The following is a 56,185-nucleotide window of genomic DNA, read 5'->3' as shown; positions in this document are numbered from 1 at the left end:
GCGCGCCGGTCGACACCCTCTGCGTGCCGCTGAACGCGCCGTGGATGAAGGTGTCCGAGGCGATCGAGTTCGCCCGCGCGGTCAAGCCGGGCCGGGCCATCGCCATCCACGACGGCCTGCTCAACGACCGCGGCGCGGCGATCTCGGACGGCCACCTGGAGAGGTTCTCCGAAACCCGCTACCAGCACGTCGCCCCGGGTACCACGCTCACCTGACCCGCCCGCCGGTCGGCCGGCTGGTCCGCGTGGTGGTGCCGCGCGGGAGGGGGCGACAATGCGAGCCGGCCCGTGGGTATCGGCGGTACGGAAGGGGTTCGGCTGAAGTGCGAGGAGCCGCTGGTGTGCCTGAGGTGATCGACGACGTGGTGCGGCGGCTGTACGAGGAGCCGCCGGAAGGTTTCGTGGCGACCAGGGCGGCCGCGATCGAGGCGGCCCGGGCGGCCGGCGACCGGGATGCGGCCAAGCGGCTGGCCGCGCTGAAGAAGCCGACCGTGGCGGCCTGGGTGGTCAATCTGCTCGCCCGCCGGCGGCCGGATCTGATCGGTGACCTGGTGGAGCTGTCCGCGGCGCTGCGGGCCGCCCAGCGGGAACTGCAGGGTGACCAGCTGCGGGAGTTGTCCCAGCAGCGGCGGGCGTTCGTGTCGGCGCTGGTCGCCGAGGCCCGCAAGCTGGCCGTGGCGGCCGGCGCCGGGGCCGGGAAGCTGCCGCTGGGCGAGGTGGAGACCACGCTGACCGCGGCGCTGTCCGATCCGGAGGTCGCCGAGCAGGTGCGCACCGGGCGGCTGATCCGGTCGGCGGCTTATGCCGGCTTCGGCGAGGTGCCGCGTCCCCGGCTGCGGTTGATCAGCGGCGGCGAGGACGCCGACGTGACCGAGGACGACGAGGACGCCGACGCGAGCGATCCGGTTGACGAGCCGGCCGCGACCGGGCGATCCAGCCGTGGTGACGCGAGCGATCCGGCTGACGGGCCGGCCGCGACCTGGCGATCCAGCCGTGGCGACGCGGGCCGGAAAGGCGCGGGTCCCGACGAATCGGATCCGGACGAGGCGGCGCGGCGCGAGGCGGCCCGGAACGAGGCGGCACGCGAGGCGGAGGCGCGGGAACGGGCGGCCCGGGAACGCCGGCGCCGCGAGGAGGAGCGGCGGCGCCGCGATCTGGAACGCGACCTGGCCGCCGCGGAAGCCGCCGAGCGCCGCGCCGACGAACACCTCAACCGCGCCGAGGAAGCCGAACGAGACGCCCAGCACCTGGTGGACGACCTGGACGCGGAACTGGCCGAGCTGGAACGCCGCCGCACCGAGGCGGTCGCCGACGTGGCCCGCCGCAAACAGGCCCGCCGCACGGCCGAACGCGAGTCCGCCGCCGCCCGTCGTCGCGTCGGCGACGTTCAGGCCGCCCTCGACGACCTCCCCTGACCAGCCGGCGCCCAGGCTGGTCACAGGATCCGCCGCGCCACGAGGAGCAGCAGCCGAAGGCCACGCCGCGGCTCGCCCCACCACAGTCGCCATGCTGGGTTCGCCGGCCACGGTGCGGGCCGGCCGGGGTCCAGGGGCGCGGGGCGGTCCGGGGTGGCAGCGGTGTCGCGTCCGTGCCCACCCTCGGACGTCGCCCTTGCGGGCCGGGCGCTCTGGACGCGCAGCGGCCAGCCCGGCCCGCAAGGGTCCCGGCGGGAGCAGCGATCAGTTATCGGCCGCAGCGCACGACATCTGCTCCATGAATTTGATCTTGACCTTGGGGCGCGGCGCATTCAGCCCGGGGATTGTGGATACGGTGGATTTTGTAAATCGGTCAGGCGGGGCAGAATCGGGCGGGTGACCCCCGAACAGGCTGCCGCCAACGCCAAGGCGAGCCTCGCCGCCATCGTCGGCGCCTTCGCCGAATCCCCGCAGACCCTGCGCCGCGCGCGGCTGCTCGGGCTCTCCGGCTGGGCCTATCACGTGTCGGCCCGGGCCGGTGCGCTCGGTGACGTGCGGCCGGAGACGGTCGCGGCCGCGGTGGCGTTCATCGCGCCGGAGGCGGTCACCGAGGGCTGGGAGGCGACCGCGAAGAGTTCGCAGCCGTCCGAGGTGGCCACCTGGCACCTGCGCGAGCTGTGCACCTGGGGTGCGGAGCAGGTGGGCGGCTTCCCGCGGCTGACCCGGCTGCTGGAGCTGGCCGAGCGGGTGGTGGGCGCGGTCGACCCGGCCGGGCTGCCGCTGTTCGCGGCCTGGCGGGCGATGCCGGTGCCGAGCCAGGAGCCGGGGGCCCGCGCCGCGATGCTGCTGCACCTGCTGCACGAGCACCGGCAGGGGGTGTACGTGATCGCGGTCCGCGCCGGGGGCCTGACCCCGCTGGAGGCGATCATGGCGGGGCCGGAGGGGGAGACCGGGGCGGTGGCGCTCGGCTGGCAGGCGCCGTATCCGTCGGCCGGCCCGCTGGTGCGCCGGCTGATGTGGGCCGAGGCGGTGGCGAATTCGTTGGCCGGGCAGGCCTACGGCACCCTGGACCGGCCGGAGCGGGTGGAGTTCGCCGGGCTGCTGGAGTCGCTCGGGCATCGGCTGGTCCGCTGAGGCACCACGGGGTGAAACCGGTTGGCAGAGAACCGCGGGCCGTGGTCGGATGCCAGCCATGACCGCGCTTCCGGACGGCTGGACCACACGCCGGCCCACCCTCGACGACGTGCCGCTGATTCTGGAGCTGGTGCACGCCAGTGACATCGCCGCGGTCGGTGAGCCCGACTTCAGCGCCGACGAGGTGCGCGACGAGCTGACCGGGCCGCACACCGACATGAGCCGCGACTCGTGGCTGGCCTTCGACGACGCCGGGCGGCTGGCCGGCTGGGCCTATCCGCGGAACCCGACCGGCCAGGCCCGGGACTTTCTGGAGGTCTACGTGTGGCCGGGGCGCGGCGTGCCGGCCCAGCGCCCGCTGCTCGACCTGATGATGGGGCGGATGGCCGAGCGGGCCGCCGAACTGGGCCACGACCCGTACACGGTGCGGGCCGGCGCGATCCCGACCGAGACGGAGTACATCGAGGCGCTGACCGCGGCCGGCTTCACCTTCCTCAAGCAGCACGCGCGGATGCGGATGTCGCTGGACGGGATCGGCGCCGAGGCGCCGCGCCCGCCGGCCGGGGTGACGATCCGCCCGGTGCGCCACGACGACGAGGCCGAGCTGCGCCGCTTCCACGCGGTGATCGAGGAGGCGTTCCTCGACTCCGACCATCCGGCGATGAGCTTCGACGACTGGCGGCGGCAGGCCGCGACCGGCGGCCCGGTGCCGTACGACGAGTGGTTCGTGGCGGAGGCGGACGGCGAGCTGGCCGGGGTGCTGCAGTCCACCGAGCCGGAGGACCGCGACGAGGGCTGGGTGCGCTATCTGGGGGTGCTCCGGCCGTACCGCAAGCGGGGTGTCGGTGAGGCGCTGCTGCGCCGCGCCTTCGCCGCCTACGCCGGGAAGGGGCGGTCCGCGGCCGGGCTCGGGGTGGACATGGCGAACCCGACCGAGGCCGCACGCCTCTACCGGAAGGTCGGGATGACCCCGCTCTACCGGGCGAATGTGTACCAGACCACCGTGCCGGCGGCCCGGGCCTAGCTTTCCGGGGACGCCGTCCCGGTCGGACGGTGCCGCAGGTCGCTGACGTAGTCGTCGGGCGCGCCCGCCTTCTCCGCCGCGGTGGCGATCTCGGAGAGATACCACGCGGTGGGCAGGCCGCCCTCGTAACCGGCGAAGACGTACACCCAGGCGGGCACCTCACCGTCAAGGGTCGATACACGCACGGTGAGTTTCTGGTACGTCCCGGCGGGCACCCCCTCGACCTCGTCGAGTTGTGCCGCATCCCACGGATGCACGTCGTAGAGGGAGACGAAGACACGGTCGCCGGGCGACTCGACGATCGTCGTCACGGCACCCTCCCAGCCCATTTCCCCTTCTCCGGCAAAGGTCAGGCGCCAGCCTTCGATCCACCCCACGCCGACCATCGGCGAGTGCGGACAGTAGGCCAGCATGCGGGCTGGGTCCAGATTCGAGCCATACGCGGCGTAGTGACGCACGGCGACGACGATAGTCGTAACGACGGTCGGTGAGAATATGAGAAGTGCGTGTCGGCACAGATGCACTTATTGGAGGTCGGGTAATCGTGAGTCGGATCGTGATCATCGGTGGGGGACCGGGCGGCTATGAGGCGGCTCTGGTCGCCGCGCAGCTCGACGCCGATGTGACCCTGGTCGAGGCGGACGGTCCCGGTGGCGCCTGCGTGCTGACCGACTGTGTCCCGTCCAAGACGTTCATCGCCAGCTCCGAGGTGATGACCGGATACCGCCACAACGACCGGTTCGGGATCCGCTCCCGCGGCCTGGACGGGGTGAGCGTCGACGCGACCGCGGTCAACGAGCGGGTCAAGAAACTCGCCCTGGCCCAGTCCGGCGACATCCAGACCAAGCTGGTCAAAGCCGGTGTCGACGTGGTGCACGGCCGGGCCCGGCTGGGCGAGGACCGGCTCGGCCACACCCATCAGGTGCTGATCACCCCGCACGAGGGCAGGCCGTACGCGGTCGAGGCGGACACCGTGCTGCTGGCCACCGGCGCCACCCCGCGGGTGCTGCCGACCGCCCGCCCGGACGGCGAGCGCATCCTCGACTGGCGGCAGGTGTACGACCTGACCGAGCTCCCCGAGCACCTCGTGGTGATCGGTTCCGGTGTCACCGGTGCCGAGTTCGCCAGCGCGTACCTGGCGATGGGCGTGCAGGTGACGCTCGTCTCCAGCCGCGAACGGGTGATGCCGCACGAGGACGCGGACGCCGCGATGGCGATCGAGCGGGTCTTCCGCGAGCGCGGGATGACCATTCTCAGCCAGGCCCGGGGTGACTCGGTGGTGAACACCGGCACCGGCGTGCGGGTCACCCTGGCCGACGGCCGGGTGGTCGACGCCTCGCACGCGCTGATCGCCGTCGGTGCCATCCCGAACACCCGGGACCTCGGCCTGGCGGAGTACGGCGTGGCGGTCGGCCAGGGTGGCTACGTCACCGTGGACCGGGTGTCGCGGACCAACGTGCCGGGCATCTACGCCGCCGGTGACTGCACCGGGGTGCTGCCACTGGCCAGCGTCGCGGCGATGCAGGGCCGGATCGCGATCTGGCACGCCATGGGGGAGGCGGTCGCCCCGCTGCGGCTGCGCACCGTCTCGGCGAACGTGTTCACCGACCCGGAGCTGGCCACCGTCGGCGTTTCGCAGAACGAGGTGGACTCCGGGCGCACCCCGGCCCGCCAGGTGATGCTGCCGCTGACCGGCAACGCCCGGGCCAAGATGGCCGACCTGCGGGACGGTTTCGTCAAACTGTTCTGCCGGCCGGCGACCGGTCAGATCGTCGGCGGGGTGGTGGTCGCTCCGAAGGCGAGCGAACTGATCCTGCCGATCACCATGGCGATCGAGAACAACCTGACCGTGGACCAGCTGGCCCATACCATCACGATCTATCCGTCGCTGTCGGGTTCGATCGCGGAAGCGGCTCGTCAGCTGATGCAGCACGAGATCCAGTAGCCGACTCGCGGCCCCCGAAAAGGGCGAGGATCCAGCCGGCCGTCCCGAAGATCAGGGCCGCGCCGGCCGCGATCGCGAACAGCCGCCAGGCCGACTGGGTGACCGCGGTGCCGCCCAGATGCCCGACCAGGCCGCCGTAACCGGCCCAGCAGAGGGCGGCGCCGAGGTCGTATGCCACGAAGAGCCGCATCGGGTAGCCGGTGCGGCCCGCGTGGTAGCCGGACGCCATCCGGCCGCCCGGGACGAACCGGCAGAGCAGCACCACCAGCGGCCCCGGCTTGCGCAGGCCGCGGGTGAACCGCTCGGCTGCCTGCCGGGTGCGGGAGTCGGTGGTGCGCGGGGCGAACCGGGCGTGCAGCGCGCTCAGGCGATGCCCGGTGGAGCGGCCCAGCAGGAAGGCGATCAGGTCGCCGGTGAACATGCCGAGCGCGCCGATCGCGATGACCACACCCAGGTGCAGGTGACCGTAGACGGTCAGCGCACCGGTAGTGATCATGATGGCCTGGATCGGGACGACCGGGATCAGTGCATCGACCGCCAGAAATCCGAACAGTGCGAGGTAGACCAGTACCGGTGAGGCCACCATCGTCAGCAGTTCGGTCATTGCAGGGGCCACCTCGCGGTTTCAGGGCTCCCGGCATTGTCCGGGAGCGCACCTGAGAGGGCGCTGTGTTCAGCATGCGCCACGGGAATCGGGACAGACAGTGATGCCCGCCACGGTACGACCGAAAGGTCCCGTCCCGCCCCCGGTTTTCTCGGTGTCCCCGACGGCGGGGCGTACCGTTGGCGGTGCCCGCGGGCTCGGATCTCCCCGGTTCGGTGCCGCGGCCGCGGGCCGCCGGTAGGTCCCGTATCGGCGGCCCGTCCCAGCGGCCACCCGGCATCTTGTCGCTGCCTAGTTATCCTGGGCCGGTGACCAGACCGAGCTACCACCACGGTGACCTCCGCCGGGCCCTGCTGAAGGCGGCCGCCGACTCGATCACCGAAACCGGGGTGACCGCGCTCAGCATGCGGGATCTGGCCCGCCGGGCCGGGGTCTCGCACGCCGCTCCCGGGCACCACTTCGCCGACCGGGCCGGGCTGCTCACCGCGCTCGCCACCGACGGCTTCGAACAGCTCGCCAAAGCCCTGGCCACCTCCCGGCTGGCCAGCAACAGCCTGCTCGAACTCGGGGTGACCTACCTGCGGTTCGCGCTGGCCAACCGGGCGACGTTCGAGGTGATGTTCCGGACCGACCTCTACCACGCCGACGACCCGGCGCTGCTGGCCGCGCGGCGCCAGGCGGCCGACGCGCTGTACGCCGGAATGACCGACCTGCCGGACGCGCCGCTGGCCGGCCCGGACGTGGCGACCCACGCCCGGGCCGCCCGCGAAGGCACCGCCGACCTGGTCTCCGACGAGGTCCGCGAAGTCGGCCTGGCCGCCTGGTCGATGGTGCACGGCTTCGCCACCCTGTGGCTCAGCGGGGCCTTCCCGGACAGCACCCAGGAAGACCCGGTGGAAGCGGCCCGGGTGATCCTGGGCCGCGTCCGGGCGATGGGACGGTGAGCCGGTCAGCCCTCGATCGTGCAGATCACCGCGCCGGCCGTCACCGTGGCGCCGACCTCCAGCGACAGGCCGGCCACCGTGCCCGCCCGGTGCGCGGTCAGCGGCTGCTCCATCTTCATCGCCTCGACCACCACGATCACGTCACCCTCGTTGACCTGGTCACCGTTCTGCGCGGCGACCTTCACGACGGTGCCCTGCATCGGGGCGGTCAGGCTGTCGCCGCTCGCGACCGCGGTGGAGGCGCCACCGCGAGGCCGTCCGGCACGTTTCTGCGGGGCGGCGGCGGGTCCGGGCGTACCGGCAAGCAGGCTCTTGGGCAGGCGGACCTCGACCCGCCGGCCGCTGACCTCGACCACGACGGTCTCGCGGTCGGCGGCCTCGCCGCCGCCGGGCGCCGGCGCGCTGAACGCCGGGACCCGGTTGTCCCACTCGGTCTCGATCCAGCGGGTGTGCACGGTGAACGGCTCGCTGACGAACGCCGCGTCCCGGACCACCGCCCGGTGGAACGGCAGCACCGTCGCGATGCCCTCGATCACCGTCTCGTCCAGCACCCGCCGCGAGCGCTCCAGCGCCTGCTCACGGGTCGCGCCGACCACGATGATCTTCGCGAGCATCGAGTCGAAGTTGCCGCCGATCACGCTGCCCGCCTCGACACCCGCGTCGACCCGCACCCCCGGCCCGGACGGCCAGACGAGCGTCGACACGGTGCCCGGCGCCGGCAGGAAGTTGCGGCCCGCGTCCTCACCGTTGATCCGGAACTCGATCGCGTGCCCGCGCGGCACCGGATCCTCGGTGATCGCCAGCGGCTCGCCGGCCGCGATCCGGAACTGCTCCCGGACCAGGTCGATACCGGTCGTCTCCTCGCTGACCGGATGCTCCACCTGGAGCCGGGTGTTGACCTCCAGGAAGGAGATCGTCCCGTCCTGGCCCACCAGGTATTCCACGGTGCCGGCGCCGTAGTAGCCGGCCTCCCGGCAGATCGCCTTCGCACTCTCGTGGATGCTCGCACGCTGCTCGTCACTGAGGAACGGCGCGGGCGCCTCCTCCACCAGCTTCTGGTGGCGGCGCTGCAGCGAACAGTCGCGCGTGCCGACCACCACGACATTGCCGTGCGTGTCCGCGATGACCTGCGCCTCGACGTGCCGCGGCCGGTCCAGGTAACGCTCGACGAAACACTCGCCCCGCCCGAACGCGGCGACCGCCTCCCGAGTCGCGCTCTCGAACAGCGCCGGGATCTCCTCGATCGTCCGCGCCACCTTCAGGCCGCGGCCACCACCGCCGAACGCCGCCTTGATCGCCACCGGCAGCCCGTGCGCCTCGGCGAACGCCACGATCTCCGCGGCATCGGCCACCGGCTCCGGCGTACCCGGCACCAGCGGCGCCCCCGCCCGCTGCGCGATGTGCCGCGCGGTCACCTTGTCGCCGAGGTCGCGGATCGACTGCGGGCTCGGCCCGATCCAGGTCAACCCCGCGGCCAGCACCGCCTCGGCGAACTCCGCATTCTCCGACAAGAACCCATAACCGGGGTGTACAGCGTCGGCCCCGGCCCGCTCCGCGATCGCGATCAGCTTGTCGATCCGCAGGTACGTGTCGGCGGCGGACTCGCCGTCCAGCGCGTACGCCTCATCGGCGAGCCGGGCATGGGGGGCGTCCCGATCCCCGTCGGCGTAGACGGCGACGCTGGTCAGGCCGGCGTCCTTGCAGGCCCGGATGACCCGGAGGGCGATCTCGCCGCGGTTGGCGATCAATATCTTCCGCACGGCTAGAGCCTAACGAAAGTTCAGAGTCTTGCTCGCATCTCGCCACCCCCTTGTTGGCCGGCGACGCGGCGGCACGGCATTTTTGGCCGCGTCGCGGTGTTGGTGGGGTGCTGGTGGGGTGCTTTCACCTGCTGGAACAGCGGCCTGCGGGGTGGCTGGACCGTGCGGGGGCTGTGCGGTGGCTGGCCGACTTGCCGCTGTCCATGCAGTGGCCGGGGATCTCATCGCTCGGTGGGCTGCCCGACCTGCCGTCCTTCAACCGCAGGGGCCCCAGCGGTTCACATTGGGGGCGCTGACAGTCCGCAATCCTGCCGCCGCGTCACCGTCGGCGTATCAGCGCCACCGTTGCCGTGTCATCGCCACCGCCACACCCGCCGCCGTTGCCGTGTCATCGCCACCGCCACCCGCCGCCGTTGCCGTGTCATCGCCACCGCCACCCGCCGCCGTGTCACCGCCGCCCGCCGCCGTGTCACCGCCGCTGTCGCCGTCGCCGTGTCACCGCCACCGTTACCGCCGTCGCCGTGTCACCGTCGTCGCCGTCGCGGCCGTTTTGGCCGTTTCGACGCGCGCGGTGCCGCCGTGTGAAGGCCGTTCCGCTGTCGCCTCGCTGGCGGCGCTGCTGTGCCGGTCTGCCGCCGCTGCCGCCGTGCTACCGCCGCCAGAGGTCGATGATCGGCACATCCATGTCCCGGAGCAGGGTGCGGAGCAGCGGCAGCGACAGCCCGATCACATTCCCGGGGTCCCCTTCGATCCGCTCCACGAATGCGCCACCCCGCCCGTCGAGCGTGAACGCCCCGGCAACCTGAAGCGGCTCCCCGGATGCCACATACGCTTCGATCTCCGAGTCGGTCACGTCCGCGAAGTGCACCGCGGTCGTCCCCACGGCCTCCGCCTGCCGCCCGCTGACCAGCCCGGTCAGGTGATGCCCGGTGTGCAGCACCCCGGACTTCCCGCGCATCGCCTTCCACCGCTGCACTGCCTCATGTGCATCCGCCGGCTTCCCGAAGATCTCCCCTTCGAACGCCAGCACAGAGTCACACCCCAGCACCAGCACCGCCGGATCCGCCGGCAGCTCCGCCGCCACCGTCCGCGCTTTCATCCGCGCCAGCGCAAGGCTCAGCGTGTACGCGTCCTCCGCCTCGACGACGCTCTCATCCACCCCGCTGACAATGATCTCCGCATCGATCCCCGCCCCGGTGAGCAGCGCCCGCCGAGCAGGGCTGGCCGAGGCAAGAATCAGCCGGTACGCGTTGTCACTCTGCACAAACGGTGAGACTACAAGCCTGCGCGCCCCAAAACCCCACGCAAGCCCCATCTTCCCCCAGGAATCCCCCAACCCCGCCACACCCGCCGCCCAACCCCGCCGCGCCGGCCGCTTGACCCCTGCGCTGCCCGCCTAGCCCCCTGCGCACGCCGCTCGGTCCGCTGCGCCGGCCGCCCAACACCCCGCGCCGGTCTCGATGCGTTGTAGTCCGCGCCGCGTCCCATGCTCCTGAGCCACAACGCCCGTCACTGGCAAGGCCCTATCTCCGCCACCTCGCAGCGGTGCGGTCCTTAACCTGTGCGTCACCGGCCGTCCTGACCCTTTGCGTCAACGTCAGCCAGGGCCCAACACCGCCTAGTGGCGAGTCCTTCTCCGCCGCCAAGCAACGAGCAACCCAGCAAAGACTCCGCCCGCCAGCACAGCCGCGACTCCGCCAAGAACAGCGACCGTCCGCCCGCTGCCCGGTCCATCGCCGCTCCCAGCCACCTGGCCCGTCCCGCCAACAGCAGGCAAACTAGCCCCCGCACTCACCGGCGGCACGTCCGCGGTCAGAGCTTTAACAATGTTGAGCACCCCAAACCCACACTCTTCATCCCACCCCGGCGGCCCAATATCGGTAGCAGTAGCCGTAAGCCGATGAATAACCTCTTGCGCCGACAGCTGCGGAAACCTGGCCCGCACTAGTGCAGCTGCTCCCGATACGATTGCCGTCGATGCTGACGTTCCTCTGGCTATACGATAAGTCGAATTCAGGCCGGTTGTAACGATTTCATCTCCCGGCGCACACAGTGACATATTCGGTCCTGTGATCGAGAACGGTGCGTGATGTCCAGTTCGATCGATAGCGCCAACTGCGAGAACTCCGGGTAGTGCTGCGGGGTAGCCGAACCCTGCAGCACTCTGGGAATTTCCGGAAGCAGCCACCACGACCGTATTTGCCTTCAAGGCTTGGTCAATTGAATCCTTCAATTTTTGAGAAGGGCTTACGCCGGCCGGGACGCTGATTACTGAAACGCCAAGATTTACCGAGGCGGCTATTCCTTGCGCTAGTTGGGCGTTCTCGGCCCCGACCTCGTATGATTTTACGGGGAGAATCTTTGCCGATGGAGCTATGCCGAGTATTCCCCCCGCTGGTCCATGTCCCCTACCCACTATCAACCCGGCCATTTCCGTTCCATGCCCATCGCGGTCGTATTGGCCCGAATTGCCGTCACTGGACGTCAGATCTATACCAGGCATCAGATTTTTGGATATGTCCGGATGCGGCTGGATGCCGGTGTCAGGTAACGCTATGACGATGCCGGCTCCGGTAGTGATTGCGTGGACTTCCTGAATTTTAAGGAAGCTGAGGTGCCATTCTGATTCGCGTACGTGGTCCGCGTGGAAAGGTGGCATTCTAGGAATTACTGCGGCGATGGAGAATAATATTCTACCGAAGTTTGAATAGGCACGCCTAGTCATTTTTGAGTCCGATTACTGGGCCGGGGTCGATTACCGCCTTCTCTGCAGGTAGTAGTATCGGAGCTACTCCTTTATCCGTTTCCCAAGGATTTTCTGGGTCCCATCGCCCGCTCGCGGACTCATCGCGCGACCTAGATGACCTTCTTGTAGGTGTAGATGGGCTGGCTATCCCAGGCTGTCCGAGTATCCCGCCCGCCGGATTGATGCGTTGCGCTCTATTGCTGTTTGAGGCGGGACGTGCGCTTCCAGGAATTATCGGACTGCCAATTACGCCGCCGGCTGGAAGTGGTTGAAATCCTCGGGTTGGGGAATGGGTGTCTTCCGGCGGAAGACCAATTTTTGGGCGAACAATCTCACTGTTTGAGTTTGATTCGATGTATCTGCCGGGGATTCCGGCAGTGGACCCTGCTGCAGGCGCACGTGTTGCACCCATAGGCGGAATCTTCTCCGGAACTATCACCTCGCTCGCAGGAACTGCTGGTTCTGACTCGCCGGGGCGGGAAGCGGAGGGGGCATGGCCAGAAGGTGGAGGTAGTGAATTCGATACAGGGCTGCGGCTGCCAGATTCGCCGGTGTTGTCGCCACCTGGCTGAGCGGACTGCAGTTTATGTCGCGAAAAATCGATAGCGGGCAGGGTAGCTTTGTTTGAAGGTTTTGATGTCGTATTCGGTCCCGGTTGGCCGAACGGTCGACTATCATCGAAATTTTTGGCGATTTCGTACAAGGGTGGGGTGGTGATGTTTAGCTGGGCTTGGATTAGTTCGGTGCTCAGGGTGGACATGATGGATTGCGCCTGCCGCTCAAGCTCCAACTGCCGAGCCGGTGTCGCCGTGTTCGGGGGAAGGATTATGCCCCGATACTTACTCAACGGCTGGGCATTCTGCTGAACCTTGGCGTCGTAGGTCGCCAGCTGCTGCTGGTTCGCCAGGTATTCCTGGTGGATGGATTCCAGTTTTTGACGGGCGCTGACCAGCGAGGAGGTGGCGGCGCCCAGGGCTCGGTGGTTTTCGATGGTGGCTTCGTGGGTGTTGGTCAGGTGCTGGATCAGGTCGTCGAGGCGGTCCAGGTATTTGGCGGCGGCGGTGCTCTTGTTCGGGGGCCAGGCTTCGGCGAGGTTGTCCCGGTACCGTTTCACCCGGGACAGGTGATCGATCAGCAGGTCGGCGGATTTCTTCCAGGTGACCAGCAAGGTTTTGTGGGTGGTTCCGTCGTGTGGGGCGAGCATCGACCACATTTCGGGTACGGACCGCTGGGACCAGTCCGTTCCGCCGCCGTTGTCCGAATTGGCGAACATCAGGTGGCTCCCTTGGTTGACGGTGGCGACGACCACGGTGAGGACTCGGGGAAGGCCGGAGCAGCCGGCGACGGATCAAGCGGCGGCACGGCCGGGGCGGATGAAGAGGTGCCTGAAGAGGTGGCTGCCCCGTCGGCGGGCGCAGGGCTGGAGGCGGCGGCGGGCGCAAGGCTGGTGGCGGCGGCGGGCGCAGGGCTGGTGGCGGCGGCGGGCGCAAGGCTGGAGGCGGCGGCGGGCGCAGGGCTGGAGGCGGCGGATGACGCAGGGCTGCCGACGGCCCCGGCAGGCGGTGAAGGATCCGGCGGCGAGGCCGAGAAGGCGGCCGCGTCCGTCGAGCCCGAAGATGACGCCGCCGGCAGTGGCCCGCCGGAGGTGGGCGGGATCAGGCCCGCAACGGACAGTGCCGCTTCGACATCTTTGAGGCGGGCGCGGGCGAAAGCGTCCGAGCCGCGGTACTGCTCGCTCACCTGCTCGGCGGCTTTGGCGAAGCCGTGGGTGCCGTTCGCGAAGTTGTAGATGTTCTGCTGGCAGGTGTCCTGCGCGGACTCCAGCACGGTCGCGAACGCGGACAGCTCGTGGAAGCGGGCGTCGGCGGGTGGCAGGCGGGTGAGCAGCTGGTTGGACAACTGATCCGCGTGCGGCGCGTAATTGTTGTCGACCTCGGCCAGCAATTTTCTGGCGAAGTCTTCCATCGCGGTGATGTCAGCCGATATCTGAGCGTCAGCGCGCACCAGGTCGTCGTTCGGAACCACGCAGCGAGGCTAGCCGCTCACCGGGCGCTACATCGACCCCTGTGGAAGGAGCCTGTGGATAACTGGGGCGGCCGAGGCCGCTCGCGAGGAGCGGCCTCGGGGTAGCAGAACCCGAAAGAGCGATTGCCGGTACGTCGTTGCCGCCCCGGACGCGGGCCACCGCTGTCGGGAACGCCGGCCACCGCTAGCGGAGGCCGGGTCGCCCGGAGGATCGCCAGGACCGCGCACCCGCTGCTGGGCGGCCTGATCGGATCCAGTCTGACCCGGGACGGGCGGGTGTTCCGTAATTGACCGAAGTAGATCGAACTGCGAGGATGGTGACCAGAGCAGCCAGCTCATGATCGTCTAGGCTTCCACGTACGACTCCGACCAGCGGTTCCTCGTTCATCGGCCGAGCGTACGACGGGTGGCCCAGCTTCCGGTGACACGTGTCCCACACTCGGCTGATCAATTCGCGGCCGCTCGACAGAACCAGGTATTTTCTGCGTGATGTCTTCTTCTCCCCCGCTCGTTGTCGCTGATCGGTACCGGCTGGTTGCGCCGCTCGGTCAGGGCGGGATGGGTCGCGTCTGGCGGGCGACCGATGTCGTCCTGCACCGCGAGGTGGCGATCAAGGAACTGGTGCCGCCGCCCGGTCTGACTCCCGGCGAGCGGCAGGAGATGCGCGAACGCTCGCTGCGTGAGGCGCGGGCCATCGCCCGCCTCAACAACATCAACGTGGTACGCGTTTTCGACGTCCTGCGCACCGACGCCGACCCGTGGATCGTCATGGAGTACGTGCCGTCCCGATCGCTGCAGGACACGCTCGCCGCGGACGGGCCGTACAACCCGGTGCGCACCGCCGAGATCGGCCTCGGGGTGCTGAACGCGTTGAAGGCCGCGCACCGCGCCGGCGTCGTGCACCGGGACATCAAGCCGGGCAACGTGCTGATCGGTGGCGACGGCCGGGTGGTCCTGACCGATTTCGGTCTCGCCACCGTCCCGGGTGACCCGAATGTGACGCGCACCGGCCTGGTGCTGGGTTCCCCGGCCTACATCGCTCCGGAGCGTGCCCGCGACGGCACCGCCGGCCCGGCCGCCGACCTCTGGTCACTCGGCGCCACGCTGTACGCCGCGGTCGAGGGCCAGTCGCCGTTCGCCCGCCCGTCCGCGATCGCCACGCTCGCCGCCCTGGCCACCGAGAACGTGCCGCAGGCCCGGAACGCCGGCCCGCTCAAGCCGGTGCTCAACGGTCTGCTGCGCAAGGATCCGGCGCACCGGATCGACGCCGAGGAGGCGGAGCGCCTGCTGGCCCGCGCCGCCGGCCGCAAGTCCAAGATCAGTTTCCCGATGAGCCCGACGATGCGCCGCCCCGGCGCCGGCCGGGAACGCCCGTCGCTGCCCAGCGGCCCGGGCGGACCACCGGTGCTGCCCGGCAGCGGTTTCGTCACCGCCACCGGCTCGGCCCCCGTCGTGCCCACCCCGCGCCCGCCGGTCACCGGCCGTCCCGACCAGCCGAACCGCCCGCACGGCACCCCGGGCGCCCCCGGCTCCCCGGGCATGGGCGACAGCGGCATGGGCAGCAGCGGCATGGGCAACAGCGGCATGGGCAACAGCGGTCAGGGCCGCTCTCCGATGACTCCGGGCCGCGCCCCCTTCCCGCCCGCCACCCCGGCCGGCCGTTCGCCGATCCCGCCGTCCACTCCGGGCCGCTCCCCGGTCCCGCCGGCCACCCCGCACGGCACCCCGATGACCGGTCCGTCCGCCGGCCGCGGCGGTTTCACGCCGGGCCGCGCCACGGTCGGCCGCGCCACCCCCGGCCAGAAGCCCCTCGACGCGACAAAGGTCGACGGCCCCGCGATCACCGACGACCAGCCCGGCACCCGCGGCCCGTCCAACCTCGCCGGCCCGTCCGGCCCCGCTGCCACCCGCGGCCCGTCCGACCCGGCCGGGTCCGACCCGGCTGGCTCCGGCGGTCGCCGCGGCCTGGCTGGTTCCAGCGGTCGGCCGGACCTGGCCGGCTCCGGCGGTCGGTCCGACCAGGCGGGCACCGGTCGTTCGGCCGACCTCGCCGGCGGTCGTCCGGGCTCTCCGGCCCGACCGGTCCCGTCCGAGCTGCCGGCCACCCAGGTCAACACGGCCAGGGTCGGTTTCACCGCCGCCGACGTGGCCGCCAACCGCCGCAAGAAGGCGGCTCCGGAACATGAGGCTTCGCTCGCCGCCGCCACCGGCTCCTACCCCGTCGTTTCCGGCGCCGAGCAGGACCCCGACAACAGCTCGCGGCAGCAGGACAGCGGTGCGGCGGCGGCAACGCCCGGCGACGCGTCCACCGTGCCACCCGCGAAGGCGTCCGGCTCGAAGGCCGCGACGAGGGATGCGCGGCCTGGCCAGAGTTCCGGCACGCCGACCGCGGGCACGCCGACCGCGGGTACGCCGACCGCGGGCACGTCGGACGCCCGGACCGCCGGAACATCCGGGCCGAACACCGTGAACGCGCCGGGTACCGACACCTCGGACCCTGTGGGGCGGGCTGGGCGCGCGGTTTCCGCCGGTGCGGCGACTGCCGCCGCGGGCCGGTCGCTGTCCGATTCTGCCCAGGCGGAATCGGACAAGATCCGCGCGACGCCGCAGTCTGACGAGATCGGCGCGCGCCCGGCCGCTGTCACCGAGAACCGGATTGCGCCGTACGCGGCGGAGCTGCCGGACTCCGAGCCCGGCCGCACCGCCTCCACGGAATCGGAGCGAGTGTCGGCTCCCGCCGCGAACATCCAGCCGTCCGTCAGCAGCGGCGCCCGTGACGCCGATGGCACCGGCGACGCCGAACCGGCCGACTCGTCGGTGTCCACAGGCGCTGACCGGAAAGCGGCCTCCGACAGCCGGAAGCCGGATTCCGGCGATCAGCAGCCCGTCGTCGACAGCCGGAAGCCGGAGTCCGCCGGCGCTCAGCCCGTTGCCGGCAGCCGCACGCCGCAGTCCAACGGCCAGCAGTCCATTGCCGGCAGTCGAAAGCCGGGTTCAGACAGCCGGACGCCTCTCGACCGGCAGAGCCTCGGCTCCGATTCCGGTGGTCAGCGCTCCGGGTCCGAGGCTCCCGAGTCCGGGTTCACATCCGAAGCCGATGGTCAGCGGTCCGGGTCCGGGTCCGGGTCCGGGTCCGGGTCCGACGATCATGGATCAGGGGCTGGCGGCCAGGGTTCCGGGTCCGGCGGTCGGACGTCCAAGTCCAGCGGCCAGGGCTCCAAGCCGGGCGGCCCGGGCTCCGAGCCGGGCGACCGGGCCTCTGGGTCCGACGACCGGCGGCAGACGGCCAGTGACCGGAAATCCGGGTCAGGCAGTGAGAAGCGTGGGTCCGGCAGCCTGAAGCCCGGCTCTGCCAAGGAAAGCTCCCGCCAGGATGGCGGGCTCGATACGGCCGGTGCTACAGCCGCTGGAGTGGTCGCGGACGCATCGAGGGCCTCCGCCTCAACGGCGTCCGCCCCGACGACTTCCGCCACGAAGGCGACGTCGGGCGGTCCCGGCGCCGACGCCGAGACCGCCGATGGATCGGTTGCCGCGGCGGACTCTGAGGCGGACCGGGCGGCCACGAGCAAGGCCGGAGAAGTGGCGGCCACGAGCAAGGCCGGAGAAGTGGCGGCCTCCAGCGGGGCGACGGCAACGACCGGTGCGAAAGCCGCAGGCGAAGCGGCCACGGATACGGTCCCCGCCGAGGCGAAGGGCCGATCGCAGGACACCGCTGAGTCGAATGCCAAGGCACAGCGCGCCAATGATTCGGAGCGCGCGGCTGGGCCCCGCCTCGGGGTCGAGTCGGGGCCAGGGCCTGCGGGCAAGCGGAACGCTGAATCCGGCGGAGCCGCGGAACGGGCGGCTACGCCGCTCACCCCGGGGCAGCGGCCCGGCGGCACGCCGGAGCAGGATCAGGACCGGACTTCGGTTGTCGACTTCACGGCGATCGTGCCGCAGTCGCCGGCGGTGTCCGCGGCCGAGCATGACGGTGCGACGCGGGTGGTGAACCAGCTTCCCGGGTTCCGGCCGTCCAGCCGTCCCGCGTGGACGCCGATCTCGACCCGTCCGGTGGTCCGGCGGGTCAACGGGATCACGATCTTCGGCACGACGCTGACCCGGCGGCAGGCGACGATCGCGGCGGCCATCGTGCTGACCTTCGTCCTGCTGATCGGGATCATCCTGGTGCAGGCGTTCGGTTCGGACGACGACAAGAAGGCGACCAGCACCAAGCCGGGCGCGGTCGGCACCGGCAAGGTGGCGCCGCCGGGCAAGCCCGCGGCCAGCACCGGTGCGGACAAGCCGGCCAGCATGCCGCCGTCGGCTGCTCCGTCGTCGGCCGCGCCGTCGGGCGGTGTCCCGGCCGGATGGAGCAAAGCGGACTTCTCCGGTTTCTCCTTGGCGCTTCCGCAGGGCTACCAGATCGGGCGGAGCGACGCCGGCCAGACCGAGATCAAACTGGACGGGAATCGGCTGCTGATCGTTCTCCGCGGCACCGACACGCAGGATCCGGCGGCGCAGTTGAACAGTGTCAGCCGGTCCGGGTTCCAACGGGTCGGGTCGATCAGGCCGCTGCAGTATCAGGGCCGGCCTGCCGCTGATCTCGAGTACTACTACTACACCAGCCACGGCAACAAACAGCACGTCGTGCGCCGGGCCTTCTCGGTGGGTGGCGCCTCGTACCAGATCTGCTGGTACACCTCACCCGATGACTGGGACTCGGCCGCCGCCGAGCGCGAGGCCGTGTTCGCCGGTTTCCAGGCGGGCTGAGCGCCCGGCCGGGACCACCGGTCTTCCGTGGGCGGACCGGCCGGTGACGTACATAAATGTGAATTTCATGCGTGATGTCGAGGCAGCGCGGGTAGTTGTCGAGAATCACGAATGGAGGTGCGCCATGAACTGCCGACGACACGGCAGTAAGCCCACGCTGGCGCTGTGGATGCTGGTCGCGTGCGCGGACATCGCGATCGTCGCGGCCGCTGCCGGCCCGATCACCGTCCTGCTCGTCCTGGCCGGTCTGCTGGTCGCTGCCGGCGGCGTCTACGCGGCGCGAAGTCTCGGCAACCGGGCCCCGGCCGACTCCGCGGCCCGCCGCCGCGCCTGACCGCTCGATCGGGCGACGCGCGGAGAAGCTTTTCGGCAGGCTGATCGGCTACAGTGCCCGGCGTGTTGTCGATCGAGGGTTTCAGCGGCCTGCACGACGTGAACGGCCTCAGCGATCTGTGGGACCGGTTGATGAGCGCCCAGCCCGACCCCCCGGGCATCCTGGTCCTGGTCACCGCACTGATCGGGTTCGCCGCGGTCTTCCGGCCGGCCTGGCGGGTCACCCGGAACGCGGTGACGATCGCCCACGAGGGCGGGCACGCCCTGTTCGCCCTGCTCACCGGCCGCCGGCTGCGCGGCATCCGGCTGGAGTTCGACACGTCCGGCCTGACCCTGTCGTCCGGCCGCCCGACCGGTGTCGGCATGATCCTCACCCTGGTCGGCGGCTACATCGCCCCGTCGCTGGTGGGTCTCGGCGGCGCCTGGCTGCTGAACGCGAACCGCATCACGCTGCTGCTCTGGCTGACCGTGCTCCTGCTGCTGGTCATGCTGATCAACGTCCGGAACCTGTTCGGCGTGTTGTCGCTGCTGGTCACCGGCGCGATCGTGTTCGCCGTGTCGTGGTACGCGGCGCCGGACACCCAGGCCGCGTTCGCCTGGACCGGGGTGTGGTTCCTGCTGTTCGCCGGCGTCCGCCCGGTCTTCGAGCTGCAGAGTCTGCGCCGCCGCGGGCGGATGCGGGACTCGGACCCGGACCAGCTGGCCCGCCTCACCCACCTGCCGGCCCTGTTCTGGGTGGGCTTCTTCCTGGTGGTGAACGTGGCGGTGCTGGTCACCGGTGCGTTCATGCTGGCCGGTCAGTACCTCCCGGCCAGCACGTAACGACGTACCGCGGCAATCAGGTCCTACAGCGGGATGTTGCCGTGCTTCTTCGGCGGCAGCGTCTCCCGCTTGGTGCGCAGCATCCGCAACGCCCGGGTCACCTGCGCGCGCGTCTCGGAGGGCCGGATCACCGCGTCGACGTAGCCGCGCTCGGCGGCGATGTACGGGTTTGCCAGCGTGTCCTCGTATTCCTGGACGAGCTCGGCGCGCCGGGCGGCCGGGTCGTCGGCGGCCGCGAGATCGCCGCGGTACAGGATGTTCACCGCGCCCTGCGCGCCCATCACCGCGATCTGCGCGGTCGGCCAGGCGAAGTTCATGTCGGCGCCGATGTGCTTGGAGCCCATCACGTCGTACGCCCCGCCGTAGGCCTTGCGCGTGATCACGGTGACCTTCGGGACGGTGGCCTCGGCGTACGCGTAGATCAGCTTGGCGCCGCGCCGGATGATGCCGTCCCATTCCTGGCCGGTGCCGGGCAGGAAGCCGGGCACGTCGACGAAGGTCAGCACCGGGATGTTGAACGCGTCACAGGTACGCACGAACCGGGCGGCCTTCTCACTGGCCGCGATGTCGAGGGTGCCGGCGAAGTGGGTGGGCTGGTTGGCGACCACACCGACCGGGCGGCCCTCGATCCGGCCGAAGCCGACCACGATGTTCTGCGCGTACAGCGGCTGCACCTCGAGGAAGTCCTCGACGACCGTCTCCACCACGGTCTTGATGTCGTACGGCTGGTTGGGGGAGTCCGGGACCAGCGTGTCCAGGGCCAGGTCGGCGTCGGCGGCGGACAGGTCGGCCGCCTCCTCGTAGACGACCGGCTCGTCCAGGTTGTTGCTGGGCAGGTAGGACAGCAGCGCCCGGACGTAGTCGATCGCGTCCTCCTCGTCGGAGGCCAGGTAGTGGGCGTTGCCGCTGCGGGTGTTGTGGGTACGCGCGCCGCCCAGCTCCTCCATGCCGACCTCCTCGCCGGTGACCGTCTTGATCACGTCGGGGCCGGTGATGAACATGTGCGAGGTCTGGTCGACCATCACGGTGAAGTCGGTGATCGCGGGGGAGTACACCGCGCCGCCCGCGCACGGGCCCATGATCAGGGAGATCTGCGGGATGACGCCGCTGGCCCGGACGTTGCGGAAGAAGATGTCGGCGTACAGGCCGAGGGCGACGACGCCCTCCTGGATCCGGGCGCCACCGGAGTCGTTGATCCCGATGATCGGGCAGCCGATCTTCATGGCGAGGTCGAGGACCTTGACGATCTTCTCGCCGAAGACCTCACCGAGCGAACCGCCGAAGACCGTGAAGTCCTGCGAGAACACACAGACCTGGCGGCCGTCGACGGTGCCGTGGCCGGTCACCACACCGTCCCCGTACGGCCGGTTGCGGTCCAGGCCGAAGGCGGTGGACCGGTGCCGGGCCAGCTCGTCGAGCTCGACGAAGGAATCCTTGTCGAGCAGCAGCTCGATCCGCTCGCGGGCGGTCTTCTTGCCGCGGGCGTGCTGTTTCTCGACGGCGCGCGCGGATCCCGCGTGCACCGCCTCGTCCGAGCGGTTCGCGAGGTCGGCGAGTTTGCCGGCGGTCGTGTGGATGTCGGGCTGCGTTGTCACGGTGGTCTCCACGCTTTGAGGCGGCCTTGCACTCACGATGATCGTAGCTGTGAGCCGGGTTCGCGTTGGAGCCGTCGGAACGGGTCCGTTTCATACCTGTTGTCCCATTCGTTACGCCTCACGTGACGAACTGGATGACCGCGGCCGGGCTCGCTTTCATCGCGGGGGGCCTCGCCACACTGATCAGTTTCCGCGCGGTGCTGTTCGGCGGCGAGACCGAGCCGGAGCGGCCCCGGCAGCGCGGCCGTCGGCAACGCGCGGCGCCGCCGGCACCGGACTCTCCGCCGGCCGGCGCCGATGCCGGCGATCCACCGGCCGGTCGTCCGGCCCGGCGCCGCCGGCTGGCCGCCGCGTTCGCCGGGCGGGACGACGTGCATGCCGACGAGGGTCCGGCCTTCCCGGATCTGGCTCCGCCGGACCTGGCCTTCCCGGACCTGGCTCCGCCGGACCCGGCCTTCCTGCGTCACGCCGACGACCTCGGTGCGGGGCCCTTCGGTGACGAGAGCGGCGCCTACCCCGCGATGCCGTGGGGCGACGAGGAGATGGCCGGCGACGAACCGGCCGGCGAGGCATCCCGCTACATCGACAACACCGCGTGGCGGACCGATCCCGCGGCGGCGGATCCGCCGCAGGCCGGGGACGATGTGCGGTACGACCGGAGCTACGCCCCGCCGCGCCAGGCGATCGACCGTTCCGACCGGGCCTACGGCGACCGGATCGACGGCTGGGTCCGCCCCCGCTACCGCGACCTGGACGATCGCCCGCCGGCCGGGGACTACTGGACGCCGGTGCCGGACGATCGCTACGCCGACCCGGAGCCGTCCGCCCGTGCCTACGGCTGGCCGGTACCGGTCGAGCGGCTCCCGTCGGTTCCCGACTACGAGCCGGCGACCGGTTTCGATCTGACGCCGATGCAGGCGGCCGAGCCGACCACGCTGGTGCCGACCTGGCCGCCGCCGTCACCGGACCACCGGATCCGCCTGCCGCGCTCCTGGTCCGACCGCGACCGGAACCTCCGCGACGCGGCCGACCGCGACCGGGACGCCCGGGATGCGGCCGGCCGGGATCTGAACGCCCGCGACGCGGCCGACCGCGACCGGGACCCCCGGGATGCGGCCGGCCGGGATCTGAACGCCCGCGGTGCGGCCGAGCGCGACTGGGACGCCCGGGATGCTGCCGAGCGCGGCTGGGAGGCTCGGGATGCGGCCGAGCGCGGCTGGGACGCTCGGGATGCGGCCGAGCGCGGCTGGGACGCCCGGGATGCGGCCGAGCGCGACTGGAACGCCCGGGACGCGGCCGAGCGCGACTCCTGGGCACCCTGGGAGCAGCCCAGCGTGTCGCGTGCCCGGATCGTCTCCCGGGACGGGCGGAGTGGTCCGCGGGCCGTCCCGGCGGTGAACCGGGACGAACCCTCCTGGAACGATCCGTCGCGGCGCAGCCGCCGCTCCGCCGGTGACCCCCGGCCGCGGCCCCGCCCGCGTCCCGCCGCGGTCGACCAGGACTATGTGAGCCGGCACTCGGCAGGCCCGCACCGCTGATCGCCGGCGGGCGGCATAGGCTCCCGGGATGGCGTACACCGACCTCGACCGCCCGCCCCTCTCGGAGCGCGCGCTGACCCGCGCCCTGGTGCAGCCCGGAGCGCTCTGGTCGCGGATCGAGGTGCGCCCGGAGACCGGATCGACCAACGCGGACGCCACCGAGGCGGCCCGGGCCGGCGCCGCGGAGGGCCTGGTCGTGGTCGCCGAGCGGCAGGTCGCCGGCCGGGGCCGGCGGGACCGGCAGTGGCTCAGCCCGGCCCGGGCCGGCCTGACCCTCAGTGTCCTGCTGCGCCCGGGTACCGCTGATCAGGAGCGTGGCTGGCCGGCCGCCGGCCCGGGTGCGTTCGGCTGGCTGCCGCTGCTGGCCGGGGTGGCGCTGGCCGATGCGGTGTCCCGGGTGACCACCGTCGACGCCACCCTGAAGTGGCCGAACGACCTGCTGGCCGGGGACCGCAAGTGCGCCGGCATCCTGGCCGAGATGGCCGGTGACGCGATCGTGGTCGGCATCGGACTCAACGTCAGCACCCGGGCCGAGGAGCTGCCCGCGACGACCGGGGTGCCGGCCACCTCGCTGCGGCTGGCCGGCGCGGAGAACCCGGACCGGGACCCCCTGCTGCGGGCGCTGCTGCGCAGTGTCGAGCGGTGGTATGCCGGGTGGCGTGAGGCGGGTGGCGACGCGGAGATGTGCGGCCTGCTCGGGGAGTACCGGCGCCGCTGCGCGACGATCGGCCGGGACGTGCGGGTGCTGCTGCCCGGCGGTGGGGAGCTGCTCGGTGAGGCGACCACCGTGGACCGGGACGGCCAGTTGGTGATCCGATCGGTGGACGGTGCCGAGCATCGCGTCTCGGCGGGGGATGTGCTGCACGTACGCTGACCGGCGTGGCGTTCCCGGCGGAAGTTCTCTCCGAGCAGGAGGAGGTCGTGCTCCACCTGCGTCCCCATGGGAAGTCGGTGGTCGGCCCGGCCCTGGTACTGGTGCTGACCGTGGCCGGCACCGTGATGGCCGGGGTGCTGCTGCCCGGCAACCAGGGTGGCCGGATCGGCTTCGGTCTGGTCGCCGCGATCATGATCTACCACGCGGCGCGGTACGGGATCGCGCCGCTGGCCCGGTGGCGGTGCACGCACTACGTGCTGACCAACGAGCGACTGCTGCTGCAGCAGGGCGTCTTCGCCCGGGAGCGGCGGGATCTGCCGCTGAACCGGGTGAACGACCATGCGCTGCGCCAGTCGCTGCTGGACCGGATCTTCGGCACCGGCACGCTGGTGATCGACTCGATCGGCGAGCAGAGCGCGCGGCTGTCCGGCGTGCCGCAGGCCCAGCGGGTGCAGACCCGGCTCTACGAACTGATCGAGCTGAGCCCGGCGGACGACGAGGACGCCGAGGAGGAGCTCAGCTCTTCAGCGTGGCGTCCAGCTCCGCCGCGCTCCCCGGGACGTCGATCGCGCTGAGCTCGGCCAGGCCGGCGGTCGCGTCCATCCCGGTGATCGCGCCCTCGTGGCCGTCGACCGGCGGCTTGAGGAAGACGAAGGTCCGGTACGCCCAGAAGCGGAAGACCGTGGCGATCCCGATGCCGATCATGGTGACCAGCATGAAGTGGATCTTGTCGTCCTTCTCGTTCAGGTGGAAGCCGTACTTGCCGATCGCCACCAGGCCGGACTGGATCACCATGCCCACCAGGTTGAAGCCGAAGAACAGCAGGTACTCCCGGCGCAGCGCGGTGCGCGTGTGGTGCCGGTAGGTCCAGAACCGGTTCGCCAGGTAGGCCAGCGTGGTGGTGATCAGCGTGGCGATGACGTTCGCCTTGACCGCGCCGATCGGCAGGGCCACCCAGCAGATCGCCATGTACAGCAGCGTGTTTCCGGCTCCGATGACACCGAAGGCGACGGCTTCCGGGGCGAGACGGCGCAGGCGATCCGTCAGCGTTGGGCCTGAGGGCATTGGGCCACCTTACGAGGGCCGGGGCGAGAACGCCGAATCACGGGAGGGTGGGTGACGACGTTGTCACACCGGTGGTCCGTGTCTCGGCCCGGAAGACGAACCGGCGATAGGACCAGAACCGGAAGATCGTACCGATGGCGGTGCCGATCAGCAGTCCCGCGACGTTGTCGGCGGCCTTGCCGCGGAACACCGGCCAGTAGTGCCCCAGACCGTAGTGGCTGATCGCCAGGCAGGCCAGCGAGATGCCCAGGCCGACCGCGTTGAGCACGAAGAACGTCGTGTACTGCCGGGCCAGGTTGGGGTGCGCGCCGTCGCGCCACGTCCAGTACCGGTTGCCGAGGAAGGCCAGGGTGGTCGCCACGATGGTGGACCCGGTCTTCGCGGTCAGCGGCTCGACGCCACTGTTGCGCAGCATGTTGAACAGCAGCAGGTCGACGCCGAACGCGATGCCGCCGACCGTGCCGAACCTGCCCGCCTCCCGCGCCAGCTTCCGCAACCGCACCCGTTCGAGGGTACCGGCGCGGCACCTGCGCCGCCGATCTCGTTGCACGATCTCAACCGGCGGTGCCGGCATGGTCACGTTGCCGGTACGGGGAGTGGCGGAAGCCGTCGATCTCCCGGATCTCGGCGAGCCGGCCCCGGCAGTCCGCGCACCGTCCGAGGTGGGTCCGCATCCGGTGCGCGTCGCGTGGGGCGAGCCGGCCGCGCACCTGCGGGCCGAGCCGCTCGCCGGCCCACCGGCACTCCGGGTGCTCGGCCGCGGTCACGTGCTGCTGGAGATAGAGGCTGCGCAGTCCCTCGCGGGCGCGGTGGGCCAGGACGGCGACCGCGTTCGGCGTCAGACCCATCCGCGGGGCCAGCTCGGCCGGGGTGCTGCCCTCCACCTCGGTCTGCCAGAGCACGTCGCGCCACCGGGGTGGCAGCTGGCGGAACGCGGCCGCGGCGAAACTGCGTTCCAGCCGGTCGAGCGCCGGGTCGGTGAACGGCTGGCCCTCGTCGTACCGGCTCAGGTCGTCGGTGAACTCCAGCCGCCGGTCCGAGCGGGCCCGCTGGTAGCAGACGTGCCGCATGGTGGTGTGCAGGTACGCCCGGAAGGCGACCAGCGGCCCGCGACCGGCCCGCAGTGAGGCGAACACCTTGGCGAACGTCTCGGCGACCAGGTCGTCGGCGTCGGCCGGATCGCGGGCGAGGCCGAACGCGAACAACCGCGCCGCCGCCCGGTGCCGCTCATAGAGCGTCCCGTAGGCGGCGGTGTCGCCGGCCCGGACGGCGGCGAGCAGATCCGTGTCCGAGTCCACGTCGTTGCCCGGGGTCGTCATTCCGCCTCCTGTGGCCGGAACTGCGAGGAAAGCCCGATTAGGTGAAAGTGTACGGCGATAAGTCCCTTTTGCGAAAGTTGTCGTCAACGGCGGTGTCGCCGCCCGGTGTGCGCGCTCGTGCACGCGGCGGCGAAGAATCAATCGTCATCGCGCACGGCAGCCAAAGATTGTGCGGTTGTCCACAGGTTCAGCCGATGAACTGCATGGGTATGGGGCTTAACCTGATGTGACTCCCATGACAACAGCCGGTTTTTCCGGACGGTCCGTCATTGGTCAGTGCCGACCGAAGGAGCTTCACCTTGTCTCACCCCCACACCTCGCACCCCCGCCTGCTGGCGTGGATCGACGAGGTCGCCGCCCTGACAACGCCCGACCGGATCGTCTGGTGCGACGGTTCGGACGCCGAGTGGACCCGGTTGACCGACGAGCTGGTCGAGTCCGGCGCGCTGGTCCGTCTCGACCCGGAGAAGAAGCCGAACTCGTTCTGGGCGCGTACCGACCCGTCCGACGTGGCGCGGGTCGAGGAACGCACCTTCATCTGCTCGGCCGACGAGGCCGACGCCGGGCCCACCAACAACTGGATGGCGCCGGCCGAGATGAAGACCCTGATGACGGAGCTGTACCGGGGCTCGATGAAGGGCCGGACGATGTACGTCGTCCCGTTCTGCATGGGCCCGCTGGACGCCGAGAACCCGATGTTCGGCGTCGAGCTCACCGACAGCCCGTACGTGGTGTCGAGCATGCGCATCATGACCCGGATGGGGGCCGAGGTCCTGAGCGCGATGGGCGACGACGCGGACTTCGTACCGTGCCTGCACTCGATCGGCGCGCCGCTCGAACCGGGCCAGGACGACGTCGCGTGGCCATGCAACGAGACGAAGTACATCTCGCACTTCCCGGAGACCCGGGAGATCTGGTCGTTCGGCTCCGGCTACGGCGGCAACTCGCTGCTCGGCAAGAAGTGCTACGCGCTGCGGATCGCCAGCGTGGCCGCCCGGGACGAGGGCTGGCTCGCCGAGCACATGCTGATCATGAAGCTGACCTCGCCGGAGGGCGTGGTCCGGTACATCGCCGGCGCGTTCCCGTCGGCCTGTGGCAAGACCAACCTGGCCATGCTCGAGCCGACCCTGCCGGGCTGGAAGGTGGAGACGGTCGGCGACGACATCGCCTGGATGCGCTTCGGCGAGGACGGCCGGCTCTGGGCGACCAACCCGGAGTTCGGGCTGTTCGGCGTCGCGCCCGGCACCGACTTCCACACCAACCCGAACGCCATGCGCACCCTGGCCAAGGGCAACTCGGTCTTCACCAACGTGGCGCTGACCGACGACGGCGACATCTGGTGGGAGGGCATGGGCGAGCCGCCCGCGCACCTGACCGACTGGAAGGGCCAGGACTGGACGCCGGAGTCGGAGGCGCCGTCGAGCCACCCGAACAGCCGCTTCTGCACCCCGATCGAGCAGTGCCCGATCCTCGCCGACGAATACCACGACCCGCGCGGCGTGCCGATCGACGCGATCCTGTTCGGCGGCCGCCGCAAGACCACCGTCCCGCTGGTCACCGAGGCACGCGACTGGGTGCACGGGGTCTACCTGGGTGCCACCCTGTCCAGCGAGACCACCGCGGCCGCGGTCGGCCAGGTCGGCGTGGTCCGCCGCGACCCGATGGCGATGCTGCCGTTCATCGGCTACCACGCCGGCGACTACTTCCAGCACTGGATCGACATGGCCAAGGGCGCCTCCGGCGACGCGTCCAAGCTGCCCAAGGTCTTCTACGTGAACTGGTTCCGGCGCGACGCCGACGGCGGCTTCCTCTGGCCCGGATTCGGCGAGAACAGCCGGGTGCTCAAGTGGGTGATGGAGCGCCTGGACGGCAAGGCAGACGCGGTGGAGACGCCGATCGGGCACGTCGCCACCCCGCAGTCACTCGACCTGACCGGGCTGGACATCGACCAGGCCGCCCTGGAGGCGGTGCTGCGCGTCGACCGCGACGAGTGGCTGGCCGAGCTGCCCCAGGTCACCGAGTGGTTCGAGAAGTTCGGCGACAAGCTGCCCGCCGTGCTCTGGGCGGAGCTGGACGCGCTGCGCGCGCGGCTGGCCGACGCCTGACCCACGGACTCGGCCCGCGTCCGCCCTCAACGGCGAGGGTGGGCGCGGCCGGCCGTTTATAACGCTTTCGGCATCGTCGTCACCCGGACGGCCGGCCCGGCGGTGGCACGATCAGGTTTATTCCTGGTGCGGACGGGTCCACCGGGCGCCGCCACCGGTGGAGTGCCGGACGCGGGTGGCTACCCTTGCCCGTGATGAGTGTGCGCTCCCTGGTCTACTCCCTCTATGAGCGCCGGCTCGCCGGAAAGTTGGTCGGCAAGCCGGTGCCCCGCCACGTCGGCGTCATGTGCGACGGCAACCGCCGCTGGGCCCGCGAGATGGGTTTCGTCGACCCGAACGACGGCCACCGGGTCGGCGCCGTCCGGGTCAAGGATCTGCTCACCTGGTGTGACCTGGCCGGCATCGAGCACGTCACGCTCTATCTGCTGGCCACCGACAACCTGCAGCGCCCGGCCGCCGAGCTGGATCCGCTCGTCAAGATCATCGAGGATCTGGCGACCGAGCTGGCCGAGGAGGGCAACCCCTGGCGGCTGCGGATGGTCGGCGCGCTCGACATCCTGCCGGCCGCCACCGCCGCCACCCTCAAGGCCGCCCAGGAGAAGACGCAGGACCGCTCCGGCGGCGTCGAGGTCAACATGGCGGTCGGCTACGGCGGGCGGCGCGAGATCACCGACGCGGTGCGCTCCCTGCTGCAGCAGCACGCGGCCTCCGGCGGCACCCTGGAGGAGCTGGCCGAGATCCTCGACGTCGAGCACATCGCCGAGCACCTCTACACCCGCGGCCAGCCCGACCCCGACCTGGTCATCCGCACCAGCGGGGAGCAGCGGCTGTCCGGCTTCCTGCTCTGGCAGTCGGCGCACTCGGAGTTCTACTTCCACGACGCCAACTGGCCCGACTTCCGGCGCATCGACTTCCTGCGGGCCCTGCGCTCCTACGGCAGCCGGCAGCGTCGTTACGGCGCCTAGACCGCCGCGCCCCGGACCCGGCCGCGCCTCGCGCATGCGGCGGGTCCGGACATCAGGACGATTGCCACGGTACGACGATCACTTCGTACCGTGGCGATCGTGTCTCAGAAGGTCTGCAGCCCCGCGTCGAGGAACCGGGCGACGGCCTCGGGGGAGGCGAGCGTGAGGTCGGCGGCGTTGGACACCTCGGCGCCGGTCTCGTCGTTGGCCACCGCGATCGCCATGCCGAAGAAGCCGGGGTCGACCGCCTCCCGGGCGCGCAGCGCGTCGAACGCCTTGACGTCGGACATGTCATCCCCGAAATACCACGCGCAGCCGGCGTCGCGGACCGCCTCGGTGATCACCATGCCCTTGTCCTGGTCGACCGGGGGCTTCAGCTCGACCACCATGCGGCCCCGCTGGATCAGCAGACCGTGCTGCTCGGCCTGCTCCAGCGCCCATTTCTCGACCTGCGCGGCGCGGGCCGGATCCTTGCGGTAGTGCAGGGCGACGGCGAGCCGCTTGTATTCCACCTCGACCGGCCGCTCCAGCGCCCCACGGGCGGCGGCGGCCAGCTCCTTCATCGGCTCCTCGTAGTCGAGGGCGGCGGGCTTGGTGACCACCTGGCCCTCGTGCCACACCTCGAGGCCGTAGAGGCCGAACAGGTCGACGTGGGCCAGCGACGCGAAATGCGTGCGCAGGAAGGTGACCGGACGGGCGGAGACGATCGCCACCCGGGCGACCCGCGCGGCCAACCGGTCGAGAACCTCGGGGATCCCGGCGACCGGACGGGACTCCTCCGGCTGCTCGGTGATCGGTGAGAGGACCCCGTCGAAGTCGAAGAAGAACGTGGTCCGGGACGCGTGCCGGGCGGTGCGCGCCCAGGCGTCGTCAGCGCTCGCGGGATGGGTCGGACGCTCGGTCTCTGCCACGTCGCCAGACTACCCGGGCAGGGGGGTCTTTTAAGCCCGGCGGAATTCACGTGGGGCGAGCGTCACCCGCGGGTGCCCGATTTTGCGCACTACCGCGGGAGCCTGTTGACCGCTAGCGTTTGTGTCATGGCACGGGGTCATCCCGAGCCAGCCGGCCGGCCCGGACCTGCGACAACTTGCGCCACAGGGCCCGCATCCCTGCCCTGTGCATGTGCCGGCGGCCGGAGGTGGCGGACCGCGGGTGGCGGGTTGCACGCCCGCTGGAGCAGGCCTGTGACATCTCGCCGTACCGATGCCGGTGTCGCCTCTTCATCCGACCCGGCCGACAAGGTGACCAAGACCCGTGCCACCCCCGCCCGCCGTAAGGTGCGGGACCGGCACGCCGACGCCGAGCCCGCCCCCGCTGGCAAGGTCTTCGTCCTGGACACCTCGGTCCTGCTGTCCGACCCGGCGGCGTTCCGCCGGTTCACCGATCACGAGGTGGTCGTCCCCCTCGTGGTCATCTCCGAGTTGGAGGGCAAGCGCCACCATCCCGAGCTCGGCTGGTTCGCCCGGCAGTCCCTGCGGATGCTGGACGAGCTGCGGATCAAGTTCGGTCGGCTGGATCAGCCGGTGCTCTGCAACGACGAGGGCGGCACGCTGCGTGTCGAGCTCAACCACGCCGACCAGAGCGCGCTGCCGCAGGGATTCCGCAACGACTCGAACGACACCCGGATCCTCTCGGTGGCGCTCGGGCTGGCCGCGGAGGGCCGCGACGTCACGCTGGTCAGCAAGGACATGCCGCTGCGGGTGAAGGCCGCCTCGGTCGGCCTCACCGCCGACGAGTACCGGCACGGCCAGGCCAGCGACCCCACCTGGACCGGCATGGCCGACCTGGAGCTCGGCGAGGATCAGGTCAAGGCGCTGTACGCGGGCGACGAGCTGGAGGTCGAGGAGGCGGACAATCTGCCCTGCCACACCGGCCTGGTGATCCACTCGTCGCGCGGATCGGCGCTGGGCCGGGTCACCCCGGACAAGACGGTGAAACTGGTCCGCGGCGACCGGGACGCCTTCGGGCTGCGCGGCCGCTCCGCCGAGCAGCGGATCGCCCTGGACATCCTGCTCGACGAGTCGATCGGGATCGTGTCGCTGGGCGGCAAGGCCGGCACCGGCAAGTCCGCGCTGGCACTCTGCGCCGGCCTGGAGGCGACCATGGAGCGCAACCGCCACAAGAAGGTGGTGGTGTTCCGCCCGCTGTACGCGGTCGGTGGCCAGGAGCTCGGCTACCTGCCCGGCTCCGAGTCGGAGAAGATGTCGCCCTGGGCGCAGGCGGTCTTCGACACGCTCGGCGCCGTGGTGCACGCCAACGTGGTCGAGGAGGTGCTGGCCCGCGGCATGCTGGAGGTCTTGCCGCTGACCCACATCCGCGGCCGCAGCCTGCACGACGCGTTCGTGATCGTCGACGAGGCGCAGTCGCTGGAACGCAACGTGCTGCTGACCGTGCTATCCCGGATCGGCCAGAACTCCCGGGTGATCCTGACCCACGACGTCGCCCAGCGGGACAACCTGCGGGTCGGCCGGCACGACGGCGTGACGGCGGTGATCGAGGCGCTGAAGGGGCATCCGATCTTCGCCCACGTCACCCTCACCCGTTCGGAGCGGTCCCCGATCGCCGAAGTGGTCACCGACCTGTTGGAGGACATCCCGTTGTAAGCCTTCTCGGGGAATGCCGACGCGGATCCTTTGTCCCGATTGTAGGGAAAATTGGAGTGACTAAAGTCACAGATCCGCGTCGGCATTTCACAACGCCCTCACGCTGCGCCATGGTGTCTGGCGAGCACCATCGACTCGTAACGACGTCGAAGATCGACCTCGCGGGTGCGAGGTGGCAGCCCAGCGGGGTTGCGGGTGCTCGCGGCATGACGCTCTGTCACTGACGGGGCCGTGCCGCGTCATTGCCCCCGACGAAGGGAATCTTCGTGAATCGGCTCTGGAGCCGGCTCGGAGTTCGTGCGCTGTCTGTCGGTCTGCTCGCCGCGGGTCTCGGCGGCGGTCTCTACCTCGGACACGGCCAGGACGACCAGCAGCAGAGCAGCCAGGCGACTCTCGTGGCCCAGGCGAACGCGGAGGAGATCGCGCTGCTCAAGCAGCGTGAGGCGGACCACGCCGCGGCCCGCGCCTACCGCCGGACGGCCGAGGACGCCGCCGCCGAGAAGGCGGCCGGCGAGGCCCGGCAGGCCGCGGCGAACGCGCGCAAGCTGGAGGTCAAGGTGATCGCCGACGCGGCGGCCACCAAGAAGGCCGCCGACGCCAAGAAGGCAGCCTCCGGGGGCGCGGTGCCCTACGCCGGCCACATCCCGTCCTCGTGCAACGACTTCTCCGGCAGCCGCCAGATCGGCTGCGCGCTGATGCTGGACGCCGGCTTCAAGATCGACCAGTTCCCGTGTCTCGACAAGCTCTGGAAGCGCGAGAGCGGGTGGAACTACAGCGCCCTCAACAAAAGCTCGCAGGCGTACGGCATTCCGCAGGCGCTGCCCGGCAGGAAGATGGCCAAGTTCGGCGCCGACTGGGAGTCCAACCCGGCCACGCAGATCAAGTGGGGCCTCGACTACATCGAGGGCCGTTACTCCTCGCCCTGCGGCGCGTGGGGCCACTCGCAGGAAGTCGGCTGGTACTGAACCGTCACATGACGGGGCCGCGCGGCTAGCCGTACGGCCCCGTTCTGCTGTGATCAAATGTCCGTATGGTCCGAAATGTCGCTTCGTTCCTGGCGATCGTGGTCACGGTGCTCGCCGCCGGTGACGTGCCCGCCCAGGCCGGCGCCGGCGGACGGCCCATCCTCGAAGTGGTCGGCGGCAACGTGGCCAAGACCGGCGAGTTCCCGTGGGTGGTCCGACTGTCGATGGGCTGCGGCGGGGCACTGACCGCACCCCGGGTGGTACTCACCGCCGGGCACTGCGTCGGCCCGACCGGACCCGACAAGCGGATCGTGGTCACCGCCGGGGTGGCCGACCTCAAGGCCCGCAACGCGGTCGTCGCCCACTCCGTCGAAGTGGTCCGGGCCCCCGCCTTCACCACCGAGACCCGCGGCAACGACTGGGCCGTGGTCAAACTCGACCGGGTGCTCGACCTGCCCGCCCTGCCCCTGGTGCCGGACGCCACCGGGGACACCGGCGACGTCACCGTGATGGGGTGGGGACAGACCAGGGAGGGCTCCCTGCGGCAGGAACGCCGGCTGCACTACGCGACGGTGCCGACCATCCCGGACGCGACCTGCGCCAAGGCGTACGCGGTGGCGAAGGTGACCCTGGTCCAGAGCGACTCGATCTGCGCCGGACGGCACGGGGTGGACACCTGCCAAGGCGACTCCGGGGGACCGATGGTGCGGCGCGGGGCGGACGGGCAGTGGGCGCAGGTGGGCATCGTCAGCTGGGGGCTGGGGTGTGCGCGCGACGCCTACCCCGGGGTGTACACGCAGATCTCCAAGTTCCGGGCGGCGATCCTGGCGGCCACCCGCAAACTTTCCTGAGTGGCCCGGCGTGCGCGGGCCTGCCACCATTTCAGCCATGAGCTACGGCGTGACCCCGACGCGTGTCGACGCGCCCGCGAAATTCGGCACCGAAGCCTTCTACGCGTCCCTCGGACGCGCCTTCCTGACCATGTGCGCGGTCATCCCCGGCCTGTTCCTGATCGAGGCGCTCGACGTGGCGCTCGGCCAGGGCACCCTGGACATGGCCGGCGGCATCATCCCGCACCACCTCGACGGCCTGGACGGGGTGCTGTTCAGCCCGTTCCTGCACAGCGGGTGGGACCACCTCTACGGCAACGCGGTGCCGCTGATCCTGGTCGGCACGTTCGCGATGGCCGGCGGCGGTCGCCGCTTCCTCTGGTCGACCCTGGTGATCATGCTGATCAGCGGGATCGGCGTCTGGTTCGTCGGCGACCCGTCGACGGTCGTGGTCGGGGCCAGCGGGGTGATCTTCGGGTATCTCGGGCTGCTGCTCGGCCGCGGCCTGTTCGAACGCAGCTGGTGGAACCTCGCGGTGGCCGCGTTCGTCGGGCTCCTGTACTGGTACCAGGTCTACAACATCCTGCCGACCGATCGGGCGGTCTCCTGGCAGGGGCACCTGCTCGGGCTGATCGGCGGGCTCGTGGCCGCCGTCCTGTTCCGGCGACGGTGAGGGTCTTTCCCGTGCCGGCCGGGGCGGGCGAGGTGAGTGGCCCTTCCGTGCCGACTGGGGACGGGCGACGGTGAGTGGGTCTTTCCCGTGCCGGCCCGGGGGATGCCCGGGCCGGCGTGCGGGTCAGATGATCGGCTCCTCGCCGATCGGGACGGTCGGCAGGTGGCCGTCGAAGTCGACCGCGGAGTAGAGGGCCAGCTTCTCCAGCCGGTGATACGAGTCGATCACCCGGATCGTGCCGCTCTTGGACCGCATCACGATCGACTGGGTGTGCGCGCCGCCGGAGCGATACCGCACCCCCTTGAGCAGATCGCCCGAGGTGACCCCGGTCGCCACGAAGAAACAGTTGTCGCCGGTCACCAGATCGTCGGTGGTCAGCACCCGGTCCAGGTCGTGGCCGCCGTCGACCGCCTTCTGCCGCTCGGCGTCGTCCCGCGGCCACAACTTCGCCTGGATCATGCCGCCCAGACATTTGATCGCGCAGGCCGCGGTGATCCCCTCCGGGGTGCCACCGATACCCATCAGCACGTCGACGTCGGACTCGGCGCGGGCCGCCGAGATGGCCCCGGCGATGTCGCCGTCCGAGATGAACTTGATCGTCGCCCCGGCCTGCCGCACCTCCTCGACCAGCCGGGCGTGCCGCGGCCGATCGAGGATGCAGACCGTCACATCGGAGACGCTGGACCGTTTGGCCCGGGCGATCCGGCGCAGGTTCTCCGCCGTGCCGGCATTGATGTCGATCACGTCGGCGCAGTCCGGCCCGACCGCGATCTTGTCCATGTAGAACACCGCGCTCGGATCGAACATCGCCCCGCGCTCGGCCACCGCGAGCACCGAGACCGAACCCGGCATACCCTTGCTCATCAGCGTCGTCCCGTCGATCGGATCGACCGCGACGTCCACCTCCGGCCCGGTGCCGTCACCCACCCGCTCGCCGTTGTAGAGCATCGGGGCCTCGTCCTTCTCCCCCTCGCCGATGACGACGACGCCCTGCATCTGAATCGAGTTGATGAGCTTGCGCATGGCGTCGACGGCAGCGCCGTCACCGCCGTTCTTGTCGCCGCGTCCCACCCAGCGACCAGCGGCCATGGCGGCCGCCTCGGTCACACGGACCAGGTCGAGGGCGATGTTACGGTCGAGATCCTGGGGAACCCGGGCAGGCATGTCGGCCTCCTCGCGTCGTTGCGGGGCTGTGGATCCACTGATCCTGGCATCTGAGGACGTGCCAAGTCCCGGTTCAGCGACATGGTTAACAATGAGCACGTGGAACCCGCTGCCCCCGAGACCGCTCCGACGCCGCCCCCGACCCCGGTGACATCGCCGCCGGCGTCCGCTGCGGCGCCCTCGCCCGCCGCGGGCCCGACCTCCGCCGCCGAGCCGGCCGGGGCCCCGTCGCCGTCCGCTCCCGGACCCTCAGCCCCCTGCGCCCCGTCGGGCTCCGCTTCCGCGTCGTCGGGCTCTGCTTCTGTGTCGCCAGGCTCTGCTTCCGCGTCGTCGGGCTCTGCTTCTGCGTCGTCGGGCTCTGCGGAGTTGCCGGCGTCCTCGGCGTCGGGCGTCGCCGCGGAGTCGTCGGCTGCGCCGGTTCCGGCCGGGGCGACGTCCTCAGCGGCTCCGGCCGCGAGCGCGTCGCCGCGGCTCACCCGCCGGGAGGGGCGGGCGCCGCGCGACATGGCGCTGTCCCTGGCGGTGCTGATGATCCCGATCGTGCTGCTGCTGGTCTTCTACCGGGTGGTGCTCAACGGCGACAAGCCGCTCACCGTCGACCCGTCCTCGTCGTTCGACCTCGCGTCCAGGCACTTCACCGTGCTGAAACCGGCCGGCCTGGGCAAGGATTGGCGGGTGACCGCGGCGACGTTCAAGGATGAGAAGGGCGGCGCCATCCTGCGCATCGGCTACGTCGACCCGGACGACAACCCGGTCCAGCTGATCGAGAGCACCACCCCCGCGGACACGCTCGTCCCGGCCGAGGTCGGCAAGGACGGCAAGCGCGCCGGCGCCTACCGCACCGACGCCCGCACCTGGATGGTCTACACCGGCCGCCCGGGCGAAACGGCCCTGATCTTCTCCGATACCGGCCGCACCGTGCTGCTCGTCGGCAAGACCGGACAGCCCAACCTGGAAGCCCTCGCCAACTCCCTGAAGTAGCCGTCGGCGGATCCGGTCAGCCGGCGTCGCGGGCGGATCCGGTCAGCCGGCGTCGCGGGCGGCTCGGGCAGCGTCGATGCGGGTGCGGGCGGAGTCCAGCCAGCGCTGGCAGATGTCGGCCAGTTTCTCGCCGCGCTCCCAGAGGGCGAGGGACTCCTCCAGGCTGCCGCCGCCCTGCTCGAGGCGGGTGACCACGTCGGCCAACTCGGTGCGGGCCTGCTCGTAGCTGAGATTGTCGTCGCTCATGCGTTCTCTCCTGAGGTCACCACTGCGGTCAACTCGCCCTCGGCCAGGCGGACCCGGACCGGGTCGCCCTCGTCCACCTCGCCGGCCGCACGCAGCACGTGGCCGTCGCCGCGCTGCACGATCGCGTAGCCCCGCTGCAGGGTGGCCAGCGGGGACAGCGCGCGCAGCCGGGCCAGCGTGTGGCGCAGCTCGTCGTCGGCGCGGCGCACCCGGTGCTCCAGGCTGCGGCCGGCCCGGTCACGCAGCGCGACCACCTCGGCGGCGCGCTGGTCGATCAGTGTTTCCGGGCGGGCCAGGACCGGGCGGGAACGCAGCGCCTCGACCCGTTGCCGCTCCCGGTCGATGCGGGTGAGCACGGCCCGGTCGAGCCGCTGGCGGGCGTGGTCGATCAGCCGGATCTCGTCGGCCAGGTCGGGCACGATCCGCTTGGCGGCGTCGGTGGGGGTGGAGGCGCGCAGGTCGGCGACGTAGTCCAGCAGCGGGGTGTCGGTCTCGTGGCCGATCGCGCTGACCACCGGGGTGCGGGCGGCGAACACCTGCCGGCACAGCGCCTCGTCGGAGAAGGGCAGCAGGTCCTCCACGCTGCCGCCGCCACGGGCGATCACGATCACGTCGACCGTCTCGTCGTCGTCGAGCACCTTGAGCGCGTTGATGATCTGGGGCACCGCGTTCGGTCCCTGGACGGCGACGTGGGCGACCCGGAAGTCGGCGCCCGGCCAGCGGCGGTGCACGTTGGTCAGCACGTCCCGCTCGGCGGCGGTGTTCTGCCCGGTGATCAGGCCGATCCGGCCGGGCAGGAACGGCAGCCGCCGCTTGCGCTCGCGGGCGAACAGGCCCTCGGCGGCGAGCAGCTTTTTCAGCCGCTCCAGCCGGGCCAGCAGCTCGCCGAGGCCGACCTGGCGGATCTCGTCGGCGCGCAGGCTGAGCGAACCGCGGGCCTGATAGAACTCCGGCTTGGCGTGCAGAGTGACCCGGGCGCCCTCGGACAGGTCGGGCGCGCCCGTCTCCAGCACGTCGCGGTGCACGGTCACCGAGAGGCTCAGGTCGGCGGCCGGGTCGCGCAGGGTCAGGAAGACCACGCCGGAGCCGGCCCGCCGGCTGATCTGCGCCACCTGGCCGTCGACCCAGACCCAGCCGAGCTTGGCGATCCAGGCGCTGATCTTCTGCGTCACGACGCGGACCGGCCAGGGCTCGTCGGCGGTGCTCTTCGCCGGTGCGGTGGCGGCCTGGGCTTCACTCACCCGGCCAGACTAGGGCAGCCCACCGACATTCTCGTCGGCGCGATGCTGCGCCACGTACGCGTGCGCCTCGGCGTGCCGGCCCACGTATCCGGTCAGGTCCACCGGCGTACGCCGCTCCGGGATCTGTTTCTCGATGAACCGGGTCAGGGTCAGCGTGACCAGCCCGGCGCACCCCCAGAAGACCAGGTCGGCGCCGAGATAGCGCAGGTCGGTGTGCACCCCGTCGCCGGTGCCCAGGAACGGGAACGGGAAGCCGCGGCGCCGCGGATGGGCGGCCATGCAGCACCGGGTGGTGACCGGGATCAGCCCGGGCCCGAGGCCGGCCGGGACGGTGAGCGCCGCGACCAGCCAGGCGGCCCGGCTCGGCGCGATCCGGTGCAGGGCGAGCAGGATCATCCCGCCGAGGGTGACGACCGCGTGGAACACCACGTACACCGGGCCGTCGGTGCCGCTGACCAGGTCGAGCAGGCCGACGCCGAACAGGAACCAGCCGGCCATCACGCGCAGCACCGTGGAGACCGCGGGCCACCGGTCGTCCCGCTCGGCACTCATGAATCCGATTATCCCGGCCGATACCATACGGACGGGGCGAAACGGATCAACAGCCGTTCCGGCCGGGGTTGTGGCCCTGATCGCAGGAGGGTGGCGGCCGGACGGTGGCACGTACCATTGCCGCGTGACTGAAGCTCGTAAGCGGGTGTTGCTCGCCAAGCCGCGTGGTTACTGCGCCGGTGTCGACCGCGCCGTGCAGACCGTCGAGGAGGCGCTGAAACTCTACGGCGCCCCGGTCTACGTGCGTAAGCAGATCGTGCACAACAAGCACGTGGTCAGCACGCTGGAGGCCCGCGGCGCGATCTTCGTCGAGGAGAACTACGAGGTGCCCGAGGGCGCCACCGTGGTGTTCTCCGCGCACGGCGTCGCCCCCGAGGTGCACGACCAGGCCCGCGAGCGCCGGCTCAAGGCGATCGACGCGACCTGCCCGCTGGTCACCAAGGTGCACCACGAGGCGAAACGGTTCGCCGCCGAGGACTACGACATCCTGCTGATCGGTCACGAGGGGCACGAGGAGGTCATCGGCACCTCCGGCGAGGCCCCGGCGCACATCCAGCTCGTCGACGGCCCCGACGACGTGGCGAACGTCGTCGTCCGCGACCCGGCCAAGGTCGTCTGGCTGTCGCAGACCACGCTGTCGGTGGACGAGACGATGGAGACGGTGGCCCGGCTCAAGACCCGGCTGCCGCTGCTGCAGTCGCCGCCCAGCGACGACATCTGCTACGCCACCTCGAACCGGCAGCACGTGATCAAGGAGATCGCGCCGGAGTGCGACGTGGTGATCGTGGTCGGCTCGACCAACTCGTCGAACTCGGTCCGCCTGGTCGAGGTCGCCCTCGGTGCCGGCGCCCGGGCCGGTCACCTCGTCGACTACGCCGCCGAGATCCAGGACGAGTGGCTGGCCGGCGCCACCACGGTCGGTGTCTCCTCCGGCGCCAGCGTGCCGGACGAGCTGGTGATGGAGGTGCTGGCGCACCTCGCGGAGCGTGGCTTCGGCGAGGTCACCGAGTTCACCACGGCCGAGGAGCGGCTCACCTTCTCCCTCCCGCAGGAGCTCCGCAAGGACATGAAGGCCGCCGAGGCGGCCCGGGCCGCTGCCGCCGGCTGAATCCCCGACCGGGCGCGGCCGGTCGACCGCGCCCGGGTCGCGACGCTGCGGTCAGCTGAGCTCCGCGGGCCGGAGCACGGCGGTCAGCTGAGCTCCGGGTCACGACGCTGCGGTCAGCTGAGCTCCGCGGGCCGGAGCACGGCGGTCAGCTGAGCTCCGGGGCCTGGGGCTGCCGCGGGGCCACCTCGATCTGGGGCGGCTGCGGCAGATCCTCGTCGGAAACCCCCATCTCGGCCAGCTTGCGTGCGCTGACCAGGACTCTGGACTCCAAAGAGCCGATTGCCTTGTTGTACGCGCTGACCGCCCCGTTGAGGGAGACGCCCAGGCGGCTCACGTGGTCGCCCAGCGTCGACAGCCGGCCGTAGAGCTCGCGGGCCAGCGTGTGCACGGCGACCGCGTTGCCGGTCAGCGTCTCCTGCCGCCAGGAGAACGCGACGGTGCGCAGCATCGCGATCAGCGTGGCCGGCGTGGCCAGCACGACGTCGCGGCGGAACGCATACTCCATCAGGACCGGGTCGCGCTGCAGGGCGGCGTCCAGGAACGGGTCGGCCGGGACGAACAGCACCACGAAGTCCGGGGTGGAGGGGAAGGCCGACCAGTACTCCTTGGCCGACAGGGCGTCCACATGCGCTCGTAGATGCCGGGCGTGCTGGTCGAGGTGGAGATCCCGGTCACGTTCGTCGCGGGCCTCCATGGCGGACAGATAGCCCTCCAGCGGCGCCTTGGCGTCGACCACCACGGTGCGGCCGCCGTGCAGCCGGACCACCAGGTCGGGCCGCACCCCCTGACGGTCGGTCTCGGCGGTGACCTGCTCGGCGAAGTCGCAGTGCTCCAGCAGGCCGGCCGCCTCGACGATCCGGCGCAGCTGGTGCTCGCCCCAGCGGCCGCGAACCTGCGGGGTGCGCAGCGCCGAGACCAGTTGCCGGGTCTCGCCGCGCAGCTCGGTGGAGACCACGCCCATCGCCCGCACCTGCTCGCGGAGCTCGGCATACGCGTCGACCCGCTCGCGTTCCAGGTCGGCGACCCGCTGCTCGTAGCGTCGCAGCGTGTCCTGCAGCGGGGCGACCGCGCGGGCCACCGCCTCCTGCGACTGGGCGGTCGCCTCATAGGACAGCGCCCGCATCGACTGTTCCAGCCGCTGCTCACCATCGCGGGCAGCGGCGACCGTGGCCTCCAGCCGGGCGATGTCGGTGGCGGCCCGCGCCCGGGCGGCGAGCCAGCCCAGGGCGCCGCCCGCCGCGAGGCAGATCAGGATCACAGCGAGCGTCGAGTACGTCACCACCGCAGATTGCCAGAAGGGTACGACAAGACCACCGCGGGTACTTTGGAAAACATGAACGGCGTGTTGCTCATCCTGGCCATCGTCGCGATCGTCGCCCTGGTCGTCGTCGCCACCCAGCGTGGCGGGGCAAGAAATCAGCAGACCCAGCTCGCGGATGCCCGTGCCGACGCGCAGCGGTGGTACGAGCGGCTCGGCGGCCAGATGATGAACCTGCACGCCGACGAGCCGGCCGCGCGGCAGGCCCTGGCCGACGCCGGCGAGCGCTACAACGCGGCCGGCGGCCAGTTGCAGCAGGCCACCTCGGTGCGGCAGTTCGAGCTGGCCCGCGAGTCCGCGCTGGAGGGTCTGGCCTATGTGCGGGCCGCCCGCGTCGCGATGGGCCTCGACCCGGGCCCCGACCTGCCGCCGCTGGCCGCCTCGCGGGGCACCGGGCAGCTCACCCAGGAGCGCGAGGTCAGCGTGCAGGGCCACGCTTACCGGGCGGGGCCGCAGCCGGGCCCGGAAACCCCGTACTACTACCCGGGTGGCCGGGTGCAGGGCCGTCCGGTCCCGGCCGGTTGGTATTCGACACCGGTCTGGAAGACCGCGCTCGGCACCGGCGCCGGGGTGCTCGGCGGCATGCTGATCTTCGACGCGCTGTTCTCGCCGTCCTTCGGCGACGTCGGGTACGCCGACGGATATCAGGACGGCCTGCTGGCGGGCAACGACTTCGGCGACGCGAACGGCCTCGGCGACCTGGGCGGCAACGACATCGGCGGTGACTTCGGCGGCGGCGACTGGGGCGGCGGTGACTTCGGCGGCGGCGATTTCGGCGGCGGCGGCGACTTCTGACCCCACCGACGCGGCGGCCCGCCCGGGCGCGGCGCTGATCGCTGAGTGCGACAGCCGGTCCGGGGATCGACGGGGCGCTGATCGCGGAGTGCGGCGGCCGGTCCGGGGATCGACGGGGCCGCTGATCGGTGCGTGCGGCAGGCTGACGAGGCTCGGCGGCGAGTTCCGCAGGAGCGGCCGGCGTGCTGTCGGCGTACCGGCGCCATCGCGGTCCGGCAGCGGGAGGACCGCGACCGGACCGCCGGCGTTTAGCGGGCTGCTACCAGGGTTGTTCGGGGTGGAGCGGGGCCGGCCGGGGGTAAGGGTGCAGGCGGCGGGTGAGCTCGTGGCGCAGCGCCCGCGGACTCGGCCAGATCTGGGTGAGGTCGGCGGCGAACGCCGGGCCGCGCGCGGTCACCGTCTGCTGCGGCCAGCCCGCCCCCGAGCCCTGCACCGGGTGCACCGCGTCCATGTCGACCGGGGTCACCTCCAGCACGGTTCGCAGGCCGCTGCGGCGCACCGTCACCGCGGCGATGTCCTCCCAGGCGAGCAGCACCGGATCGCTGCCCTGCGCGGCGAGTTCCAGCCCGCCGGCCGAGACCCGCACCCAGGTGGTCAGCGCCGAGCGCGCTGACAATGCATAGAACCCGGCGACCGCCGCGCCGACGACTACCGCCTGCAGCGTGGTGACCCACCAGGGATCACCGCCGCCCCGCGCGATCCGCCCCACGATCGGGGAGACCACCAGGTACGACAGCATGAGCACGGCGAACACCGCGAGGAACGTGCGGGCCGGCGACGACCGGAACAACACGGCGTCCTCGGCCGGGGCCTCGACCTGCTCCGGTGCGATCGGCATGCTTCCTATGGTGGACCGGACCACGGGTTCCGCTCCCGGGATCGCGGCTTTTGCCGCCGGCCGGGCGGGCCCGCCGTTACCGATGGCGAACGGGGAGGGCGAATGACGGAGTCGGTCAGCGTCGCGGTGGTGGGCGCCGGCAGCCGCGGCGGCATGTACGCGCGGGTGGCCGCGGACAGCGGCCGGGCCCGGGTGGTGGCGGTCGCCGAGCCCGACGACGAGCGGCGGGAACGTTTCGCGGCGGAGTTCGGCCTGCCGGCGGACCGGGTCCACCGGGACTGGACGGGCCTGCTGGCCGGGCCGCGGGTGGCCGACGCGGTGATCGTGGCGACCCAGGACCGGTTGCACGAGGCGCCGGCGGTGGCGCTGCTCGGGCACGGTTACGACGTGCTGCTGGAGAAGCCGATGGCGCCCTCCGAGGCGAGCGCCCGGCGGATCGCCGACGCGGCGCTGGCCAGTGGGCGGATCTTCGGGGTGTGCCACGTGCTGCGGTACACCCCGTACACCGCGATGATCCGCGAGCTGATCCGCGACGGCGCGCTCGGCGACGTGATCAACGTGCAGCACCTGGAGCCGGTCGGCTGGTGGCACCAGGCGCACGCCTATGTGCGGGGCAACTGGCGTTCCGAGGCGGGTTCCGGGCCGATGCTGCTGACCAAGGCCTGCCACGACGTGGACTGGATCATGCACGTGGTCGGGGACGGCGTGGCCCGGGTGTCGTCGTTCGGTGGGCTCGCCCATTTCCGGCCGGACCGTCAGCCGGCCGGGGCCGCGGACCGGTGTGTGGACTGCGCGGTGGAGCGGGAATGCCCATACTCGGCGAAGCGCCTCTATCTCGGCTGCCTCGGCGACCCGAAGACCGAGCGGTGGCCGCTGGGGCCGGTGACCTCGGACGCCACCGAGGCCGGGGTGCTGCACGCGCTGCGCACCGGACCGTACGGACGCTGCGTGTACCGCTGCGACAACGACGTGGTGGACCACCAGGTGGTGAACTTCGAGTTCGCCGGCGGAGCGACCGCGACGCTGACCATGACCGCTTTCTCGCCGTCCGACGGTTACCGGCGAACGCGGATCTTCGGCAGTCACGGCAGCCTCGAAGGGGACGGGCGGACGCTGACCCTCACCGATTTCCGGGACGGCAGCGAGCGGGTGATCCCGGTGCCGGCCGGCGCCGGCGGCACCGCGGCCGGTGGCCACGGTGGCGGCGACGCCGGCCTGGTCGCGGCGTTCCTGACCGCGGTGCGGACCCGCGACGAGTCGTATCTCGGCTCCGGTGCGGCCGCCAGCCTGGACAGCCACCGCGTCGTGTGGGCCGCCGAGCGGGCCCGCCACACCGGAACCGTGATCACTCTCTGACTCCCTCCGCTGGTGGACGGCGCTTTCAGAAGGCGCAGGCGATGACCAGCTCCGGGGTCCGGTCCCGGAGCAGGTCGAGCTTGGCGATCCGCCCGGCGGCCCGGACGTCCCCGCCGATCAGCTCCAGCCGATCGAGCAGGGCGGCCGGGCCGAGCGCCTCGGCCAGCGGCACGTCGGCCCGCATCGACAGCCGGCGGTCCGATTTCGCCTTGCGGACCTGCCGCAGCGCGTCGCCGGCCAGGTCGAGCAGGGCCGGCTCGCTGTCCGGCGCGACCCGGGTCAGCTCATACCGGGTGGGCCAGGTCGATCGGTGGACCGATCCGTAACGCCACCACGACCAGACCTCCTCCGTCACATACGGCAGGAACGGGGCGAACAGCCGGAGTTGGACGGACAGCCCGGTGGCCAGCGCGGCGTGCGCCGAGCCGGCGGCCGGGCCGGACCCGTACGCCCGGCTCTTGACCAGCTCGATGTAGTCGTCGCAGAACGTCCAGAAGAACGTCTCGACCGCCTGCAGCGCCTCCGAGTGCTGGAACCGGTCGAACGCCTCGGTGGCCGCGATGACCACCTCGGCCAGCCGGCCCAGCATCGCCCGGTCGAGCGGCTCGGTGACCGGCTGCCGCAGCGCGTCGGACGCGCCCAGGCGGAGCGCGAATTTCGACGCGTTGAGCAGCTTGGTCGCCAGCCGCCGGCCGATCCGCAGCTGGCCCGGCTCGTAGGCGATGTCCGCCCCGGGCCGGCCGCTGGCCGCCCAGTAGCGCATCGCGTCCGCGCCGAACTCCGCCAGCGGCGGCCCGGCCGGCACCGCCCGGCCCCGGGAACTGGACATCTTCTTGTGGTCGGGGTCGAGGACCCAGCCGGACAGGACCGCGGTGTGCCAGGGCAGCACGCCGTCCTGCTGCTCGGCGCGCAGCACCGTGCCGAACAGCCATGTCCGGATGATCTCCTGGCCCTGTGGTCGCAGGTCCATCGGGAAGACCCGGGAGTACAGGTCGTCGTCGACGCTCCAGCCGCCGGCGATCTGCGGGGTGAGCGACGACGTCGCCCAGGTGTCCATCACGTCCGGATCCGCGGTGAAGCCGCCCGGCCGGCCCCGCGCCGACTCGTCGAATCCGGGCGGACAGTCCGAAGTCGGGTCGACCGGCAGTGCCGAATCGTCCGGTATGAGAAGCTGGTCGTAGTCCGGCTCGCCAGCGTCGTCGAGCCGGTACCAGAGCGGGAACGGGACGCCGAAGAACCGCTGCCGGCTGATCAGCCAGTCCCCGGTCAGCCCGGTCACCCAGTGCTCATACCGGTGGCGCATGTGCTCCGGAACCCAGCGCAACTCCCGGCCCCGGGCCAGCATCCGCTCGCGCAGCAGCGGGTCGCGCCCGCCGTTGCGCAGGAACCACTGCCGGCTGGTGACGATCTCCAGCGGCCGGTCGCCTCGCTCGTAGAACTTGACCGGATGCGTGATCGGCCGCGGCTCACCGAGCAGATCACCCGACGCGCGCAGCAACCGGACCGTTTCCCGCCGGGCCGCCTCCACGGTCCGCCCGGCCAGCGCGGCGTACACCCCGGCCGGGACACCGGACGGCGCATCGCGCAGGAACCGCCCGTCCCGGCCGACGACGACCCGGGTGCCCAGGCCCAGATCGCGCCACCAGGTGACGTCGGTCAGGTCGCCGAACGTGCAGATCATCGCGATCCCGGTGCCCCGCTCCGGCTCGGCCAGCGGATGCGCCAGGACCGGGACCTCGACCCCGAACAGCGGCGACCGGGCCGCGGTCAGGTGGGCGAACCGCTGGTCACCGGGGTGATGGACGAGCGCGACGCAGGCCGGCAGCAGCTCCGGCCGGGTCGTGTCGACCTCGATCGGCCCGTCCGGCCCAGCGAAGCGCAGCGTGTGGAAGGCGCCGGGTCGCTCCCGATCCTCCAGCTCGGCCTGGGCGACCGCGGTCTGGAAACCGGCGTCCCACAGCGTCGGAGCCTGCGCCGCATAGGCCTGACCGCGGGCCAGGGCAGCCAGGAAGGCTCGCTGCGAGACGGCGCGCGCCCGGTCGCCGATCGTCGTATACGTCAGTCCCCAGTCGACGGAGAGGCCGAGCCGCCGCCAGATCGCCTCGTAGGCCTGCTCGTCGGCAGCGGTCATCCGCGAGCACAACTCGACGAAGTTGCGCCGGGAGATCGCGACCGGCGGGTCGGCCGGAGCCTCCGGCGGCTGCCAGGCCGGGTCGTAGGGCAGCGCCGGATCGCAGCGGACCCCGTAGCGGTGCTGGACCCGCCGCTCGGTGGGCAGGCCGTTGTCGTCCCAGCCCATCGGATAGAAGACCGTCTTGCCGCGCATCCGCTGGAACCGCGCGACCGTGTCGGTGTGGGTGAACGAGAAGACGTGCCCGACGTGCAACGCACCCGATACGGTCGGCGGAGGGGTGTCGATGGCGAACACGTCCGACCGCTCCCTCGACCGGTCGAACGTGTAAGTACCCTCCTCCTGCCAGCGCGGCGCCCAGCGGTCCTCGAGCCCGTCCAGCGACGGCCGCTCGGGTAGGCCCGGGCGGCCCGTTCCCGTATCAGTCATGCGGCCAGCCTAGGGGCGCCGCGATCGGGCCGGCCAGGCAATTTCCCGCCTGTGGACAACCCTCCCAACAGGACGGGTCAGGCTAGTCTCGGTGCCCGGAGGCGCCGATGACGATCCAGCCGCTGTACGTGCTGTGCGACGTCTCGACCAGCCTGCCCGCAAAGCTCGGGCCACCGCCGACCTGCTCCTGGCGCACCTGTCCACGCAGCTCACCGGCGGCGTCGAGCTGACCGCGGCGGTCCGCTGGAGCGTCGAGCTGCACACCGGCGCCGACGACCTGGTCCCGCTCGTCGTCAGCTGCCGCGCATCGTCGTCGGCCGGATTCAGCCGGGCCAGTTCCTCGCTCGCCGCCAAGGCCTCCGGCGGCTGCCAGTCCGGTGTGTGCGGCTGCCTGCCGAAACCGCGCGACTGCCCATCACCCGGACACTGTCCACATCGACCACCAGTGCCGCGGATCCGTGTCGTAGAGGACGTTGCGCCCGGAGATGTCGCCGACCACGACATTCTGGGCATGCTTCATCGTGTACGCCGCGGCCACCGCCCGGACCAGACCCAGCCGCGCCGTCAGATCCACCGGCGGCAGACCCGTCCGCGCCGCCGTCATTTCGTGTGCGGTGGGGCCATCGAATACGACACATTGACCAACAGATAGAAAACCGACGCGAGAGTACGGTCGTCGATCACGGCAACTTCCTCACGGCAGATCGCCATAACGGCGGACATGCGCCAGCATCCGGCTCACCCCACCGACCCGCAGCGCGGCCTGCCGGGCAGCCCGGAACCCATTGCCGTACACCGGATCCGGGTTGTCCATGATCCGGCGGCGTTCCCACTCCGCCGGCGCACCCGGCTCCCCCTTCAACCAGGCATGCGCCAGCAACTCGCACAGACCCTCCTCGACCGGCGGCGGCAACTCCCCGAAACCGTGCTGCACCAGATAGGCGTGCATCACCTCATGCGCGACCACCGCGCCGAAACGCACCAGCGGCAGATCCCGGACGACCATCAGATCGACCACCTCGGAACCCACACACACCGTCCCGCCGAGCAATGCACCCGACCCGTGCCAATCCGCCTGCAACTCGGCCACCGGCACCAGACGCACCCGCACCGGCTTCGTCGTCCAGATCGACAACGCCCGCAACCGCGCCGCGATCGGCGGCAACACCCGCCGCACATCCTGCTGCGTACGCACCGCCGTCGCCGCGCACCGCGGACACAACGGACGCTCCGCGGCCAGCGTCGGATCAGCCGGCAGACCACAACACGTCGACGGCTGCTCATGAGCATGCCGATGACAGATCAACTCACCGTTGGGCGTGACGAAGCCGGTCAGCGTCATCAGCCGGCCACAGACCGCACACCGAGGCAGCCCCACGCCGTCAGTGTGCGGGCCCGGCGCCACCCCGGAGTCACGCCGACGACTCGTGCTCCAGAAGCCACGACTTCACCGGCAGACCCCACCGGTAACCACCCAACGAACCATCCGTCCGCAACACCCGATGACACGGGACGATCAACGCGACCGCATTCCGCGCACACGCGGCGGCCGCCGCGCGGATCGCCGCCGGACGGCCCGCCAACACGGCATAGTCCGCATACGTCACCGGATCACCCGGCTTGATGTCGCGCATCACCCGCCAGGCGTGCGCCAGGAACACGCCGCCGGTGCGCTGCTCGACCGCGACCGTGTCCAGAGCCGGAAGGTCGCCGGCGAAATAGGCACGGACCGCGGCCTGCGCCGGGCCGACATCGTCGGCAGGCTCGGCGGGCTCCACCAGGGCCGGATCGATCAGACGGATCAGGGCCGGGACATCGACGGTGAAACCGGCGGCGCGGACGGCACCTGAATCCGCGACGACCAGGGTGAACGGGCCGGGCGGGGTGTCCATCGTGGAAAACCGCAACATGGTGATCAGCTCCTTGGATCAGAGGGACAGCGTGGCAGGAAAAGCGGGACGGCGCGGTGGCCTGTGGACAACGGGGGAGGGCTGTGGACAACCCGGGTTGAGGGGCGCGGAGAGGCGTAGCGTTCAGGCGGCCCGCCACAGACGGATCAAGGCGTACGAGCGCCAGGGGCGCCAGCGCTCGGCGTGCACGCTCAGGGACCCGGCGGAATCGGGGAGGTGCAAAGCGGCGGCTCCGCGACGGGCGGCCAGGTCGGTGGGGAGGAAGACGTCGGGGTCGCCGAGAGCGCGCATGGCGATGTAACCGGCGGTCCACGGGCCGATGCCGGGGATAGCCAGCAGACGGGCGGTGGTTTCGTCGCGGTCGGCGGTGGGGTTCAGGTCCAGGTGGCCGGAGGCTACGGCGGTGGCCAGGGCGCGGAGGGTGGCCCGGCGGGCGGCGGGCATGCCGAAGGCCGCGTCGGGGAGTGCGGCGATGGTGGCCGGGGTGGGGAATCCGGTCAGATCGGTGGTGGCGGCGGGGGCGGGGGCGGGGCCCGAAGGGCCGGAGTCTCCGAGCCCCCCAGAACTCCCCGAACCCCCCGAACCCCCGGCAGCCGCCCGCACCAACCTCCCCAGAATCCCCCGAGCCCCAGCCACACTCACCTGCTGCCCCACCACCGCCCGAACAGCCATCTCGAACCCGTCCACCGCCCGAGGCACCCGCACCCCAGGCTCTTCCCGCACCACCTGTTCCAGCCCCGGATCGGCTGCCAGCATCCCGTCCACCGCATCCGGATCCGCGTCCAGATCGAACAGCCGCCGGCACCGCGCCACCGCCGGCGCCAGATCCCGCACATCGCCGAGTCGCAGTGTCGCGAAGACCCATCTGTCTCCGGGCCGCAGCACCACGTCTCCTGTTCCGTGCGGCAGGGTCAGCCCCCGCCGGTATCCTCCGTCGACGATCTCGTCCACTCCCGGCAGTGTTCGTGCCCCGAGGAAGGCGAGCAGCGACGCCGAGTGCAGCGGCGCCCGATATGCCAGCCGCAGGTTGATGACGCCGGCTTCCCCGCGGGCCACGGGTCGCTTTTCGCGGATGCGGCTCGGCGATTGCGCGTACACCTCGAGCATCGTGTCGTTGAATTGCCGCACGCTGCCGAATCCGGCCGCGAAGGCGATGTCCGCGAGTCCGAGGTCGGTCGTTTCCACCAGGATCCGCGCGGTCTGTGCCCGTTGGGCGCGGGCGAGGGCGAGCGGTCCGGCGCCGAGTTCCGCGGTGAGCATCCGGTTGAGGTGCCGCTCGGTGTAGCCGAGCCGGGTGGCGAGTCCGCCGACGCCTTCCCGGTCGACGACGCCGTCGCCGATGAGGCGCATCGCGCGGCCGACGGTGTCGGCGCGCACGTCCCAGTCAGGCGATCCGGGTGCCGCGTCGGGCCGGCATCGGCGGCATGCCCGGAATCCGCCGCGTTGCGCTGCCGCGGCACTCACGAAGAATGTCACGTTTTCTCGTTTAGGTGTGACGGCCGGGCAGGAGGGCCGGCAATAGATCCCGGTGGTCCGCACGGCGGTGTAGAAGCATCCGTCGAACCGCTGGTCACGGCTGTCGACGGCGCGGTAGCAACGCTCGAAGTCCAGCTCCATGCCCCGAGTCTGCTCTGTCCGCCGGGGCTTCGGCTGGCGGCTTTCGGACATCACGGTTCGCGGACCGGTCACCGGCCGCTGCCGGTTGCCGCCGTCGATGGGGTGTACGCGGTGAGCACCACCGGTCCTCCCGATGTCAACTGCGGTTGACGCCGGCCGTGCTGTCAACTACGGTTGACGACATGGAGGCTTTGGTGAGCACGGACATCCGGTGGCGGACCTTCGGTGACGGTGGCCCCAAGGTCGTGCTGCTGCACGGCGGACTGCAGACCTCGGCGAACTTCACGAAGCTGGCCGGCGCGCTGGCCGGCGACTTCACCGTGTACGTCCCGGATCGGCGCGGCCGGGCACTCAGCGGACCGGCCGTGGCGGGGCACGGGCTGCGCGCCGAGATCGACGATCTGGGTGCGGTCCTCGGCGAGACCGGCGCGCGCAACGTGTTCGGGCTCAGTTCCGGGGCGGTGGTGGCGCTTCGGGCGGCGCTCGAGCTGCCGATCGAGCGGCTGGCGCTCTACGAGCCGCCGCTCAAGCACGGCGGGCACGACCCGGTCGCCTGGCTTTCCCGGTACGAGGCGGAGCTGGCCCGGGGACGCACCGCGGCCGCGTTCACCACGGTCGTCAAGGGCACCGGCGGCGCGCGGTATGTGCCCCGGGCCGCGATGCTGCCGCTCGCCGGGTTGGCCGTGCGGAATCCGGACATCGCCGCGCTGGTGCCGACGATGCGGCTGGACGCGGCCGTGGTCGAGGACGCGGCCGGCCCGCTGAGCACGTATTCCGCTGTCCCGGCGGACACGTTGCTGCTCGGCGGCGACCGTTCACCCGCGTACCTGCGATCCGTCCTGAACGGTCTGGAGCCGGTGCTGCCGCGGGTCTGCCGGGTGACCTTGACCGGTGTCGGGCATTTCGCCGCCGACAACAGCGGCCGGCCCGCGCTGGTGGCTGCCGAACTGCGGAAGTTCTTCCGATGAGGCTTGCGTAGACTGGCGTTCCGTGAGCCTCACCATCGGAATCGTCGGCCTGCCCAACGTCGGCAAGAGCACCCTGTTCAACGCCCTGACCAAGAACGACGTGCTCGCCGCGAACTACCCGTTCGCGACGATCGAGCCCAACGTCGGCGTGGTCGGGCTGCCCGACGAGCGACTGGGAAAGCTCGCCGAGCTGTTCGGCAGTGAGAAGATCCTGCCGGCGCCGGTGAGCTTCGTCGACATCGCGGGCCTGGTCCGGGGCGCGTCGAAGGGGCAGGGCCGGGGCAACGCGTTCCTCGCGAACATCCGCGACGCGTCGGCGATCTGCCAGGTGGTCCGCGCGTTCTCCGACCCGAACGTGCTGCACGTCGACGGCAAGGTGTCACCGGCCGACGACATCGAGACGATCAACACCGAGCTGATCCTGGCCGACCTGCAGACGGTCGAGAAGGCGCTGCCGCGCCTGCAGAAGGAGGCCAAGCTCAAGAAGGAGAAGGCCGCCGCGGTGGCCGCCGCCGAGGCGGCGTTCCAACTGCTCAACGACGGCGTCACGCTCTACCAGGGCGCCACGGCGGCGGGCATCGACCTCGACCTGCTCGGCGAGCTGCACCTGCTCACCACCAAGCCGTTCCTGTACGTCTTCAACGTCGACGAAGCCGAGCTCGGCAACGAGAGCTTCCTCGACGAGCTGCGCGCCCTGGTCGCCCCGGCCGAAGCGGTCTTCATGGACGCGAAGATCGAGTCCGAGCTGATCGAGCTCGACGAGGCGGAGGCCCTGGAGCTGCTGCAGTCCACCGGCCAGTCCGAGCCCGGGCTGAACCGGCTGATCCGGGTCGGCTTCGAGACCCTGGGCCTGCAGACCTACCTGACCGCCGGCCCGAAGGAGGCGCGCGCCTGGACGGTCCCGGTCGGCGCCACCGCCCCGGAGGCCGCCGGCGTCATCCACTCCGACTTCCAGCGCGGCTTCATCAAGGCCGAGATCGTCAGCTACGACGACCTGATGGCGGCCGGCTCGATGTCCGCGGCCAAGGCCGCCGGCAAGGTCCGCATGGAGGGCAAGGACTACATCATGAAGGACGGCGACGTCGTCGAGTTCAGGTTCAACGTCTGATCCGATGGAATGGGTCTTCGACGGCGAGATCTTCGAGTGGCGCGGGCCGGCGCCGTTCTTCTTCGTGGCCATGCCCGAGTCGGACAGCGCCGAGCTCAAGGATGAGGCCCGCTCGCTGATCTACTGGGGTCAGATCCCGGTGCACGTCGTCATCGGGGACACGGCGTTCCGGACGGCGCTCTTTCCCAAGAACGGCCGCTACCTCGTCCCGCTCAAGGACGCTGTCCGGTCGGCGGCAGGGATCGGCGAAGGCGATCTGATCACGGTTGCCTTACGTCCAGCCTGGCCGTCCGATGACGCTCCCGGGTGACCCTCGAGGAACTCGTCGGGGTCGGCGCTGTGGGCGTCCGGCCGTTCGTGTTTGTGGCTCTGGTCAGCTCGAGCGGCCGGCGACCAGGCGATCCAGGTCCAACGTGATCGGGAAGGGCGCCATGGTGTGCAGTTTGTGGCGGTGGACCTCGGTCAGGGCGTACAAGCCGGTCGCATTGTCGCGGTCATACGCGTAGACGACCGGTGACCCGTCTTCTTCCTCGACGAGCCAGTAGTGCGCGATGCCGGCCTCCGCGTATTTGCGGAGCTTGACCGTCCGATCTCGGTATGCCGATTCGGGGGAGACCACCTCGCCCACCAGAAGCACCTGGTCGGGCGTCAAAAAGGTGCTGTTCCAGTCATAGGGGCCGGTGGTGATGAGAATGTCGGGCTCGGGGCGATTCAGTTCGTCGAGCCGGATCGTGATTTCCCGCTCTGCCCCGATGCCGGCCGGTGTCTGGTCCGAGAGAACGTTGACCAGTGCGGTGATGAGTCGAGCGTGCCAGATCCGCTGAGGGGACATCATGAAGACGAGGGCCCCGTCGATGAGCTCGGTGTGTCGCGGCACCTCGGGGAGGTGGTCGAGGTCGTCGGCGAGCCATCCCTCCGGGCGAGGTGGACGCATCCACTCGGGCACCGTGCTCATGTCGCCACCGTAGCAAGTGCGCCCAGCGGGTGCGTGTCGCCTGATTCCGCCCTGCATGCGGAAACCGTAGGGCCTGGCGGGCCGGTCTCTGCCATTCGTGGATCGCCGATCACCCGATGGGTCATAGGCGCTTGTCTAAGCGGTGTCCCGTTCGGTGAAGGTGGTGGCGGATGGTTCGCACGGCGCCCGCGCGGCGCTGAGCCGGGTGGGGTGGGCGGGGCTGCCAGAATGGCGGGATGATCAACGCCGGGGAGCGGGTGGCTCGGATCGTGTCGGAGGTGCTGGCGCCGGCGGTGCTGGTGGCGGCGCTGCTGATGGTGGTGGGGTGGCATGCCGGGCAGACGCCCGGGGTGTCGCGGTGGTGGGGACTGCCGGGGGCGATCTTCGCGGCGGTGATCCCGCTGGGCTATGTGCTGCACGGGGTGCGGACCGGACGGCTGACCGACCACCACATCCCGGACCGGGCGGATCGGCGGGTGCCGTTGCTGTTCGGGATCGTGTCGCTCGGGGTGGGGTTGATCGTTCTCGTGCTGCTCGGGGCGCCGCGGGAGGTGCTGGCGCTGCTGATGGCGGGCGCCGCCGGGCTGGTCGTGTTCGCGCTGGTGACGCACTGGTGGAAGATGTCGATCCATGCCGGGGTGGCGGCCGGGGCGCTGGCTACGCTGACCGCGGTGTACGGGCCGGTGGTGCTGGCCGGGGCGCCGCTGGTGCTGCTCGGCGGGTGGGCCCGGGTGCGGCTGGCCGCGCACACGCCGGCCCAGGTGATGGTCGGTGCGCTGGCGGGCGCGGTGGTGGCCGGCACGATCTTCCCGGCGTTGCGCTGACCGGGCCGCGAGAAACGGGGCGGGAGAGCGGTCATGGGCTGGACGATCGAGGAACGCGCGTGGGACGACCCGGCCGGGGCGGCGCTGCGGCTGGCGCAGCGCGCCGAGCTGGACGCCCGGTACGGCAGTGACGACCACGAGCCGGGCGGCGCGCCGGCCGCTGACGAGATCGACGTGTTCCTGGTCGCGGTCGACGGCGACGCGGCGGTCGGTTGCGGTGCGCTGCGCCGGCTCGACGAGCACAGCGTCGAGGTGAAGCGGATGTACGTCGCGCCGGGCAGCCGTGGTTCCGGTGTCGCGACCGCGATCCTGCGGGCGCTGGAGGACGCCGCCCGCCGGCGCGGCTGGACGACGGTGCGGCTGGAGACCGGGACGGAGCAGCCCGACGCGATCCGCTTCTACCAGCGTGAGGGCTACCGGGAGATCCCGTTGTACGGCAGGTATGTGGGTTCCACGATCAGCCGATGCTTCGAACGGCTGATCTGAGAGAGCCCGGTCAGATCTCGGTCGCCATCGCCGAGAACGCGGCCGCCAGCTTCGTCAGGTCCAGGTCGCCGAGGTGATCGAAGATGTGCCGGCGCACGCTGGCCAGGTGGGTGGGCCAAGCCTCGCGCAGGCGGGCCAGGCCGGCCGGGGTGAGGACGGCGTTGGCGCCGCGGGCGTCCTCCTCGCAGCGGATCCGCTTGACGTAGCCGAGGGATTCGAGTTTCGCGGCGAGCCGGGTCATGCCGCTGAGCGACATGTCGCAGGCGGCGGCGAGTTCGCTCATCCGCATCCGCTGGTCGTCGGTTTCGGACAGGTGCCGCAGCACCGAGTATTCGCTGGCCGACATGCGCTGTTCGCGCATCAGGTCGGCGTCGAGTGCCCGCGGCACGACGAGGAGGAACCGGCCGAGCGCGCGCATCGCCGCTTCCTCCGCCGGGCTCAACGGTACGAGATGTCCGGTGGTCGCAGGCATGCCTGTGATCGTACGGCGGTGGCGCATCCCGTTGACCTTGCGACCGGTGTGCAGACACCGGCCCGTAGGGGGAACGCGCCAGGAGCGTGACGGGCACTGCGGGTCAGCTTTTCGGGGGACCGTCATGTGCTTGCCTCGGCTTCCGGACAAGACACAATGCTTTGGTGCAAAACCAGACAACTAGTGACTCATGGCAGCATCTGCTCGAAATGCCACGAAAGTCTTGGTGGGCCCGCCTGCCCTTCGGCGTCCGCATGATCGCCGGCACGTCAGCGCTGCTCGCGCTGGTCAGTGGTGGGTTGGCCGGCGCCGCCGTGCTGAACGGCAACGACGGGCAGTCCGCCGAGAGCGCCGAGCAGACACTGGCCGGCGACCCGGGCGCCGCGCACCTGCAGGACGACCCGGAGGTCGTCAGCCGGGAGGCGGCGGCCGCCGAGCCGCTGCCGCTGCGGCGCACCCACCTGCCGGCGCCGCCCGCGCCGCCGGGAGTGGCCCCGACCGCCACCCAGCTCCCGGTCGCGACCGGTGCCGAGCTGCAGCGGGCGCGCGCCGAGGACCCGGCCGACCGGACCGGCACCCGGTCCCCGCGGGTGGCTCCGAAGCCCACCGTGACCGGCCGGGCGAAGCCGGTGGTGACCACCCGGACCGACACCGAGATCCGGCCCGTGCCGTTCCGCACCCGGGTGGTGCGCGACGACACGCTGCCCCAGGGCTTCCACCGGCTGCAGTCGCCCGGCGCGCCCGGCGAGGAGAAGGTCCGCTACCTGGTCACGCTGACCGACGGGCGGCCGACCGGGCGGCGGCTGCTGGACACCACGGTCACCCGGCAGCCGCAGCCCCGGGTGGTGGTCCTGGGCACCCAGGACTGCTCCGGTGCGTTCGACCTGTGCGTGCCGCTGGGCCGGTCCGCGTGCCCGAGCGCGGCGCCGGTGCCCCCGGAACCGGACGTGCCGCCGGTCGCGGAGGACTCGGCATTGCTCGACGTGCGGCTGGAGCCCGCCACGGCCTGCTAGAGGTCATAGGGTTGGCGGCATGGCACTCACCGACGCCGAGCTGACCGAGATGGCGCAGCGCCTGACCACCGTTCCGGGCGTGGTCGGGGTCGTGCTCGGGGGCAGCCGTGCCCGGCAGACCCACTCGCCGGAGTCCGACACCGATCTCGGCCTGTACTACCGGGCCCCGTTCGACACCGTCCGGCTCGGCGAGCTGGCGGTCGAGGTGGCCGGCGACCGGGCCCGGGTCACCGCGCCCGGCGAGTGGGGGCCGTGGGTGGACGGCGGCGGCTGGCTGCGGATCGGCGATCATCCGGTCGACTGGATCTATCGGGACCTGGACCGGGTGCACGCCTGCTGGGCCGAGGCCGAGCAGGGGCGCTACGAGTTCCACGCGCAGGGCGGCCACCCACTCGGGGTGCCGGATCATGCGTACGCCGGCGAATTGGCCCTGGGCCGGATCCTCGCCGATCCGACAGGGGAGCTGGCCGCGCTGCGACGCCGCGTGTCGGTTTTCCCGAGGCCGCTGGCCGAGGCCCTGGTGGCCGGGTTGTGGGAGGCCGACTTCCTGGTCGGGCTGGCTCGCAAGGGGGTCGGTCGGCTGGACACCAGCTACGTGGCCGGCTGCCTGTTCCGGTTGGTCGGGGTGTGTGCGCACGCGC

At 71.2% G+C, this 56,185-nt stretch carries 56 protein-coding genes (2 of these 56 running past the window's edge); 29 read left to right on the top strand and 27 right to left on the bottom strand.

The window, feature by feature from the left end; translation table 11 throughout:
- The 4 genes from ACSP50_RS38125 to ACSP50_RS38110 all read left to right on the top strand — a co-directional run.
- Positions 1-215, top strand: partial view of an MBL fold metallo-hydrolase gene (locus tag ACSP50_RS38125; RefSeq protein WP_014694675.1) — the 3' end only. It extends 421 nt beyond the left edge of the window; 215 of the gene's 636 nt are visible here — the last part of the coding sequence; the start codon falls outside the window, past its left edge; it ends in the stop codon at positions 213-215.
- Positions 216-340: 125 nt separating this feature from the next.
- Positions 341-1,414, top strand: coding sequence for a hypothetical protein (locus ACSP50_RS38120; protein ID WP_014694674.1), 1,074 nt, complete (start codon positions 341-343; stop codon positions 1,412-1,414).
- Between the two features lie 396 nt (positions 1,415-1,810).
- Positions 1,811-2,548 carry a hypothetical protein gene (locus ACSP50_RS38115; RefSeq protein ID WP_014694673.1) on the top strand — a complete coding sequence of 246 codons (738 nt, stop codon included), beginning with the start codon at positions 1,811-1,813 and terminating at the stop codon, positions 2,546-2,548.
- Between the two features lie 58 nt (positions 2,549-2,606).
- The gene (locus ACSP50_RS38110; RefSeq protein WP_014694672.1) at positions 2,607-3,572 is read left to right on the top strand and encodes a GNAT family N-acetyltransferase; all 966 of its coding nucleotides are present in this window, start codon (positions 2,607-2,609) and stop codon (positions 3,570-3,572) included.
- On the opposite strand, the gene ACSP50_RS38105 is transcribed toward ACSP50_RS38110, so the two are convergent.
- Positions 3,569-4,030 (bottom strand): gamma-glutamylcyclotransferase, encoded by a 462-nt coding sequence (locus ACSP50_RS38105; protein ID WP_063714032.1) that lies wholly within the window; start codon positions 4,028-4,030, stop codon positions 3,569-3,571. The two genes, ACSP50_RS38110 and ACSP50_RS38105, sit on opposite strands and share 4 nt — an antisense overlap.
- 86 nt (positions 4,031-4,116) lie before the next feature.
- Between ACSP50_RS38105 and ACSP50_RS38100 the strand changes: the two genes are divergently transcribed.
- The gene (locus tag ACSP50_RS38100) at positions 4,117-5,517 is read left to right on the top strand and encodes an NAD(P)H-quinone dehydrogenase (RefSeq protein ID WP_014694670.1); all 1,401 of its coding nucleotides are present in this window, start codon (positions 4,117-4,119) and stop codon (positions 5,515-5,517) included.
- Here ACSP50_RS38100 and ACSP50_RS38095 read toward each other — a convergent pair.
- A complete protein-coding gene (locus ACSP50_RS38095; protein ID WP_014694669.1) occupies positions 5,444-6,121 on the bottom strand; it encodes a DedA family protein in 678 nt (225 codons plus the stop codon). The two genes, ACSP50_RS38100 and ACSP50_RS38095, sit on opposite strands and share 74 nt — an antisense overlap.
- 308 nt (positions 6,122-6,429) lie before the next feature.
- Here ACSP50_RS38095 and ACSP50_RS38090 point away from each other — a divergent pair, with 308 nt between their 5' ends.
- Complete coding sequence (locus ACSP50_RS38090) at positions 6,430-7,065, top strand: TetR/AcrR family transcriptional regulator (RefSeq protein ID WP_014694668.1); 636 nt, start codon at positions 6,430-6,432, stop codon at positions 7,063-7,065.
- A gap of 5 nt (positions 7,066-7,070) precedes the next feature.
- On the opposite strand, the gene ACSP50_RS38085 is transcribed toward ACSP50_RS38090, so the two are convergent.
- The 6 genes from ACSP50_RS38085 to ACSP50_RS38065 form a co-directional block, all read right to left on the bottom strand.
- Positions 7,071-8,825 (bottom strand): biotin carboxylase N-terminal domain-containing protein, encoded by a 1,755-nt coding sequence (locus tag ACSP50_RS38085; RefSeq protein ID WP_014694667.1) that lies wholly within the window; start codon positions 8,823-8,825, stop codon positions 7,071-7,073.
- A 649-nt stretch (positions 8,826-9,474) separates the two neighbouring features.
- Complete coding sequence (locus ACSP50_RS38080; RefSeq protein ID WP_014694666.1) at positions 9,475-10,089, bottom strand: nucleoside triphosphate pyrophosphatase; 615 nt, start codon at positions 10,087-10,089, stop codon at positions 9,475-9,477.
- Between the two features lie 354 nt (positions 10,090-10,443).
- A complete protein-coding gene (locus ACSP50_RS45295) occupies positions 10,444-11,484 on the bottom strand; it encodes a S8 family serine peptidase (RefSeq protein WP_369793981.1) in 1,041 nt (346 codons plus the stop codon).
- 58 nt (positions 11,485-11,542) lie between these two features.
- Positions 11,543-12,844, bottom strand: a complete 1,302-nt coding sequence (locus tag ACSP50_RS42850; RefSeq protein WP_014694664.1) for a hypothetical protein — start codon at positions 12,842-12,844, stop codon at positions 11,543-11,545.
- On the bottom strand, positions 12,844-13,596 hold the full coding sequence (locus tag ACSP50_RS38070; protein ID WP_052311825.1) for a hypothetical protein: 753 nt from the start codon (positions 13,594-13,596) through the stop codon (positions 12,844-12,846). Before ACSP50_RS38070 ends, ACSP50_RS42850 begins: the two co-directional genes overlap by 1 nt.
- A gap of 184 nt (positions 13,597-13,780) precedes the next feature.
- Complete coding sequence (locus ACSP50_RS38065; RefSeq protein ID WP_080128280.1) at positions 13,781-13,984, bottom strand: acyl-CoA carboxylase subunit epsilon; 204 nt, start codon at positions 13,982-13,984, stop codon at positions 13,781-13,783.
- A gap of 101 nt (positions 13,985-14,085) precedes the next feature.
- On the opposite strand from ACSP50_RS38065, the gene ACSP50_RS45290 reads away from it, so the two are divergent.
- The 3 genes from ACSP50_RS45290 (at position 14,086) to ACSP50_RS38040 (ending at position 19,500) form a co-directional block, all read left to right on the top strand.
- A complete protein-coding gene (locus ACSP50_RS45290; RefSeq protein WP_197688109.1) occupies positions 14,086-18,345 on the top strand; it encodes a protein kinase in 4,260 nt (1,419 codons plus the stop codon).
- 124 nt (positions 18,346-18,469) lie between these two features.
- The gene (locus tag ACSP50_RS38045) at positions 18,470-18,679 is read left to right on the top strand and encodes a hypothetical protein (protein ID WP_014694660.1); all 210 of its coding nucleotides are present in this window, start codon (positions 18,470-18,472) and stop codon (positions 18,677-18,679) included.
- 131 nt (positions 18,680-18,810) lie between these two features.
- A complete protein-coding gene (locus ACSP50_RS38040) occupies positions 18,811-19,500 on the top strand; it encodes a M50 family metallopeptidase (RefSeq protein WP_052311991.1) in 690 nt (229 codons plus the stop codon).
- A 23-nt stretch (positions 19,501-19,523) separates the two neighbouring features.
- On the opposite strand, the gene ACSP50_RS38035 is transcribed toward ACSP50_RS38040, so the two are convergent.
- Entirely contained in the window at positions 19,524-21,095 is a 1,572-nt protein-coding gene (locus ACSP50_RS38035; protein WP_014694658.1) for an acyl-CoA carboxylase subunit beta, read from the bottom strand.
- Between the two features lie 122 nt (positions 21,096-21,217).
- On the opposite strand from ACSP50_RS38035, the gene ACSP50_RS38030 reads away from it, so the two are divergent.
- From ACSP50_RS38030 to ACSP50_RS38020, 3 genes are read left to right on the top strand one after another with little or no spacing between them, the layout of a single operon-like run.
- Positions 21,218-22,633 carry a hypothetical protein gene (locus ACSP50_RS38030; protein WP_155123723.1) on the top strand — a complete coding sequence of 472 codons (1,416 nt, stop codon included), beginning with the start codon at positions 21,218-21,220 and terminating at the stop codon, positions 22,631-22,633.
- Positions 22,634-22,661: 28 nt separating this feature from the next.
- Complete coding sequence (locus ACSP50_RS38025) at positions 22,662-23,507, top strand: biotin--[acetyl-CoA-carboxylase] ligase (protein ID WP_014694656.1); 846 nt, start codon at positions 22,662-22,664, stop codon at positions 23,505-23,507.
- Positions 23,508-23,512: 5 nt separating this feature from the next.
- Entirely contained in the window at positions 23,513-24,082 is a 570-nt protein-coding gene (locus ACSP50_RS38020; RefSeq protein WP_043512984.1) for a PH domain-containing protein, read from the top strand.
- Here ACSP50_RS38020 and ACSP50_RS38015 read toward each other — a convergent pair.
- Genes ACSP50_RS38015 through ACSP50_RS38005 form a run of 3 tightly spaced genes read right to left on the bottom strand, consistent with a single transcriptional unit; the run spans position 24,024 to position 25,891 of the window.
- Positions 24,024-24,572: a GtrA family protein gene (locus ACSP50_RS38015; RefSeq protein ID WP_014694654.1), complete on the bottom strand. Its 549-nt coding sequence runs from the start codon at positions 24,570-24,572 to the stop codon at positions 24,024-24,026. The two genes, ACSP50_RS38020 and ACSP50_RS38015, sit on opposite strands and share 59 nt — an antisense overlap.
- Before the next feature lie 37 nt (positions 24,573-24,609).
- Entirely contained in the window at positions 24,610-25,074 is a 465-nt protein-coding gene (locus tag ACSP50_RS38010) for a GtrA family protein (RefSeq protein WP_014694653.1), read from the bottom strand.
- A 52-nt stretch (positions 25,075-25,126) separates the two neighbouring features.
- Positions 25,127-25,891, bottom strand: a complete 765-nt coding sequence (locus ACSP50_RS38005) for a sigma-70 family RNA polymerase sigma factor (protein ID WP_014694652.1) — start codon at positions 25,889-25,891, stop codon at positions 25,127-25,129.
- Between the two features lie 299 nt (positions 25,892-26,190).
- On the opposite strand from ACSP50_RS38005, the gene ACSP50_RS38000 reads away from it, so the two are divergent.
- Both ACSP50_RS38000 and ACSP50_RS37995 read left to right on the top strand, forming a co-directional pair.
- On the top strand, positions 26,191-27,996 hold the full coding sequence (locus ACSP50_RS38000; protein WP_014694651.1) for a phosphoenolpyruvate carboxykinase (GTP): 1,806 nt from the start codon (positions 26,191-26,193) through the stop codon (positions 27,994-27,996).
- Between the two features lie 194 nt (positions 27,997-28,190).
- Positions 28,191-28,961: an isoprenyl transferase gene (locus ACSP50_RS37995; RefSeq protein ID WP_014694650.1), complete on the top strand. Its 771-nt coding sequence runs from the start codon at positions 28,191-28,193 to the stop codon at positions 28,959-28,961.
- Between the two features lie 104 nt (positions 28,962-29,065).
- On the opposite strand, the gene otsB is transcribed toward ACSP50_RS37995, so the two are convergent.
- Positions 29,066-29,872 (bottom strand): trehalose-phosphatase, encoded by an 807-nt coding sequence (gene otsB / locus ACSP50_RS37990; RefSeq protein WP_014694649.1) that lies wholly within the window; start codon positions 29,870-29,872, stop codon positions 29,066-29,068.
- Positions 29,873-30,145: 273 nt separating this feature from the next.
- Here otsB and ACSP50_RS37985 point away from each other — a divergent pair, with 273 nt between their 5' ends.
- The 4 genes from ACSP50_RS37985 to ACSP50_RS37970 all read left to right on the top strand — a co-directional run bounded on the left by ACSP50_RS37985 (position 30,146) and on the right by ACSP50_RS37970 (position 34,032).
- Positions 30,146-31,564: a PhoH family protein gene (locus ACSP50_RS37985; protein ID WP_014694648.1), complete on the top strand. Its 1,419-nt coding sequence runs from the start codon at positions 30,146-30,148 to the stop codon at positions 31,562-31,564.
- 266 nt (positions 31,565-31,830) lie between these two features.
- Positions 31,831-32,529 (top strand): hypothetical protein, encoded by a 699-nt coding sequence (locus ACSP50_RS37980; RefSeq protein WP_014694647.1) that lies wholly within the window; start codon positions 31,831-31,833, stop codon positions 32,527-32,529.
- 65 nt (positions 32,530-32,594) lie between these two features.
- The gene (locus tag ACSP50_RS37975; protein WP_014694646.1) at positions 32,595-33,380 is read left to right on the top strand and encodes a serine protease; all 786 of its coding nucleotides are present in this window, start codon (positions 32,595-32,597) and stop codon (positions 33,378-33,380) included.
- Between the two features lie 37 nt (positions 33,381-33,417).
- Positions 33,418-34,032 (top strand): rhomboid family intramembrane serine protease, encoded by a 615-nt coding sequence (locus ACSP50_RS37970; protein ID WP_014694645.1) that lies wholly within the window; start codon positions 33,418-33,420, stop codon positions 34,030-34,032.
- A 123-nt stretch (positions 34,033-34,155) separates the two neighbouring features.
- Here ACSP50_RS37970 and glpX read toward each other — a convergent pair whose 3' ends face one another.
- Entirely contained in the window at positions 34,156-35,196 is a 1,041-nt protein-coding gene (gene glpX, locus ACSP50_RS37965) for a class II fructose-bisphosphatase (RefSeq protein WP_014694644.1), read from the bottom strand.
- 366 nt (positions 35,197-35,562) lie between these two features.
- On the opposite strand from glpX, the gene ACSP50_RS37960 reads away from it, so the two are divergent.
- Positions 35,563-36,177, top strand: coding sequence for a DUF4245 domain-containing protein (locus ACSP50_RS37960; protein WP_231956801.1), 615 nt, complete (start codon positions 35,563-35,565; stop codon positions 36,175-36,177).
- Positions 36,178-36,219: 42 nt separating this feature from the next.
- On the opposite strand, the gene ACSP50_RS37955 is transcribed toward ACSP50_RS37960, so the two are convergent.
- The 3 genes from ACSP50_RS37955 to ACSP50_RS37945 are packed head-to-tail and all read right to left on the bottom strand — an operon-like array spanning position 36,220 to position 38,216.
- The gene (locus ACSP50_RS37955) at positions 36,220-36,423 is read right to left on the bottom strand and encodes an exodeoxyribonuclease VII small subunit (RefSeq protein ID WP_014694642.1); all 204 of its coding nucleotides are present in this window, start codon (positions 36,421-36,423) and stop codon (positions 36,220-36,222) included.
- Positions 36,420-37,664: an exodeoxyribonuclease VII large subunit gene (gene xseA / locus ACSP50_RS37950; RefSeq protein WP_014694641.1), complete on the bottom strand. Its 1,245-nt coding sequence runs from the start codon at positions 37,662-37,664 to the stop codon at positions 36,420-36,422. Before xseA ends, ACSP50_RS37955 begins: the two co-directional genes overlap by 4 nt.
- A gap of 9 nt (positions 37,665-37,673) precedes the next feature.
- A complete protein-coding gene (locus ACSP50_RS37945) occupies positions 37,674-38,216 on the bottom strand; it encodes a hypothetical protein (RefSeq protein ID WP_014694640.1) in 543 nt (180 codons plus the stop codon).
- Here ACSP50_RS37945 and ACSP50_RS37940 point away from each other — a divergent pair.
- Positions 38,215-39,324, top strand: a complete 1,110-nt coding sequence (locus ACSP50_RS37940) for a 4-hydroxy-3-methylbut-2-enyl diphosphate reductase (RefSeq protein WP_231956800.1) — start codon at positions 38,215-38,217, stop codon at positions 39,322-39,324. The genes ACSP50_RS37945 and ACSP50_RS37940 overlap by 2 nt on opposite strands.
- Positions 39,325-39,469: 145 nt before the next feature.
- Here ACSP50_RS37940 and ACSP50_RS37935 read toward each other — a convergent pair whose 3' ends face one another.
- Positions 39,470-40,603, bottom strand: a complete 1,134-nt coding sequence (locus ACSP50_RS37935) for a DNA recombination protein RmuC (protein WP_043516319.1) — start codon at positions 40,601-40,603, stop codon at positions 39,470-39,472.
- A 54-nt stretch (positions 40,604-40,657) separates the two neighbouring features.
- Here ACSP50_RS37935 and ACSP50_RS37930 point away from each other — a divergent pair, with 54 nt between their 5' ends.
- The gene (locus tag ACSP50_RS37930) at positions 40,658-41,437 is read left to right on the top strand and encodes a hypothetical protein (protein ID WP_014694637.1); all 780 of its coding nucleotides are present in this window, start codon (positions 40,658-40,660) and stop codon (positions 41,435-41,437) included.
- Between the two features lie 259 nt (positions 41,438-41,696).
- Here the strand turns inward: ACSP50_RS37930 and ACSP50_RS37925 are convergent, their stop codons facing one another.
- Positions 41,697-42,275, bottom strand: coding sequence for a hypothetical protein (locus ACSP50_RS37925; RefSeq protein WP_043512979.1), 579 nt, complete (start codon positions 42,273-42,275; stop codon positions 41,697-41,699).
- Positions 42,276-42,377: 102 nt separating this feature from the next.
- Between ACSP50_RS37925 and ACSP50_RS37920 the strand changes: the two genes are divergently transcribed.
- Positions 42,378-43,631 carry a Gfo/Idh/MocA family protein gene (locus tag ACSP50_RS37920; protein ID WP_014694635.1) on the top strand — a complete coding sequence of 418 codons (1,254 nt, stop codon included), beginning with the start codon at positions 42,378-42,380 and terminating at the stop codon, positions 43,629-43,631.
- Between the two features lie 25 nt (positions 43,632-43,656).
- Here the strand turns inward: ACSP50_RS37920 and valS are convergent, their stop codons facing one another.
- The 6 genes from valS to ACSP50_RS37890 form a co-directional block, all read right to left on the bottom strand.
- Positions 43,657-46,191 (bottom strand): valine--tRNA ligase, encoded by a 2,535-nt coding sequence (gene valS / locus ACSP50_RS37915; RefSeq protein ID WP_014694634.1) that lies wholly within the window; start codon positions 46,189-46,191, stop codon positions 43,657-43,659.
- A gap of 82 nt (positions 46,192-46,273) precedes the next feature.
- Complete coding sequence (locus ACSP50_RS37910) at positions 46,274-46,453, bottom strand: hypothetical protein (protein WP_043512976.1); 180 nt, start codon at positions 46,451-46,453, stop codon at positions 46,274-46,276.
- Positions 46,454-46,606: 153 nt separating this feature from the next.
- Positions 46,607-46,795 carry a hypothetical protein gene (locus tag ACSP50_RS37905; protein WP_014694633.1) on the bottom strand — a complete coding sequence of 63 codons (189 nt, stop codon included), beginning with the start codon at positions 46,793-46,795 and terminating at the stop codon, positions 46,607-46,609.
- 90 nt (positions 46,796-46,885) lie between these two features.
- Complete coding sequence (locus ACSP50_RS37900) at positions 46,886-47,569, bottom strand: protein DA1 (protein WP_099343950.1); 684 nt, start codon at positions 47,567-47,569, stop codon at positions 46,886-46,888.
- Positions 47,570-47,603: 34 nt separating this feature from the next.
- Positions 47,604-48,107 (bottom strand): methylated-DNA--[protein]-cysteine S-methyltransferase, encoded by a 504-nt coding sequence (locus tag ACSP50_RS37895; protein ID WP_369793980.1) that lies wholly within the window; start codon positions 48,105-48,107, stop codon positions 47,604-47,606.
- Positions 48,108-48,224: 117 nt separating this feature from the next.
- The gene (locus ACSP50_RS37890; RefSeq protein WP_014694629.1) at positions 48,225-49,718 is read right to left on the bottom strand and encodes a DNA-3-methyladenine glycosylase 2 family protein; all 1,494 of its coding nucleotides are present in this window, start codon (positions 49,716-49,718) and stop codon (positions 48,225-48,227) included.
- Between the two features lie 182 nt (positions 49,719-49,900).
- Between ACSP50_RS37890 and ACSP50_RS37885 the strand changes: the two genes are divergently transcribed.
- From ACSP50_RS37885 to ACSP50_RS37875, 3 genes are read left to right on the top strand one after another with little or no spacing between them, the layout of a single operon-like run.
- Positions 49,901-50,686, top strand: a complete 786-nt coding sequence (locus tag ACSP50_RS37885) for an alpha/beta fold hydrolase (RefSeq protein WP_043512972.1) — start codon at positions 49,901-49,903, stop codon at positions 50,684-50,686.
- A 22-nt stretch (positions 50,687-50,708) separates the two neighbouring features.
- Complete coding sequence (ychF, locus tag ACSP50_RS37880; RefSeq protein ID WP_014694627.1) at positions 50,709-51,794, top strand: redox-regulated ATPase YchF; 1,086 nt, start codon at positions 50,709-50,711, stop codon at positions 51,792-51,794.
- Between the two features lie 4 nt (positions 51,795-51,798).
- Complete coding sequence (locus tag ACSP50_RS37875) at positions 51,799-52,104, top strand: DUF1905 domain-containing protein (protein WP_014694626.1); 306 nt, start codon at positions 51,799-51,801, stop codon at positions 52,102-52,104.
- 63 nt (positions 52,105-52,167) lie between these two features.
- On the opposite strand, the gene ACSP50_RS37870 is transcribed toward ACSP50_RS37875, so the two are convergent.
- Entirely contained in the window at positions 52,168-52,749 is a 582-nt protein-coding gene (locus ACSP50_RS37870; RefSeq protein ID WP_014694625.1) for a Uma2 family endonuclease, read from the bottom strand.
- Between the two features lie 236 nt (positions 52,750-52,985).
- On the opposite strand from ACSP50_RS37870, the gene ACSP50_RS37865 reads away from it, so the two are divergent.
- A complete protein-coding gene (locus ACSP50_RS37865) occupies positions 52,986-53,573 on the top strand; it encodes a hypothetical protein (protein ID WP_014694624.1) in 588 nt (195 codons plus the stop codon).
- Between the two features lie 33 nt (positions 53,574-53,606).
- A complete protein-coding gene (locus ACSP50_RS37860; RefSeq protein WP_014694623.1) occupies positions 53,607-54,059 on the top strand; it encodes a GNAT family N-acetyltransferase in 453 nt (150 codons plus the stop codon).
- Between the two features lie 10 nt (positions 54,060-54,069).
- Here the strand turns inward: ACSP50_RS37860 and ACSP50_RS37855 are convergent, their stop codons facing one another.
- Positions 54,070-54,531: a MarR family winged helix-turn-helix transcriptional regulator gene (locus ACSP50_RS37855; protein ID WP_043512968.1), complete on the bottom strand. Its 462-nt coding sequence runs from the start codon at positions 54,529-54,531 to the stop codon at positions 54,070-54,072.
- Between the two features lie 209 nt (positions 54,532-54,740).
- Here ACSP50_RS37855 and ACSP50_RS37850 point away from each other — a divergent pair, with 209 nt between their 5' ends.
- Both ACSP50_RS37850 and ACSP50_RS37845 read left to right on the top strand, forming a co-directional pair.
- Entirely contained in the window at positions 54,741-55,544 is an 804-nt protein-coding gene (locus ACSP50_RS37850) for a G5 domain-containing protein (RefSeq protein WP_014694621.1), read from the top strand.
- Between the two features lie 19 nt (positions 55,545-55,563).
- On the top strand, positions 55,564-56,185 hold the 5' portion of the coding sequence (locus ACSP50_RS37845) for a nucleotidyltransferase domain-containing protein (protein ID WP_014694620.1). Its footprint extends 212 nt past the window's final position; only the first 622 of its 834 coding nucleotides appear in the window; its start codon is at positions 55,564-55,566; the stop codon falls past the right edge of the window.

The sequence above is a fragment of the Actinoplanes sp. SE50/110 genome (assembly GCF_900119315.1).
Classification (GTDB): Bacteria; Actinomycetota; Actinomycetes; order Mycobacteriales; family Micromonosporaceae; genus Actinoplanes.
This window is presented reverse-complemented; position numbering and strand designations above follow the sequence as displayed.

What these genes read in the sequence shown, in the direction of transcription:
- ACSP50_RS38110 (WP_014694672.1), top strand. Translation starts at nt 2,607, where the DNA reads ATGACCGCGCTTCCGGACGGCTGGACCACACGCCGGCCCACCCTCGAC.
- ACSP50_RS38095 (WP_014694669.1), bottom strand. Translation starts at nt 6,121, where the DNA reads ATGACCGAACTGCTGACGATGGTGGCCTCACCGGTACTGGTCTACCTC.
- ACSP50_RS45295 (WP_369793981.1), bottom strand. Translation starts at nt 11,484, where the DNA reads ATGCCACCTTTCCACGCGGACCACGTACGCGAATCAGAATGGCACCTC.
- ACSP50_RS42850 (WP_014694664.1), bottom strand. Translation starts at nt 12,844, where the DNA reads ATGTTCGCCAATTCGGACAACGGCGGCGGAACGGACTGGTCCCAGCGG.
- ACSP50_RS38065 (WP_080128280.1), bottom strand. Translation starts at nt 13,984, where the DNA reads ATGAACGAGGAACCGCTGGTCGGAGTCGTACGTGGAAGCCTAGACGAT.
- ACSP50_RS45290 (WP_197688109.1), top strand. Translation starts at nt 14,086, where the DNA reads ATGTCTTCTTCTCCCCCGCTCGTTGTCGCTGATCGGTACCGGCTGGTT.
- ACSP50_RS38045 (WP_014694660.1), top strand. Translation starts at nt 18,470, where the DNA reads ATGAACTGCCGACGACACGGCAGTAAGCCCACGCTGGCGCTGTGGATG.
- ACSP50_RS38040 (WP_052311991.1), top strand. Translation starts at nt 18,811, where the DNA reads ATGAGCGCCCAGCCCGACCCCCCGGGCATCCTGGTCCTGGTCACCGCA.
- ACSP50_RS38025 (WP_014694656.1), top strand. Translation starts at nt 22,662, where the DNA reads ATGGCGTACACCGACCTCGACCGCCCGCCCCTCTCGGAGCGCGCGCTG.
- ACSP50_RS38015 (WP_014694654.1), bottom strand. Translation starts at nt 24,572, where the DNA reads ATGCCCTCAGGCCCAACGCTGACGGATCGCCTGCGCCGTCTCGCCCCG.
- ACSP50_RS38005 (WP_014694652.1), bottom strand. Translation starts at nt 25,891, where the DNA reads ATGACGACCCCGGGCAACGACGTGGACTCGGACACGGATCTGCTCGCC.
- ACSP50_RS37995 (WP_014694650.1), top strand. Translation starts at nt 28,191, where the DNA reads ATGAGTGTGCGCTCCCTGGTCTACTCCCTCTATGAGCGCCGGCTCGCC.
- ACSP50_RS37975 (WP_014694646.1), top strand. Translation starts at nt 32,595, where the DNA reads ATGGTCCGAAATGTCGCTTCGTTCCTGGCGATCGTGGTCACGGTGCTC.
- ACSP50_RS37970 (WP_014694645.1), top strand. Translation starts at nt 33,418, where the DNA reads ATGAGCTACGGCGTGACCCCGACGCGTGTCGACGCGCCCGCGAAATTC.
- glpX (WP_014694644.1), bottom strand. Translation starts at nt 35,196, where the DNA reads ATGCCTGCCCGGGTTCCCCAGGATCTCGACCGTAACATCGCCCTCGAC.
- ACSP50_RS37955 (WP_014694642.1), bottom strand. Translation starts at nt 36,423, where the DNA reads ATGAGCGACGACAATCTCAGCTACGAGCAGGCCCGCACCGAGTTGGCC.
- ACSP50_RS37940 (WP_231956800.1), top strand. Translation starts at nt 38,215, where the DNA reads ATGAATCCGATTATCCCGGCCGATACCATACGGACGGGGCGAAACGGA.
- ACSP50_RS37945 (WP_014694640.1), bottom strand. Translation starts at nt 38,216, where the DNA reads ATGAGTGCCGAGCGGGACGACCGGTGGCCCGCGGTCTCCACGGTGCTG.
- ACSP50_RS37930 (WP_014694637.1), top strand. Translation starts at nt 40,658, where the DNA reads ATGAACGGCGTGTTGCTCATCCTGGCCATCGTCGCGATCGTCGCCCTG.
- ACSP50_RS37925 (WP_043512979.1), bottom strand. Translation starts at nt 42,275, where the DNA reads ATGCCGATCGCACCGGAGCAGGTCGAGGCCCCGGCCGAGGACGCCGTG.
- ACSP50_RS37920 (WP_014694635.1), top strand. Translation starts at nt 42,378, where the DNA reads ATGACGGAGTCGGTCAGCGTCGCGGTGGTGGGCGCCGGCAGCCGCGGC.
- valS (WP_014694634.1), bottom strand. Translation starts at nt 46,191, where the DNA reads ATGACTGATACGGGAACGGGCCGCCCGGGCCTACCCGAGCGGCCGTCG.
- ACSP50_RS37905 (WP_014694633.1), bottom strand. Translation starts at nt 46,795, where the DNA reads ATGACGGCGGCGCGGACGGGTCTGCCGCCGGTGGATCTGACGGCGCGG.
- ACSP50_RS37890 (WP_014694629.1), bottom strand. Translation starts at nt 49,718, where the DNA reads ATGGAGCTGGACTTCGAGCGTTGCTACCGCGCCGTCGACAGCCGTGAC.
- ACSP50_RS37885 (WP_043512972.1), top strand. Translation starts at nt 49,901, where the DNA reads ATGGAGGCTTTGGTGAGCACGGACATCCGGTGGCGGACCTTCGGTGAC.
- ACSP50_RS37875 (WP_014694626.1), top strand. Translation starts at nt 51,799, where the DNA reads ATGGAATGGGTCTTCGACGGCGAGATCTTCGAGTGGCGCGGGCCGGCG.
- ACSP50_RS37870 (WP_014694625.1), bottom strand. Translation starts at nt 52,749, where the DNA reads ATGAGCACGGTGCCCGAGTGGATGCGTCCACCTCGCCCGGAGGGATGG.
- ACSP50_RS37865 (WP_014694624.1), top strand. Translation starts at nt 52,986, where the DNA reads ATGATCAACGCCGGGGAGCGGGTGGCTCGGATCGTGTCGGAGGTGCTG.
- ACSP50_RS37860 (WP_014694623.1), top strand. Translation starts at nt 53,607, where the DNA reads ATGGGCTGGACGATCGAGGAACGCGCGTGGGACGACCCGGCCGGGGCG.
- ACSP50_RS37855 (WP_043512968.1), bottom strand. Translation starts at nt 54,531, where the DNA reads ATGCCTGCGACCACCGGACATCTCGTACCGTTGAGCCCGGCGGAGGAA.
- ACSP50_RS37850 (WP_014694621.1), top strand. Translation starts at nt 54,741, where the DNA reads ATGCCACGAAAGTCTTGGTGGGCCCGCCTGCCCTTCGGCGTCCGCATG.